General features: G+C 66.2%; 52 protein-coding genes and 1 tRNA gene (1 of these 53 cut by a window edge). 25 read left to right on the forward strand and 28 right to left on the reverse strand.

Annotated elements, in window-relative coordinates; all coding sequences use genetic code 11:
* The 6 genes from IPP28_05265 to IPP28_05290 form a co-directional block, all read right to left on the reverse strand.
* On the reverse strand, positions 1-199 hold the start of the coding sequence (locus tag IPP28_05265) for a hypothetical protein (GenBank protein ID MBL0040456.1). The gene continues 236 nt to the left of window position 1, outside the view; only the first 199 of its 435 coding nucleotides appear in the window; its start codon is at positions 197-199; its stop codon lies beyond the left edge, outside the window.
* Positions 200-233: 34 nt separating this feature from the next.
* Entirely contained in the window at positions 234-401 is a 168-nt protein-coding gene (locus IPP28_05270) for a DUF1328 domain-containing protein (GenBank protein ID MBL0040457.1), read from the reverse strand.
* An 84-nt stretch (positions 402-485) separates the two neighbouring features.
* The gene (locus IPP28_05275) at positions 486-1,700 is read right to left on the reverse strand and encodes an AI-2E family transporter (GenBank protein ID MBL0040458.1); all 1,215 of its coding nucleotides are present in this window, start codon (positions 1,698-1,700) and stop codon (positions 486-488) included.
* Positions 1,697-1,960, reverse strand: a complete 264-nt coding sequence (locus IPP28_05280; GenBank protein MBL0040459.1) for a hypothetical protein — start codon at positions 1,958-1,960, stop codon at positions 1,697-1,699. Before IPP28_05280 ends, IPP28_05275 begins: the two co-directional genes overlap by 4 nt.
* On the reverse strand, positions 1,957-2,355 hold the full coding sequence (locus tag IPP28_05285; protein MBL0040460.1) for a hypothetical protein: 399 nt from the start codon (positions 2,353-2,355) through the stop codon (positions 1,957-1,959). The genes IPP28_05280 and IPP28_05285 overlap by 4 nt, the downstream gene beginning before the upstream one ends.
* Positions 2,356-2,358: 3 nt before the next feature.
* Positions 2,359-2,733 (reverse strand): hypothetical protein, encoded by a 375-nt coding sequence (locus tag IPP28_05290; protein MBL0040461.1) that lies wholly within the window; start codon positions 2,731-2,733, stop codon positions 2,359-2,361.
* A 236-nt stretch (positions 2,734-2,969) separates the two neighbouring features.
* Between IPP28_05290 and IPP28_05295 the strand changes: the two genes are divergently transcribed.
* Complete coding sequence (locus IPP28_05295; GenBank protein ID MBL0040462.1) at positions 2,970-4,331, forward strand: sigma-54-dependent Fis family transcriptional regulator; 1,362 nt, start codon at positions 2,970-2,972, stop codon at positions 4,329-4,331.
* A 41-nt stretch (positions 4,332-4,372) separates the two neighbouring features.
* On the opposite strand, the gene IPP28_05300 is transcribed toward IPP28_05295, so the two are convergent.
* A complete protein-coding gene (locus IPP28_05300; GenBank protein MBL0040463.1) occupies positions 4,373-4,834 on the reverse strand; it encodes a hypothetical protein in 462 nt (153 codons plus the stop codon).
* 360 nt (positions 4,835-5,194) lie between these two features.
* On the opposite strand from IPP28_05300, the gene IPP28_05305 reads away from it, so the two are divergent.
* Both IPP28_05305 and IPP28_05310 read left to right on the forward strand, forming a co-directional pair.
* Positions 5,195-7,375 carry a response regulator gene (locus tag IPP28_05305; protein ID MBL0040464.1) on the forward strand — a complete coding sequence of 727 codons (2,181 nt, stop codon included), beginning with the start codon at positions 5,195-5,197 and terminating at the stop codon, positions 7,373-7,375.
* The gene (locus tag IPP28_05310; protein MBL0040465.1) at positions 7,372-8,508 is read left to right on the forward strand and encodes a hybrid sensor histidine kinase/response regulator; all 1,137 of its coding nucleotides are present in this window, start codon (positions 7,372-7,374) and stop codon (positions 8,506-8,508) included. The genes IPP28_05305 and IPP28_05310 overlap by 4 nt, the downstream gene beginning before the upstream one ends.
* Before the next feature lie 51 nt (positions 8,509-8,559).
* Here the strand turns inward: IPP28_05310 and IPP28_05315 are convergent, their stop codons facing one another.
* Both IPP28_05315 and IPP28_05320 read right to left on the reverse strand, forming a co-directional pair.
* Positions 8,560-9,057, reverse strand: coding sequence for a glycine zipper 2TM domain-containing protein (locus IPP28_05315; protein MBL0040466.1), 498 nt, complete (start codon positions 9,055-9,057; stop codon positions 8,560-8,562).
* A 242-nt stretch (positions 9,058-9,299) separates the two neighbouring features.
* Complete coding sequence (locus IPP28_05320) at positions 9,300-10,433, reverse strand: vanadium-dependent haloperoxidase (protein MBL0040467.1); 1,134 nt, start codon at positions 10,431-10,433, stop codon at positions 9,300-9,302.
* A gap of 272 nt (positions 10,434-10,705) precedes the next feature.
* On the opposite strand from IPP28_05320, the gene IPP28_05325 reads away from it, so the two are divergent.
* Both IPP28_05325 and IPP28_05330 read left to right on the forward strand, forming a co-directional pair.
* A tRNA-Arg gene (locus IPP28_05325) sits at positions 10,706-10,782 on the forward strand.
* Positions 10,783-10,831: 49 nt separating this feature from the next.
* A complete protein-coding gene (locus tag IPP28_05330; GenBank protein MBL0040468.1) occupies positions 10,832-11,833 on the forward strand; it encodes an HNH endonuclease in 1,002 nt (333 codons plus the stop codon).
* 98 nt (positions 11,834-11,931) lie between these two features.
* Here IPP28_05330 and IPP28_05335 read toward each other — a convergent pair whose 3' ends face one another.
* The 3 genes from IPP28_05335 to IPP28_05345 all read right to left on the reverse strand — a co-directional run bounded on the left by IPP28_05335 (position 11,932) and on the right by IPP28_05345 (position 16,088).
* Positions 11,932-13,602, reverse strand: a complete 1,671-nt coding sequence (locus IPP28_05335; protein ID MBL0040469.1) for a hypothetical protein — start codon at positions 13,600-13,602, stop codon at positions 11,932-11,934.
* Between the two features lie 232 nt (positions 13,603-13,834).
* A complete protein-coding gene (locus IPP28_05340) occupies positions 13,835-14,977 on the reverse strand; it encodes an acyl-CoA desaturase (protein MBL0040470.1) in 1,143 nt (380 codons plus the stop codon).
* Between the two features lie 4 nt (positions 14,978-14,981).
* Positions 14,982-16,088: a ferredoxin reductase gene (locus IPP28_05345; GenBank protein MBL0040471.1), complete on the reverse strand. Its 1,107-nt coding sequence runs from the start codon at positions 16,086-16,088 to the stop codon at positions 14,982-14,984.
* Positions 16,089-16,189: 101 nt separating this feature from the next.
* On the opposite strand from IPP28_05345, the gene fabR reads away from it, so the two are divergent.
* Both fabR and IPP28_05355 read left to right on the forward strand, forming a co-directional pair.
* Entirely contained in the window at positions 16,190-16,816 is a 627-nt protein-coding gene (gene fabR / locus IPP28_05350) for an HTH-type transcriptional repressor FabR (GenBank protein MBL0040472.1), read from the forward strand.
* A gap of 114 nt (positions 16,817-16,930) precedes the next feature.
* The gene (locus tag IPP28_05355; GenBank protein MBL0040473.1) at positions 16,931-17,131 is read left to right on the forward strand and encodes a hypothetical protein; all 201 of its coding nucleotides are present in this window, start codon (positions 16,931-16,933) and stop codon (positions 17,129-17,131) included.
* Here the strand turns inward: IPP28_05355 and IPP28_05360 are convergent.
* Complete coding sequence (locus IPP28_05360) at positions 17,116-17,577, reverse strand: response regulator (GenBank protein MBL0040474.1); 462 nt, start codon at positions 17,575-17,577, stop codon at positions 17,116-17,118. The genes IPP28_05355 and IPP28_05360 overlap by 16 nt on opposite strands.
* Positions 17,578-17,724: 147 nt before the next feature.
* Between IPP28_05360 and IPP28_05365 the strand changes: the two genes are divergently transcribed.
* The 3 genes from IPP28_05365 to IPP28_05375 are packed head-to-tail and all read left to right on the forward strand — an operon-like array spanning position 17,725 to position 21,643.
* Positions 17,725-19,185, forward strand: a complete 1,461-nt coding sequence (locus IPP28_05365; protein MBL0040475.1) for a PAS domain-containing protein — start codon at positions 17,725-17,727, stop codon at positions 19,183-19,185.
* On the forward strand, positions 19,182-19,568 hold the full coding sequence (locus IPP28_05370; protein MBL0040476.1) for a response regulator: 387 nt from the start codon (positions 19,182-19,184) through the stop codon (positions 19,566-19,568). The genes IPP28_05365 and IPP28_05370 overlap by 4 nt, the downstream gene beginning before the upstream one ends.
* Complete coding sequence (locus IPP28_05375; protein MBL0040477.1) at positions 19,565-21,643, forward strand: PAS domain-containing protein; 2,079 nt, start codon at positions 19,565-19,567, stop codon at positions 21,641-21,643. Before IPP28_05370 ends, IPP28_05375 begins: the two co-directional genes overlap by 4 nt.
* Here the strand turns inward: IPP28_05375 and IPP28_05380 are convergent.
* The 4 genes from IPP28_05380 to aceK all read right to left on the reverse strand — a co-directional run bounded on the left by IPP28_05380 (position 21,588) and on the right by aceK (position 25,193).
* On the reverse strand, positions 21,588-21,788 hold the full coding sequence (locus tag IPP28_05380; protein ID MBL0040478.1) for a hypothetical protein: 201 nt from the start codon (positions 21,786-21,788) through the stop codon (positions 21,588-21,590). The two genes, IPP28_05375 and IPP28_05380, sit on opposite strands and share 56 nt — an antisense overlap.
* Positions 21,789-21,906: 118 nt before the next feature.
* Positions 21,907-22,512 carry an OmpW family protein gene (locus IPP28_05385; protein MBL0040479.1) on the reverse strand — a complete coding sequence of 202 codons (606 nt, stop codon included), beginning with the start codon at positions 22,510-22,512 and terminating at the stop codon, positions 21,907-21,909.
* A 26-nt stretch (positions 22,513-22,538) separates the two neighbouring features.
* The gene (locus IPP28_05390) at positions 22,539-23,354 is read right to left on the reverse strand and encodes an MBL fold metallo-hydrolase (protein MBL0040480.1); all 816 of its coding nucleotides are present in this window, start codon (positions 23,352-23,354) and stop codon (positions 22,539-22,541) included.
* 129 nt (positions 23,355-23,483) lie between these two features.
* Entirely contained in the window at positions 23,484-25,193 is a 1,710-nt protein-coding gene (gene aceK, locus IPP28_05395) for a bifunctional isocitrate dehydrogenase kinase/phosphatase (GenBank protein ID MBL0040481.1), read from the reverse strand.
* A 128-nt stretch (positions 25,194-25,321) separates the two neighbouring features.
* Here aceK and IPP28_05400 point away from each other — a divergent pair, with 128 nt between their 5' ends.
* From IPP28_05400 to IPP28_05420, 5 genes are read left to right on the forward strand one after another with little or no spacing between them, the layout of a single operon-like run.
* Positions 25,322-25,741 carry a DUF1924 domain-containing protein gene (locus tag IPP28_05400; protein MBL0040482.1) on the forward strand — a complete coding sequence of 140 codons (420 nt, stop codon included), beginning with the start codon at positions 25,322-25,324 and terminating at the stop codon, positions 25,739-25,741.
* A complete protein-coding gene (locus IPP28_05405; protein ID MBL0040483.1) occupies positions 25,741-26,244 on the forward strand; it encodes a diheme cytochrome c in 504 nt (167 codons plus the stop codon). Before IPP28_05400 ends, IPP28_05405 begins: the two co-directional genes overlap by 1 nt.
* Positions 26,216-26,938 carry a cytochrome b/b6 domain-containing protein gene (locus IPP28_05410; GenBank protein ID MBL0040484.1) on the forward strand — a complete coding sequence of 241 codons (723 nt, stop codon included), beginning with the start codon at positions 26,216-26,218 and terminating at the stop codon, positions 26,936-26,938. Before IPP28_05405 ends, IPP28_05410 begins: the two co-directional genes overlap by 29 nt.
* Positions 26,939-26,965: 27 nt before the next feature.
* On the forward strand, positions 26,966-27,634 hold the full coding sequence (locus IPP28_05415; GenBank protein MBL0040485.1) for a winged helix-turn-helix domain-containing protein: 669 nt from the start codon (positions 26,966-26,968) through the stop codon (positions 27,632-27,634).
* Positions 27,631-28,998 carry a sensor histidine kinase N-terminal domain-containing protein gene (locus IPP28_05420; protein ID MBL0040486.1) on the forward strand — a complete coding sequence of 456 codons (1,368 nt, stop codon included), beginning with the start codon at positions 27,631-27,633 and terminating at the stop codon, positions 28,996-28,998. The genes IPP28_05415 and IPP28_05420 overlap by 4 nt, the downstream gene beginning before the upstream one ends.
* On the opposite strand, the gene IPP28_05425 is transcribed toward IPP28_05420, so the two are convergent.
* Positions 28,986-29,465 (reverse strand): Lrp/AsnC family transcriptional regulator, encoded by a 480-nt coding sequence (locus tag IPP28_05425; protein MBL0040487.1) that lies wholly within the window; start codon positions 29,463-29,465, stop codon positions 28,986-28,988. The two genes, IPP28_05420 and IPP28_05425, sit on opposite strands and share 13 nt — an antisense overlap.
* 125 nt (positions 29,466-29,590) lie before the next feature.
* Here IPP28_05425 and IPP28_05430 point away from each other — a divergent pair, with 125 nt between their 5' ends.
* From IPP28_05430 to IPP28_05460, 7 genes are all read left to right on the forward strand, one after another.
* Entirely contained in the window at positions 29,591-30,484 is an 894-nt protein-coding gene (locus IPP28_05430; protein MBL0040488.1) for a phenylalanine 4-monooxygenase, read from the forward strand.
* A gap of 122 nt (positions 30,485-30,606) precedes the next feature.
* A complete protein-coding gene (locus tag IPP28_05435) occupies positions 30,607-31,122 on the forward strand; it encodes a cytochrome c5 family protein (protein MBL0040489.1) in 516 nt (171 codons plus the stop codon).
* An 82-nt stretch (positions 31,123-31,204) separates the two neighbouring features.
* The gene (locus IPP28_05440; protein ID MBL0040490.1) at positions 31,205-33,073 is read left to right on the forward strand and encodes an ExeM/NucH family extracellular endonuclease; all 1,869 of its coding nucleotides are present in this window, start codon (positions 31,205-31,207) and stop codon (positions 33,071-33,073) included.
* Positions 33,074-33,079: 6 nt separating this feature from the next.
* Positions 33,080-33,742 carry an alpha/beta hydrolase gene (locus IPP28_05445; protein ID MBL0040491.1) on the forward strand — a complete coding sequence of 221 codons (663 nt, stop codon included), beginning with the start codon at positions 33,080-33,082 and terminating at the stop codon, positions 33,740-33,742.
* Positions 33,739-34,830: an AFG1 family ATPase gene (locus tag IPP28_05450; GenBank protein ID MBL0040492.1), complete on the forward strand. Its 1,092-nt coding sequence runs from the start codon at positions 33,739-33,741 to the stop codon at positions 34,828-34,830. The genes IPP28_05445 and IPP28_05450 overlap by 4 nt, the downstream gene beginning before the upstream one ends.
* A complete protein-coding gene (locus tag IPP28_05455; GenBank protein MBL0040493.1) occupies positions 34,830-35,999 on the forward strand; it encodes an MFS transporter in 1,170 nt (389 codons plus the stop codon). Before IPP28_05450 ends, IPP28_05455 begins: the two co-directional genes overlap by 1 nt.
* Positions 36,000-36,091: 92 nt before the next feature.
* The gene (locus IPP28_05460) at positions 36,092-38,917 is read left to right on the forward strand and encodes a proprotein convertase P-domain-containing protein (protein ID MBL0040494.1); all 2,826 of its coding nucleotides are present in this window, start codon (positions 36,092-36,094) and stop codon (positions 38,915-38,917) included.
* Positions 38,918-38,921: 4 nt separating this feature from the next.
* Here IPP28_05460 and IPP28_05465 read toward each other — a convergent pair whose 3' ends face one another.
* The 4 genes from IPP28_05465 to IPP28_05480 are packed head-to-tail and all read right to left on the reverse strand — an operon-like array spanning position 38,922 to position 42,530.
* Positions 38,922-39,116 (reverse strand): DUF2256 domain-containing protein, encoded by a 195-nt coding sequence (locus IPP28_05465; GenBank protein MBL0040495.1) that lies wholly within the window; start codon positions 39,114-39,116, stop codon positions 38,922-38,924.
* Positions 39,113-40,624, reverse strand: coding sequence for a deoxyribodipyrimidine photo-lyase (locus IPP28_05470; GenBank protein ID MBL0040496.1), 1,512 nt, complete (start codon positions 40,622-40,624; stop codon positions 39,113-39,115). The genes IPP28_05465 and IPP28_05470 overlap by 4 nt, the downstream gene beginning before the upstream one ends.
* A 51-nt stretch (positions 40,625-40,675) precedes the next feature.
* Positions 40,676-41,401: an ABC transporter ATP-binding protein gene (locus tag IPP28_05475; GenBank protein ID MBL0040497.1), complete on the reverse strand. Its 726-nt coding sequence runs from the start codon at positions 41,399-41,401 to the stop codon at positions 40,676-40,678.
* Positions 41,394-42,530 (reverse strand): hypothetical protein, encoded by a 1,137-nt coding sequence (locus IPP28_05480; protein MBL0040498.1) that lies wholly within the window; start codon positions 42,528-42,530, stop codon positions 41,394-41,396. Before IPP28_05480 ends, IPP28_05475 begins: the two co-directional genes overlap by 8 nt.
* A gap of 143 nt (positions 42,531-42,673) precedes the next feature.
* Here IPP28_05480 and icd point away from each other — a divergent pair, with 143 nt between their 5' ends.
* Entirely contained in the window at positions 42,674-43,972 is a 1,299-nt protein-coding gene (icd, locus tag IPP28_05485; GenBank protein MBL0040499.1) for an NADP-dependent isocitrate dehydrogenase, read from the forward strand.
* Positions 43,973-44,032: 60 nt separating this feature from the next.
* Here the strand turns inward: icd and IPP28_05490 are convergent, their stop codons facing one another.
* Both IPP28_05490 and IPP28_05495 read right to left on the reverse strand, forming a co-directional pair.
* A complete protein-coding gene (locus IPP28_05490; protein MBL0040500.1) occupies positions 44,033-45,442 on the reverse strand; it encodes a hypothetical protein in 1,410 nt (469 codons plus the stop codon).
* Positions 45,443-45,506: 64 nt separating this feature from the next.
* Entirely contained in the window at positions 45,507-45,926 is a 420-nt protein-coding gene (locus tag IPP28_05495) for an Lrp/AsnC family transcriptional regulator (GenBank protein MBL0040501.1), read from the reverse strand.
* Between the two features lie 143 nt (positions 45,927-46,069).
* On the opposite strand from IPP28_05495, the gene IPP28_05500 reads away from it, so the two are divergent.
* Positions 46,070-47,116 carry an ornithine cyclodeaminase gene (locus IPP28_05500; GenBank protein MBL0040502.1) on the forward strand — a complete coding sequence of 349 codons (1,047 nt, stop codon included), beginning with the start codon at positions 46,070-46,072 and terminating at the stop codon, positions 47,114-47,116.
* A 12-nt stretch (positions 47,117-47,128) separates the two neighbouring features.
* On the opposite strand, the gene IPP28_05505 is transcribed toward IPP28_05500, so the two are convergent.
* From IPP28_05505 to IPP28_05520, 4 genes are all read right to left on the reverse strand, one after another.
* Entirely contained in the window at positions 47,129-47,617 is a 489-nt protein-coding gene (locus IPP28_05505) for a hypothetical protein (protein ID MBL0040503.1), read from the reverse strand.
* A 119-nt stretch (positions 47,618-47,736) separates the two neighbouring features.
* Positions 47,737-49,146, reverse strand: coding sequence for a beta-lactamase family protein (locus IPP28_05510; protein MBL0040504.1), 1,410 nt, complete (start codon positions 49,144-49,146; stop codon positions 47,737-47,739).
* A gap of 90 nt (positions 49,147-49,236) precedes the next feature.
* Entirely contained in the window at positions 49,237-49,866 is a 630-nt protein-coding gene (locus IPP28_05515; GenBank protein ID MBL0040505.1) for a dihydrofolate reductase family protein, read from the reverse strand.
* Positions 49,867-49,921: 55 nt separating this feature from the next.
* Positions 49,922-50,359, reverse strand: a complete 438-nt coding sequence (locus IPP28_05520) for a GNAT family N-acetyltransferase (protein ID MBL0040506.1) — start codon at positions 50,357-50,359, stop codon at positions 49,922-49,924.
* Between the two features lie 236 nt (positions 50,360-50,595).
* On the opposite strand from IPP28_05520, the gene IPP28_05525 reads away from it, so the two are divergent.
* On the forward strand, positions 50,596-51,906 hold a 1,311-nt coding region (locus IPP28_05525), incomplete at its 3' end, for an IS21 family transposase (GenBank protein ID MBL0040507.1).

Here is a 51,906-nt window from a genome sequence, read left to right on the forward strand (position 1 = left end):
CCGTGCCGACCGGCGCAATCAGCCAACGGTGGTAGCCGGCGAGCCACCGCAAGGAGCCGAGCAGCTCGCGTTTTGCGGCGGCCGTCTGCGCCACCAGTTCACGGACCCGTGCGCTGCCGAGTTCGCCGAGCGCGTCCTCGCACAGGCCGAGGCCGTCGGCTGCCAAGTGCATCAATCGCATCGCAATGGTCGTATCCATGGGCGTGCACCTCGGTCGGAAGTCGTCGGTCCGCTCACGGCATCGGGGTCTTGCGCCCGGTGATGGCGGCGATCGCGAACAACACGATGAAGACGAAGAACAGGATCTTGGCGATCCCGGTTGCGGCGCCGGCGATGCCGCCGAATCCGAGTACGGCCGCAACCAGGGCGATGATCAGGAAGGTGATGGCATAACTGAGCATGGGAGGTCTCCTTGCGATGCTGCTGCGCTGACCGGGTTGGTCATGGCGACTGCCGCATGTTGCGGACCAATGATCAATCGCTTTTCAATCAATGGCTTGGGGCGAGGCGTCGGTGGCATCCTGCACGCTGCGGTGGCTGCGGCCTTGCGAAATGCGGGGTCCGTCTTCGAGGATCAGGGCCAGCCAGCGACACGCGGTCACGTGTTCGCACACCGTCTTCAGGCAGACCAGCATCGGCACCGCCAGCAGCAGGCCGGCCAGGCCCCACATCCAGCCCCAGGCCATCATCCAGACCAGCACCGCGACCGGATTCAGGCGCAGCTGCCGACCGAGCAGTTGCGGTGTGACCAGCTGCCCTTCGATCGTCGTCAACAGCAGGAAGGCCGCCGCTGGCATCAGGCCTTGCGACAGCGTGTCCGCCTGCTGCAGTCCGACCATCGCCAGCAATACCGCCACCACGGTCGCGCCGACATAGGGAATGAAGTTGGACAGTCCCGCAAACACGCCCCACAGCAAAGGGTCGGGCAAGCCCATCGCCCACAGCACGGCGGTCGTCAGCAGCGCGAGACCGGTGTTGATCGCGACCGTGGTCGCCAGATAGCGGGCGGTGCCATGCTGGATCTCGCGCACGATGCCGACCACGCTGCGCTTGCGTCCGAGCGTCGGCGCCAGCGTGACCGCCTTGCGCAGCAACGCGTCGCCATGCACCAGCAGGAAATAGCTCAGCAGCAGGATCACCACGGCGTTGAGCACCAGTTCCGGAGCGCGCTTCAGCATGCCCACCAGGCTGAGGTTCGCGGGGTCGGCCGTCGCGACTTGCGGCCCGCCGTTCGCCAGTTCGGCCAGCGGCGCCACGGCGCGCGAGACCTCGGCGATCGGCGAGGTCACGGTCTTCAGCTTCTGGGTGACCGAACGTAGCAATTCGGGCGCATCGTGCACCCAGGATTGCGCAGGCTCGACCAGCGCCGACAGCAGCGCGGTCAGCGCCATCACCACCACAGCCATCAGCAGGAAGGAGGCCAGGCTGCGCGGCATCAGTGCAGACAGGCGCCCGACCACCGGCGACAGGCTGATCGCGATCAGCGCGGCCATGGTGAGCGGGATCAGCAGCGCCTGCGCCGCCCACAACACCACCAGCGCCGCCAGCAGCAGCAATGCGACGAGGCTTCGGGAGATGCTGGCGAGGCGGTCATCGCTCGCGCTGGCCGCGCGGCTCGTCGACGCTTCGGGCAAGTCGTGCATCCAGTCGGGTTCGGATCGGCGCCGCGGCCAGTCGAGCCAGGATCGTTGCGTGTTCATCGTTTGCTCCTGCGTGGTTCGGCGTGCGCATCGAACGACCGCAGCAGCCGATCCAGCCACGGCCACCACGCCAGTGTTCTTGCGACCGTTCCAGGTGCGCCAAGCCAGGCACCGAGCAGCAGGCCGGCGATCGCCATCGCGACGACCGACGCGGGCGATCGGCTCAGCTGCTGCCGGCGCGCCTGCCACGCCTGTTGATCGGCCGCGATCGCCGCGACCAGGGTCGATTGCGATCGCTGCAGTCGCTGCCAGCGGGTCACGGCGTGCGTCCGGTCATGAGACCGCGAGTGCCCGGAAAGGTCATCACCCGCCACGTCGATCCGGCCGCGCGATGCAGCAGGACCAGCAACAGCGCCTGGGCCAGCAGCAATATCAGCCAGGCGAGGTCGGCGCGATCCATCCACGCGGCCAGCCACTGGTAGCTGCCGACCACGAGGGTGATCCACGACGACACCAGCACCAGCGCCAGCAGCGGCAGCATCCACGCCAGCCGCTGCAGCCCGAGTCGGAACAACAGGGTCTCCCGCCGCAACAGGCGTCGCCGCAACGCGACACTGCGGCGCGCCGCGACGATCAGCCCGGGCGCATCCGGTACGGCCCGGGCGCGTGGCGCGCGATGCGGCGGGCGAACTTTCGGCTGCTCGCCCGCGCGCATGGTCTAGGCCTTGGCCGCGGCGCGCGTCGACCACAAACGCGCGGCAACGAAGCCGAGCGCGACTGCCGACATCAGCACCTGGGTCGGGTGTTCGCGCGCATACGTGACGGCATGCCGTGCGGCGCCGCGGGCGCGTTGTCCGGCGGTGCTCGCCAGCTCGGACACGGCTTGCTTGGCGTCGGCCATCAACAAGCCGGCCGCAGCGAGGCTGGCCTGCAGGTCATGCGACAACTGCGCCATCGGTGCCTGCAACGCCACGGACGATCCGTTCATCACGATCGGGCGCGACGATTTCGTCGCGGTCTGTGTTCGTGCCTTGCTGCTGCGGGGCTTCGCCGTCTTGCGGGGGGTCGTCGTGGATCGGTTCTGGATACTCATCTCGATACTCCTTGCGCCGGTGACTGGGCTCTCGACCGGAACGGCCGGGCCGACTCGGAAGACGCAGCAACGGTGCCAGTGGCGTCGCCGGACACGATCCCAGCGCGATCAAGCGCTTGCGATTTCGCGCGGCGTGCAGCTTGCAGGATGCGGCGGGTACGGTCGTGCGCACTGCCGGTCGTCAACGCGGCACCTCCGGGATAGCATCAAGGTTCGCCTCAGCCACGGGAGTCCGCATGACGGATGAAGCCTCGCGCGTCGGTCGCCGCGTCCTGCTCGTCGACGACGACGCCTCGATCCTGCGCAATTTCAAGTGGTGCCTCGAAGATGCGGGTTTCGCGGTATTGACCGCCAACAGCGTCGACGCTGCGCGCCAGCGACTCGACCAGAATCTGTTCGACCTTTGCTTCCTCGACGTCAACATCGGCGAGGAGTCCGGCATCGAACTGTTGCCGGAGCTGGTCGCGCAGGCGCCCTGGATGCGGATCGTCATGGCCACGGCCGAAGCGGCGATGGAGAGCGCGGTGCGCGCGCTCAAGGCGGGTGCGGTCGACTATCTGGTCAAGCCTTGCAGTCCCGAGGACCTGGTGCGCTCGGCCGAACGCCAGGCCGAGGCGCGGCGCCTGGCGATGCGCATCGAGCAACTGGAAGGCCGTGACAACGGCGCTGCCGAGGCGGATCTCTCGACCACGCATGCCGATTACGCGAAGGTGCTGGAGATGGCGCGGCAAGTGGCCGACACCGATGCCAGCATCCTGCTGCTCGGCGAGAGTGGCACCGGCAAGAACGTGCTCGCGCGTGCGATCCATGGCTGGAGTCAGCGTGCGCGCGCGTCGTTTGCGCAGGTGAATTGCCCGTCGCTGAGCGCCGAGTTGCTGGAGAGCGAATTGTTCGGCCATGTCAAAGGCGCCTTCACCGGCGCCACCGACCATCGCCAGGGCCGGGTCCAGGTCGCCGACGGCGGCACGCTGTTCCTCGACGAGATCGGCGATTTCCCGCTGCCGCTGCAGCCGAAGCTGCTGCGTTTCGTGCAGGAGCGCGAGTTCGAACGGGTCGGTGACCCGCACACGAAGCGCGCCGACGTGCGCATCATCGCCGCGACCAATCGCAATCTCGAAGCCGCCGTGCAGGATGGCCGCTTCCGCGAGGACCTGTACTACCGATTGAACGTGATCACCCTGGTGATGCCGCCGCTGCGCGAACGCGCCGACGACATCCCGGCGCTGGCGCAACGCTTCCTGTCCAGCTTCACGAAGAACTACCGCCGCCCGGCACGCGAATTCTCGGCCGATGCGATGGCGGCACTGAAACGCCACACCTGGCCGGGCAATGTCCGCGAGCTGCGCAATGTCGTCGAACGCATCGCGATCCTGTGTCCAACCGAATCCGTCGAGTTGTCGCACCTGCCGCCGCCGTTCGGAACCGAGTCGGCCCCGGTCCGGCTCCAGGTCGGCGCCGACGTCACGCTCGAAGCGCTGGAACGTGCGCACCTCGAAGCCATCGTCGCGAAATCGCCGAGCCTAGAGGTTGCCGCGAAGACGCTGGGAATCGACAGCTCGACGCTGTATCGGAAGCGCAAGCAGTTCGGCGCGACGTGAAGCGGATGCCTGCGTCGGCAGGCATCCGCTTCGTCAGGCACTCAAGGCGAGTGGGCGAGGGCGTCGGCCTTGGCTTCTTCCTCGACCCGAATTGCCCTTGCGTCGGCAACACGGCGCTCGTGTTCGGCCAGGGCATCCGCCTCGCAGGCATCCTTGGCTTTGCCGCGTTCGGTGTCGCAACGTTCGCGCGCGACGTTCAGATCGGCGTCCGCCTTGGCCACAGCTACCTCGTAATTCGCGGCCGCTGCAGTACGCGTCACATCGGCATGCGCATCCTGCGCCACGTCGCGGGCTTCATCGCTGGCGTCCTTGATGTCCGCGGACGCGTCCTGCACCGATTCGGCAATCGTCGACTCGGCCTCCTTGCGTGCCTCGGCGACATCGTCCATCGCTTCCTGCTGCGCAGCCGCAACATCCGCTGCTTGCTGGTCCGCTGATTCCTGGCACGCCGTCAGCGCCAACACGGCAAGTATCGGCCACCACCAATGGATCTTCCGTTTCATGGTCTTCTCCTCGCGGGAATGCGCCACCGATCATTCGGCGACATCGGTACACGGCAGATCGCGTGCCAAGTCCCGCGCGGCCGGATGTCCGTGCCCGGTTGCGCCGGAGCGCATTGAATTTGAAGGCACTCCGGCGTCAGGCGCCGTGGCCGGCCCAGGCGCCGGGTGGCATGCAGAACGCGCGAGCCCGGCCTCGGCATCGGGCAGGCTGCAACAGGCGAGGCCGCCAATTTGCGTCTGCGCGCGGGTTGGAACGCTGGCACGAATCGTGGTCTATCGAACGCCATGGATCAGACGCCCATTCCGGTTCCCGGGACAAATCGCTACGGTATGGTTTCGAATCGTTCTCTCAGGCCCAGGGTGGAAACCGAATCCGCGCGCACCGACGAGGCACTGGCGCAGCTCGCGCGCAGCACGCGCATCCGGCTGTACCTGTTCGGCGCGCTCGGGCTGCTGTTGCTGGTCGCGGTCGGCATATCGGCAACGCAGTTGACGCGCGAGGCCAATCGCCTGCGGATGCAGCAGGAACAGCTGCGCAACACGCAATTGCTGCTCAGCGCTTTCGGTCGCCTGAGCTTCCAGATGGAATCCGGCCAACGCGGTTATCTGCTGTCGGAGCGACCCGAGTACCTGGAGCAGTACGACGAGGCGAAACTGGCGCTGGGGTCGTTGCTTGCGCGCATCGAGGCCGAGGCCGAGCCCAGTGCGCAAAACCGTTTCGTGGCCTTGCGCGGCTTGCTGGAGCCCAAGCTGGTCGAAATGGAAATGTCGGTGTCGACGGCGCGCGAGCAGGGTTTCGAGGCGGCACGCCAGTTCGCCAGCACCGGCTTCGGCCGGGAACTGATGGATGTGCTCCAAAACGACATACAGCGCTATCGCAGCGAGTTGAACGATCGCGCGAGTGAGCTGGACATCGCGTTGCGCGAGAGCAACCTGATGCGCGATCTCTCGCTCGGGTCACTCGGCCTGCTGGCGCTGATCGCGGCGGTGGCGGCGCTGGTCGTGCTCAATCGCTACGTGCAGGCACTCGAGTCCGAGCGACGCGTGCGCCGCGATGCCGACCAGGCCTCGCGCGAGAATCGCGAGAAGAGTCACTTTCTCGCCAACATGAGCCACGAGATCCGCACGCCGATGAACGCGATCTTCGGCTTCGCGCAACTGCTTGACGAACTGGTCGAAGGCGAGCAGGCGAAGGACTACGTGCGCGCCATCACCCAAAGCGGCGAATCGTTGCTGGCGCTGATCAACGACATCCTCGACCTGTCGCGGATCGAAGCCGGTCGTCTCGATCTGCATCCGCAGCCGACCGACCTGCGCGGGCTGCTGGCCGACGTGCTGTCGATGTTCGCGCCGATGGCATCGGAGCGCGGGCTAACCTTGCATTCGCAGATCGATGCCAGCCTGCCGCCGGCCTTGCTGGTCGATCCACTGCGTGTTCGCCAGATCGTCGCCAACCTGGTCGGCAATGCGCTCAAGTACACCGAGTCCGGCGGCGTCACGCTGTCCGCCGAGGCCCGACCCGACGCCGCCGGCGATACCGTGACCTTGATCCTGAGCGTGGACGACACCGGAATCGGCATCGCCCCCGCGCAACTGGCGACCGTCTGGGAGCCGTTCGTGCAGGCGCATGCGTCCAAGGGCGCGCGCGAAGGCACCGGGCTCGGCCTGTCGATCGTCAAGCGGCTGGTCGACCGCATGGGCGGCCACGTCGAGGTGCACTCCGAGCCCGGTCGCGGCAGCCACTTCCGCGTGTCGCTGCCGGCGTTGCCGGAGGCAACGCCCGCCGATGCAACGGAATCACGCGAGACGATCCGTCTGCAGGATCTGCCGGCGTTGCGCGTGCTGATCGTCGACGACATCGAACTCAACCGGCGCCTGATCGAGAACTGGTTCGCGCCGACGCAGCACGAGATCCGCTCCGCGAGCGGTGGCCACGAAGGCGTCGCGCTGGCGCAGGACTTCCGCCCGGATGTGGTGCTGATGGACATCCGGATGCCGGACCTCGACGGGCTCGGCGCGTTGCAGCGGCTGCGTGCCGATCCCGCACTGGCGGGGACCAAGGTGCTCGCGGTGACCGCCTCCAGCCTGCTCGGCGAGGAGGCCGAGTTGCGCCAGCGCTTCGACGGCTACCTGCGCAAGCCGCTGCAGCGCGAAGACCTGTGCATCGCGATCGCGGCGGCGATCGGCCACGAGATCGTCGCCAGTCCCGCGGGCCATGACGATGTCGCGGCCGCTGCGGAACCGGCCCTGGCCGACGCCATCGACGCGGATTCGCGTGCGCACCTGCACGGCCTATTGCCCGCACTGCGCGACGCCGTCGCGCAGGCACTTGCAACCTCGTCGACCGACGATCTCGGTCGGGTCATCGATGTCCTGGGTGCGTTGCCGGATCAGCCCGGATTCGCGTCGTTGCGACGGGTCGGTGCGCGCTTGCAGTCGGCCCGGCAACGCTTCGATATCCTCGCTGCCGAAGCGCAATTGCGCATCTTGCGCACGCAACTGGACGCGGGTGATCCCGCCGCACCGAAAGACGAGCCATGACGACACCTGCCGATGCACCTGACGATGCCGCCGCCATCCCGGCTTCCGCACTGGGCAAGCCGTTGGTGCTGGTCGTCGACGACCAGTTGGCAAACGTCCAGGCGGTCGGCAGCCTGCTGGCGCGCAGCGACCTCGACGTGATGCCGGCGCTGTCCGGCGAACAGGCCCTGGCGCGGCTGGCGCAACGCGCGCCCGACCTGATCCTGCTCGACATGATGATGCCCGGCATGGATGGCTTCGAAGTCTGTCGCCGCCTCCGCGGTGATGCCCGCCACGCCGCGATCCCGATCATCTTCCTGACCGCCGCGAACGAGCGGCACCTGCTGGTGCGCGCCTTCGCCGCCGGCGCGGTGGACTACGTGACCAAGCCCTTCGTGGCCGAGGAGTTGCTGGCTCGCGTGCGGACCCACATCGACCTCAAGCGCTCCCGCGACCACCTCGCGCGCATCGCCCGCGAGTGCAACGACCTGACCCAGATCGTTGCGCACGACCTGAAGAGCCCGTTGTCGTCGATCCGGTTCAGTGCGCTGATGCTGCTGCAGCGGCTGGCGTCGGACGATCGTCTGCGCAGTCTCGCGGAGTCGATCCGCGAGAGCACCGACGACGCCCTGCGCTTCGTCCACGACTACCTGGAGCAATGGGCCGAGGGGGAACTCAAGCGCCGCTTCGAACGCGTGCCGCTGGATCTCTCGGTGTTGGTGCGACGGGTGGCCGAGCGCATGCAGCCGGCGGCGACGAGCCGCGGTCTCGTGATCGCCATCAACGCCCTGCCGAGCGATCCGGTGTTCGCCGACTGGACCGCGGTGAGTCACGTGATCGAGAACCTGATCTCGAACGCGATCAAGTACGGCCCGGCCGACGATCGCATCGACATCGAGGTCGGGCCGGGCGCGCCGGGCATGGTCCGCGTCGCCGTCTGCGACCGCGGTCCGGGCCTCAGCGAACAGGCGCAGAAGCAGCTGTTCCAGCGCTACGTGCGGCTCGGCAAGCGCGCCGCCGAAGATTCCAGCGGCCTCGGACTGGCGATCGCGAAACAGGACATTTCGCAACTCGGCGGCCATCTCTGGTTCGAGTCGCGCGAAGGCGGCGGTGCCGTGTTCGCGTTCGATCTGCCGGTCGCCGCCGTCGAATGAACGTCAAGGGCGTCCGCCGAAACGGTGCGCCCTTGACGATGGCCGACCCGGTTACATCAACTGGTCGGCAGGCTCGACACGGGTTCGACCCCAGCGGCTGTCATACACGATCACCGGGATGCGCCGGCCCGGCTCATATGGGACCTGGCCGATGTAGTCGCGGCCGCGATAGCGATACTTGACGTCGTAGCCGATCACGGTCTCGCGTGGCACGTTGCGCCACTCGCAGCGATAACGGTCGCGATCACGACGGTCGATGTCGCGGCCGACCACGGCGCCGGCCAGGGCGCCAGCCACGGTCGCGGCCTTGCGGCCATCCCCCTTGCCGACCTGGTTGCCGAGTGCGCCGCCGACGATGGCGCCGAGCACGGCGCCTTCGATGCCGCGGTCACGGCGCCCGTCCTTCGGCCAGCACACTTCTTCGCGCTGGGTCACGCGGTCGACGATCGGGCTCGCATCCAGCACGCGCGCATACTGCTGCGATTGCGCGAAGCTCGTGCCCGACAGGGCGAGGCTCAAAGCGGTGGCCAGACAGATCATCCTGTTCATCTCGTTACTCCTCTCTGCTCGACGAATGCCGGAAGTGCGGATCGTGGGATCCGACTTCGGCAAGCAGAATCGCGCAAGTTCGATGCCACCCCATCGATCGCGCCAAGCAACTGATTTGATTCGGAAGTGATCGCCACGGCGGCCCCGGCTGCATCGCGATCTGCAGGCTGCAGCACGGCCCGCAAGGCGGAATGCACGACCGGCTGCCCGTCCCGATCGTGCGACTGGCGGCGGCGCGCCGATCAGTGTCCGTCGACCGCCGGCTTGAAATATCGCTGCGCCGCCAGCTGGCCGATCGCGAGGCCGGCACTGCGTCCGGCCTCCACCGAGAAGCGATAGTGCACGCCGCCCAGCAGGCGCGATTCGCTGACTTCGTCGATGTACTCGCGCGGGGTGTCATAGCGCCGCAGCAGCGCATCTTCCTCTGCCAGCACGATCGGTGGCGCGGTGCTGCCGAACTCTGCTTCGATCACCGCACCGACGGCGGCCGCCGACAGGCAATGGCCGCAGGGATACTCGGGGTGCGGCGGGGTGTTGATCAGCAAGGGTCGCCATTCGGGGTCGGGCTCGGTGGCCGCGTTGCCGTCCATCGCCGCATTGCGGATGGCGGTGATCGGACGCCAGAACATGAAGGCGTACTTGCCGTCCATCATCGCCACATAGGAATCGGCCCAGGCCATTTCGGCCAGGGCAAGAAAGCGCGCGTCGTCCACCAGTGTGCGACCAGGCCGGCCGAGCAGTTGCGGCAACACGATGCGCACGTCGCGCTTGCCCCAGAACTTGCCGATATCGGTCTGCGTCGGCGTACGCGCGTCCGATTTCTTGCCGCCCATGCGCTTGATCTCGTTGAAGTCGCGCGCCCAGGTTTCGCTGTCGAGCGCGGGTGGCGGTGGTGCACGCACCTCGTCGGGCGTGGTCATCACCCAGGGTCGAATGCGTGCGGTGCTGACGCCGACGCGCTCCAGGGTGGTGACGTAACGACCGGCGGCTGCAGGTTCAAACAACGGGTCCGGCACATTCGCGCCCGAGTCGGCGCGCGCGGCAATCAAGGCTGCAGCTGCCCGGCTGCCGAGCTTGGCGCCGGCATCGCGTGCGGCGTCATCCTCGACCCGTGCCAGCGACGTCTTCAGCGCCGCTTCGAATGCGTCGGCCTGATCGGCACACAAGGCGAGCAGCACGTCGTGGGCAGCCGTCGCAGCGGCGGCATCCATCGAACCCGTGCCGCGTATTCCCGCGGCCGGCAGATAGGACTGGTACTTGCCGGCGATGCCGTTGACCGCCTCGAACATCGCGACGTTCACCATCGCCTCCAGGTCCAACTGCCCGTCCTCGCATTGGTCCGCCTGCAGGTTCCATTCGGACAACACGTCGTTCATCACCCCAGCCGACGCGCATTGCGACGCCAACAGGGCAACGAGCGCCCACGACCGTTTCCCCACGCCATTCCGACCCGACATATCGCGCTCCCTTGTTTCGCCAGCCGTTCGACATCCCCCGCGCCATCGGTTCGATCACGCGACCGACAGCCTACTCGAATCGCGGCCGCCATCCGGAAGTGCGTTACTCGTGCCGACAATCGCCGCTAGAATGCGCCACGGCAGCGGTCCTCGGACATCATCCGACCGCCTGTCGCCAGTCCTTGAACAAAGCGCCCGTAGCTCAGTTGGATAGAGCACTGCCCTCCGAAGGCAGGGGTCGGGGGTTCGAATCCCTTCGGGCGCGCCAGCTATTGCAGCAGCTGGACTAGGGCGCGAAAGCCGTTGTAGAACGGCGCATGCGCTACTGGTGGGTCAACCAGAATCAGACGTACCGGCACGAAGTCGCTGGTGGATATCTCTGGTCACCACGAAGGAAGTCGAACGGCAATAGGAATCCATTTTACGACTTCATGCGCGAAGTCTCCCCAGGGGATGTGGTTTTTTCCTTTGCCGACACGTTGATCAAGGCAATCGGTATTGCCGGCTCTCATGCGTATGAAGCACCCAAGCCGCTGGAATTTGCTGGCGCTGGCGCCTACTGGGATTTGATTGGTTGGCGTGTCGACGTACATTTTCATCCATTGGCCGGCGCCATCAAGCCGTCGAGTCACATGGCTTCGCTTGTACCGCATCTTCAAAAGACCTATGCCCCGCTCAGATCAAACGGCGCCGGACTGCAAAGCGTTTACTTGACGTACGTCTCACCCTCCTTTGCCGCCGCGCTAGTAGATCTGGTCGGTCGCGAAGCGCGTGACATTGTCAGTGGGGTTCGGGTCTCAGATGCCAATCGAATTCAGCCGGCGATCGGACTCATCGAGTGGGAGGAGCATGTTCTTGCCGGGTTGCATGATGATCGCCGTTTGACTGATACCGAACGGTCGTCTGTGGTCATGGCAAGACGTGGTCAAGGATTGTTCAAGGACCGCGTCATGCAGATCGAGAAAGTGTGTCGAATTACCGGAGTGGACCAACAGCAGCACTTGCGAGCCAGTCACTGCAAGCCCTGGCGCGAATCCTCAAATGAGGAACGATTGGATGGTGAGAACGGTTTGCTGCTGAGTCCAAACGCGGATCATCTCTTTGATCGAGGTTTCATCGGCTTCGGAGACGACGGCGAGCTTCTGATTTCCCCTGTCGCTCATTGCGATTCTTTGAGAAAGCTGGGGATCGCGGTTGGCGAAAGAATCAACGTTGGGAGGTTCACGTCGGGGCAGCGGAGCTACCTAGATTTCCATCGCGAAAATGTCCTTCTCAAATCGCCATTCCCAATCCATGGGGTCGAACATTCATTGCCGTGACTGTCGGTGGACCGCTCCTCTCACGCAGCCTGCGCCAACCGATGCCGGTGCGTTGGCCGCTTGCGATCATCGAGGATGGCCTGCAATGCATCGAGCTCCTAGAACGCTTTGCGCGTCTCGATCAGGAACTGCATGCCTTTCAGGTCGCTCGGACCATCGAGCGGGAACGCGAGATCGACGTGAATCACGCTGCCGTTTCCGGAACGGCTGTTGCCGAGACGCAGTCCGACGCCGACGTCCTTGAGCAAGCCGAAGTTGGGTGTTCCCAGTGGATCGTGACCGAAGGTACGTCCGGCGTCGAAGAACGCGGCGCCGCCGACGCGGAACAGCCGGAACGGGTACCAGTCGGAGAAGAAGCGCTCCTCGACCGTGAAGCGGGCGCTGGCGTCGCCGGCCTGATAGCGCAGCGGATAGCCGCGCAGTCCGTTGTCGCCACCCAGCAGCAATTGCCGCTCGATGTCGGGCGCATGCGTATAGTTGGCGTCGAGACTCGCGAACAACAGCCATTGCTCGCCCTGCTGGTGGTAATAGCGTGCGCTTGAATCGAACCACAGCCCGCGCGCGCCGCGCTCGTCCCAGCGGCCATCGAGCGTCGACGAAAGCGTGAACATGGTCTGCGGCGACAACGTCATGCCGTGATCGAACGATGCCTGGTAGATCAGTGAATCGCGGTCTGCGCCGAGCCCCGCGCTGCTGTAGCCGAGTTTGGCGGCGAATCGTGTGCCGAGCAGGAAGTCTTCGGTGCGTCCGATCTGATCGTGATTGTGCAGCGAGCTGAATTCGTCCTGCACGATCTCGACGCCGATCCATGGATACGACAAGTCACGATTTTCAGGCAACGGTCCGTTCTCGACGGCGCCGGGAAGTGCGTCGAACTCGCGACGATCCAGGGCATAGCCGACCAGCCAACGGCGGACCCAGCCGTCACGCAGACCCGACGACCATCCACCAAAAAGATTCAGCGCATTGGACCGCTCGCGGAACTGCGAATCGATCTCGCCGAGCGCATAGAGCGGATCGACACGGTCCACTCGCTCGACGCTGCCGCCGATCGCGAATCGGGTATCCAGTGCATAGAACGGACGCTGGAGACTCAGGTGCTGCACGTCGCCATCGCTGTTGCTCTCGTAGTTGGCTGCCAGTTCGATCCGTTGCCCCAGCAGATGACGGTCGACGAAGTCGACGCCACGAACGTCCCGGTCGATGCCCGACTTGTGATGGACGCCGACCGACACCCCTTGTCCCAGGAGGTTCAGCTCCTCGAACTCGATCCCGTACGTGCTCCTCCCGCCCCGTCGGCTGAAGGAGAGTCCGGGATTGAGCGACCACACGTCGCGGGTCGTCACGCGTACGTCCACGCGACCATCGACATATCGAACGGGCACGATGTCGGCGTTGTAGAAGTAGCGATTCGCACGCAGGATGCGTGCGGATTCATCGATCAATTGTCTGGAGAACCGGTCATCCGACTTGAACAGCAGTTGTTGTTCGATCAGTTCCGGCCGGGTCTCGATATGCAGCCGGTTCGAGAGGCGAAACAGCGCGTGATTTTCGTGCTGGTCATGTTCATCGAACACATCCTGATTGTCGATTTCGATGGTGCCGAATCTGGCCCCGAGGCGTTCGAGTTCCGCGTCGGTCGGAAGCACGAAGCCTGCGTCGGAATTCGCCTGATCGACGGGCGTCGCGGCGGTCGCGACGCCGGCGACGCACATCAACACGGTGGCCACGCGCTGTGCCCAGCGATCCGCGCTCGAATGGTGATGCATGTCCTGGCCCCTTTCTTCGAATCACGGCGCTGCCGGATCGGTGCGTCGTGCGGCGTTCGCCTATCCGCTTGAAGTGTGCGCGGTTGCGCCGTAAGCGCGTCTGAGGCGAATCTCAGGAGAATGTTAATCAGTTGCCCGCCGAAGGATGGCAAGCGGTCGACGCGTCATCGCCATTGAATGGCCCGCCGTCGTTGCAGCCTTCACTGCCGGCCGCGCCGATCGAGGTCTCCGCTCAACTGCCGTTGGCAGGCAGCGCAAGTTCGGCGGCGGCGGGATGCAGGTCGGGCCGGCTCGGAAACGCATGGCGGACAATGCGCCACAGCACCTGGCTGAACTGCCGGGGCAGCGATCCGGTGTTGTAGTGCTGGCCGTAGCGCGCGCAGATGGCGCGGACCTCGACGGCCATCGCGGCATAGCGGTTGCCGGGCACGTCGGGGAACAGGTGATGTTCGATCTGGTGGCTCAGGTTGCCCGACAGCAGATCGAGCGCTCGGCCGCCCGACAGGTTGGAGGATCCGCGCAGCTGCCGCAGGTACCAGCGACCGCGCGATTCACCGGTCACCGAATCCCTCGAAAAAGTCTCGGCGTCGGCGGTGAAGTGGCCGCAGAAGATGATCATGTAGGTCCACAGGTTGCGCAGCACATTGGCGGCGATGCTGCCGAGCAGGACCGGAACGAAACCGGGACCGGCGAGTAGCGGGAAGACGAGGTAGTCGCGAACGATCTGGCGCGTCATTTTCCGGCCGACCGGTCGGAACTGCTCGCGCAGTACTGCGGTCTTCGTGCGTCCGGCGAGCCAGCGGCCGAGGCGCAGGTCCTGTACCGCGATGCCCCACTCGAACAGAAGCGCGAAGATCACCGCGACGGCCGGCTGCAGCAGGTAGCGCGGCTTCCAGCGTTGCTCCGGGAACAGGCGCAGCAGCCCGTAGCCGACGTCGTCGTCCATGCCGCGGACATTGGTCCAGGTGTGATGATGGAAGTTGTGCGTCTTGCGCCAGTTGTCGCTGGTACCGGCGATGTCCCATTCGTAGCGGTGGCCATCGAGGTGCGGATCGCGCATCCAGTCGTATTGGCCGTGCATCACGTTGTGGCCGAGTTCCATGTTCTCGAGGATCTTGGACAAGGTCAGCAACAACACGCCGAGCAAGCATCCGGGCACCAGTACCGCAGGCCACCAGAACGAAACGATCGCGCTCGCGATCAGCAGGACGCGACCGCCCAAGCCGCAATAGCGAATCGCGCGAATGACGGCGCGGATGTAGTCGGCGTCGGCCTGGCCGAGGGTGGCGACGGTGCGCGTGCGCAATGCATCGAGTTCGCGCGCGAAGTCGTCCAGTTCGGCATTCGACAGAACACGGTTGGCGGCGCGGGTCATGGACTCAGAGCTCCAGAACGAGATCGGTGACGGCCGCGCTGACGCACAGGCGCAGGGCGGAGACGGCGTCGCGGGTGGTCGTGCCGGTCAGCAGATCGAGTGAGCTGCCGGAACGTTTTTCACAGGCGCAGGTGTTGCAGATGCCGCGCCGGCACCCCGACGCCAGCGGCACGCCGAGCGCTTCCAATGCAGTCAGCAGCGGCGTGCCGCGCGGCACGACGAGCGTGCGTTGGCTGGACGCCATCGTCACTGCCACGTCGCCCTTGTCGTCGCTGTGGGCGGTGATCGGAGTAAAGCTTTCCGAAACGAACGCCGCGACGCGATGGGCGAGCAGGCTGCGTGCGTGATCGACGAACCCCTGCGGTCCGCAGGCCAGCACGGTGCTGTGCGCGAGGGTGTCGGTTTCGGTCGCGAAGGTGGCATCGTCGATGCGGCCTTGAGACTCGTCCTGGTGCACTGCGCGCGCCTGCGTCAGGTGGAAGCGGACCTGGAAGTGCGCGTGCCGACGGGTGAGTGCGCGCAGCTCGTCGACGAACGCCAGTTCGGCCGGGCGGCGAGCCCAGTAGTGCAGGCTCAACGGACGCGGCATGCCGTTGGCGGCGAGCGCGCGCACCGTCGCGATCATCGGCGTGATGCCGCTGCCTGCGGCCAGCAGGTGCAGCGGACCGGTGGCAGCGGCTTCCAGGCACATGTCGCCGAAAGCCGGACCAAGATCGAGCACGTCGCCGATCTTCGCCGACCGGCACAGGGCAGTGCTCAAACGACCGCCCTCGACCTGCTTGATCGTGATCGCGATGCAGCCCGGTCGTCCCGGCACGGCGCTCGGGCTGTAGCAGCGGGTGACGCGGCGGCCATCGACTTCGAACGAGACATTGATGTGCTGCCCGGGCGCGGCGCCGCGCCAGTGTCGATTCGGGCGGAGCACCAGGGTCACCATGCCCTCGGCCGCGGTCTCGCGTCCGACGATGACTGCCTTGGGAAGGCGCCAGGACCAGGCCGGCGCGATCCGCGCGCCCCAGAAATCCAGCGTGGCCGAGGGAATCAGGGCCTCGATCAGGCGTGCCAGCCGAGACGAAGGGCGAAGTTCGGAGGGGAGATGGGTGTGCTGCATTGCGGCAGTATACAGATACGCATACAGATGTCTATACACCTGTATATTTTCGACGGAGCGTATGATGCGGGCCACGCTCCGCCGCAAGAAATCCCCTCACGATGACGCCCGACACGCATTCCTCGGCCCAGCCCGCCGGTCGCCGAGCCGCCACTTCGCGCGATGAACTGCTCGCCGCGGCCCTGCGCCTGATCGGCCCGCATCGCAGCGTGTCGAGCCTGAGCCTGCGCGAAATCGCGCGCGAAGCAGGCATCGCGCCGAACAGCTTCTATCGCCACTTTCGCGACACCGACGAGCTTGCAGTCGCGCTGATCGATCTCGCCGGGCAGTCGCTGCGCAAGATCGTCGGTGCGGCCCGCCATCGCATCGCCACCGACGAAGGCATGATCCGCGGCTCGGTGCAGACCTTCATCGAACAGGTGCGCGCCGACGACGCCTTGCTGCACGTGTTGCTGCGCGAAGGCACCGTCGGCTCGGATGCCTTCAAGAAAGCCGTCGATCGCGAACTGAGTTATTTCGAAGACGAGTTGTGCGCCGACCTGGTGCGCATCGCCGCGCGAGAAAGCGCGACCTTCAGGCAACCGGCACTCGCGGCCAAGGCCATCACCCGCCTCGCCTTCGCGATGGGGGCATCGGCCATGGACCTGCCTGCGGATCGCGATGCCGAACTGATCGAGCAGCTGACGACGATGGTGCGCATGATCATCGTCGGTGCGCGTCAGGCCTGAGCGGGCGAACGCGGCGTCTGCGAAATGTCGCAGGCCTGAATCCGAGATCACCGGAGGTCGGCGTCACCGGGCCGGGCTAGCTTGTCCCCACGGCAACTGCGGGGGCAGGTCATGATGAGCGGCGAACAATTGTGTGCGACCTTGCGCTGGCTGGAGTCGGCACGCTGTGCGCTGGTGCGCTGCGAAGACGCACCGCACGATCGCGAGGCGATGGCATTGGCCATCGTGCTGCGCGCAGCGATCCATGCCAAGACCGAAGCCTTGCGCGCGCACGTGCGGTCAAGACTCGTGCAGCAGGCTCAGAACACCGGTTGACGCCGGTTCGGAAGCGGCGGTCGCGCGTACGGTGGTGGTCGCGACGGCGACAGTTGATGCTGCCGCGTCTGCACCAGGCGCGAGATCGCGAGGCACAGTCTCTCGTCGTCCCAGGGTTTGGGCATGATCTCGATCGGTCCGAGGCCGCGAACGGCTTCGATTCGCTCCAGTACCCGCGCGTGCCCGCTGAGCAGCAGGCGTGCCGCGTGCGAATGCAGGGCATCGAGCCGGCGCATGAATCCCACGCCGTGCAGCTTCGGCATCAGGTAATCGACGATGACGAGGTCGAACTCGACGGCCTGGACGCGCGCCAGCGCCTGCTCCGGATCGTCGTGGCATTCGACCTGAGCGTCGCCGCCGAGCGCCGACCGCGGCATGAAATGGATCAGGCGACCGAGCGCGCGCAGCACGCCGAGGTCGTCGTCCACGATGAGGATTCTGGGCATGGCGAACTCCGCTGTTTCACCGTCAGGTGGTCGACCGGCATGCTGCCGCGATCCCCGGTGTGCCGCCATTCGTAGAGTTGCGTATGTCCGATCCGGCGTCGCGGCGTACAATGACCGATGCGTGGGTGGCTCTCAGGGAGCAGCGGCATGCGGTTCGACCGCGACTGGAAGTCGATCGTCACACAGGGAATGCGTTCGCGCGCGCTGCGCATCGCGCTCGCTTATGCCGTGGTCGCGACCATCTGGATCCTGCTCTCGGATCGACTGATCGCACTGCTCTTCGACGATCCGCAGACGGTCTTGCGCGTCAGTACCTACAAGGGCGTGGGCTTCGTGCTGGTGACCGCGGCCCTGCTGCTCGGCTTGCTGCGCTTCACCTATGGCTCGCTCGAGCACAGCCATGCCGAGCAGGCGCGCACCGAATCCTGGCTGCGTGCCAGCGAGCGCCGCTATCACGAGGTGCTGGAAGGCATCCTGGAAGGTTGCCAGGTGCTGGATTTCCAGTGGCGCTATCTCTATCTGAATCCGGCGGTCGAGCGCCACAACCGGCGACCGAACAGCGAGTTGCTCGGGCGAGTCTTCACCGAGGCCTGGCCGGGCATCGAACAGACGCACCCGCATGCCCTGATGCGGCGCTGCATGGACGAGCGCGTTCCGTTTCACGAGGAAATTGCGTTCACCTTTCCCGACGGCAGCAGCGGCTGGTTCGACCTGCGCGGGTTCCCGGTGCCCGAAGGCATCGTCGTGCTGTCGATCGAGCTGACCGAGCAACGCCGAGCCGAGATCGCGTTGCGCAGCGTCAACGAGTCGCTGGAGCAGACCGTCGCGGCGCGCACCGAAGACCTGCGCGCCGCACTGCTGCGCGCCGAGAATGCCGACCGCGTCAAGTCCGCCTTCCTTGCGACGATGTCGCACGAGCTGCGTACGCCGCTCAATTCCATCATCGGGTTCACGGCGCTGGTGTCTCGCGGCCTGGCTGGACCGGTCAACGAGGAGCAGTCGCGGCAGCTGGGCATGGTTGCGGGCAGTGCGCGCCATCTGCTCGACCTGATCAACGATGTGCTCGATCTGTCCAAGATCGAGGCGGGCCAGCTGACGGTGCGGCGCGAGTCCTTCGATCCCGGTGAAGTGGTGGCTCGCGTCATCGCGACCCTGGCGCCGATGGCCGAGAAACGCGGACTGGCGCTGTCGTTGCAGTGTCCGCCGCAACTGCCGACCATGACCGCGGATCGCCGACGGGTGGAGCAGATCCTGCTGAATCTGGTGAACAATGCCCTCAAGTTCACCGAGCGCGGTTCGGTCCGCGTGCGCGTGGAGGCGCTCGACCGGGAGGTCGTGCGGCCGGGAACGGCGGCGTTGCCGGCGCTGCGTTTCAGTATCATCGATACCGGCATCGGCATTCCGGGCGAAGCCGTCGATTCGGTGTTCGATCCGTTCCACCAGATCGATTCCGGCCTCGCCCGGCACCATGAGGGCAGCGGACTCGGTCTCGCCATCTGCCGACGCCTGGCGAGCCTGATGGATGGACGCATCGATCTGCGCAGTACCGAAGGCGTCGGCAGCGAATTCGTGCTTGTGCTGCCGCAACGAGGTGAATACGAGCCATGAGTCGCGACATCCTGTTGATCGAGGACAACGAGAACAACCGTTATCTGGTGCGCTTCCTGCTCGAACAGGCGGGTCACCGCGTGCGCACCGCGCACGACGGCCCTGGCGGGTTGGCCGAAGCGCGCTCACTTGTCCCGGACCTGATCCTGCTCGACATCCAGTTGCCCGGAATGGACGGCCATGCGGTGGCGCGGGCGCTGCGCGAACATCCCTCGCTGGCAAAGGTCCCGGTGGTCGCGGTCACTTCGTATGCCATGGTCGGCGACCGCGAACGTTCGCTGGATGCGGGCTGCAACGGCTACATCGAGAAACCGATCGATCCCGATACCTTCGTGACGGACGTGGAGCAGTTCATGCGGCCGCCGACGGAGCGTGCCGGATGAGTCGTGTCCTGATCGTCGACGACAACGATGGCAATCGCGAATACCTCGGCATCCTGCTGCGCTCGCGCGGCTACGAAGTCGACCTCGCTGCGGACGGGCTGGAGGCGCTGGCCAAGGCGCGCCGATCGCCGCCGACGCTGGTCGTCAGCGACTTGCTGATGCCGGGCATGGACGGTTATTCGTTGCTGCGCCAGTGGCGCAACGACCCCGAGCTGTGCGGCATCCGCTTCATCGTGCATACCGCGACCTACACCGAGGACGAGGATGCGCAGCTGGCGCGCGACCTTGGTGCCGACGACTTCATCGTCAAGCCGATCGAGCCGGACCAGCTGCTGGCGCGGATCGCCGCGGTCGAAGCAGCGGATGCGCCGATGCGGGCGCCGCCATCGCTGGCGGTGCAGACCGACGTGCTCGAGCACTACAGCCACATCCTCGTGCGCAAACTCGAAGAACGCAGCGCACAGCTCGAGAAGGCGAACCGCGAATTGCGCCGCGACAACGATGCACGGCGTCGTGCCGAACACGCCGCGCGTGTCAGCGAATCGCGGCTGCGCATCATTTTCGACAACGAACCGGAATGCGTGAAGATCGTGTCGACGGCCGGCGACCTGGTGGAGATGAATGCGGCCGGTCTGCGCCTGATCGAAGCCGAGGATTTCGACGCGATTCGCGGCATGCGGATCGCGCAGATCGTGCGGCCGGAAGATCGCGATGCCTTCCTCGACCTGCACCTGAGCGCGTGCGCCGGACAGGCCGGGATCGCGCGCTTCCGCATCGTTGGACTGAAGGGCACCGAACGCTGGCTGGAGTCACATGCGACGCCGCTGCGCGACAACGAAGGCGCGATCGAGTCGGTGCTCAGCGTCACCCGCGACATCACCGACCGCCTGCGCGCCGAAGCATCGGAGCGGCGCAGTCACGCGCTGTTGCGGGCCATCGCGGACAACGTGCCGGTGGCGTTGTTCGTGAAGGATGTCGATCTGCGTTACGTCTACTTCAATCGACGCGCCCAGGATTTCGTGCGTGTCCCGATCGCCCAGGTGCTTGGCCGCCGCGCCGAGGACGTGCTCCCCGACGACACCGCCGACGCCGCAGGTCACCATGATCGCGAAGTGCTTGCGGGCAATGCCGCGGTGTCCTGGGAACAGACCTACCCGGTCGGTGCCGAGACGCGGCATTTTCTGGTGACCAAGGCGCCGTTTCGCGACGCCGATGGCGACACCGCAGGCATCATCACGCTGGCCCAGGACATCAGCGACCGCAAGCGCATCGAGGTGATGCTGCAAGAGTCCTTGCACGAACTGGCCGAGCACAACCGCGAACTCCAGGACTTCGCCTTCGTCGCCTCGCACGACCTGCAGGAACCGCTGCGCAAGATCCGGATCTTTGCCGACGCCATCCTCGATCGTGAAGCGGCGTCGCTGTCGTCGGGCGCGGTCGACCGAGTCGGGCGAATACAGCGTGCCGCGCAACGCATGCAGGGGTTGATCGACGACCTGTTGTCCTACTCGCGCGTTGTCGCGGGAGGGCAGCCATTCGCGATGGTCGACCTCGCGACGGTATGCAGGGAAGTGGTCGAGGATTACGGATTGGACCTGCGTGCCGATGCGGCATCCGTCGCGGTCGAACCATTGCCGTGCATCGACGCCGATGCCATGCAGATGCGCCAGCTGTTCGCCAACCTGATCGGCAACGCATTGAAGTTCAAGCGTGCGGACACCGCGCCACGAATCACGATCGGCGCAACGACGGTCGAGGAGGCTGGACGCAGCCTCGTGCGGATCACCTTTGCCGACAACGGCATCGGCTTCGATCCGAAATATGCCGAGCGCATCTTCCTGCCGTTCCAGCGGCTTCATCGCCACGACGAACACCCCGGAACGGGACTCGGACTGTCAATCGTCCGCCGCATTGTCGAGCGCCATCGCGGCGGCATCGTGGCCCGCAGCGCGCCCGGTCAGGGCGCGTGCTTCGTGATCGACTTGCCGTTGCGCCAGCCGCTGGCGCGGCCTTCAGGCATTACGCCGCCTTCGGTCCCCGCAGGAGACGCGCCGGCAGCAGGATCAGCGACCTGAGAAATTCGAAGACGCCGTTGACGACGATGCCGAGCAGACGAAACGGCAGCAGCACGACCCAGACGATCGGATAGAGCACGATCGCGATGAGGGCCAGCGGCCAGCAGATCACCAGCAACAACAGCCACAGCAGAAAACCGACCATCGCCGTCTCCACGCGTCCGGAATTGGACGGTCGCGATGCTAGGACCAAATACCTCGCGGAAGCTGAACGGACCGCGCGATCGTCGCGCAGTCCGTGTTGTCCCGTGCGGTGGTCGCGCTCAGAAGCGCTTGCCGACGTAGACGCCGTAGACCAGCGGATCGATGTTGACGGTACCGACCTGCACGGTGTTCACCGACACGTCGCTGTCGATGTCGATCCAGCGCGCGTCGACGCCGACAAACCAGTCGTTCTCGAGCTTGAAGTCGACGCCGGCATGGGCGGCCAGACCCCAACTGTTCTTCAGCTTGAGCTCGGTACCGGCGATCGGGCCGGCGCTGTCCTCGCTGTAGATCCACGTGAAATTCACGCCGGCACCGAGATAGGGCGAGATCTTCGCTTCCGGACTGAAGTGGTACTGCAGCGACACGGTCGGCGGCAGGTGCGTGACTTCACCGGCAGCGACGCCATTGAGCTTGACGTCATGCTTGAACGGCAGCGCTGCCAGCACTTCGACGCCCAGGTGGTCGTTGAGGAAGTATTCCGCGGTGAAGCTCGGGCGCCAGTTGCTGCCGACGTCGACGTCGAGCGCACCGGCGGCGAGGCTGCCGTTGTCCGATGTCGGATCAACGTTGTGGGCACCGACCGTGAAACGCCAGGTGCCGTCGTCGGCGTGGGCGAGCGGTGCGGCAAACACGCACAGCAGGGCAGTGGCGATCTTTCTCATGGCAATTCTCCGGAAGGATGAAAAATTCAGGAAGCGAAGCGCGCGCGCGGCACGACGGCGCGCAGCACGGTGGATTCGGAGCGGAAGCGGCCCGCGCCGACCATGAGGTCGGTGCCGCATTCGAGACCCTCGAGCCAGTCGAGGAACTGCTTGATCATGTCCTTGCCGAAGAACGGCAGGCCGTGTTGCGGCACGATCATCTCGACATCGAGTTCGCGCACCATCTGGACCCAGATGCGGCAGGCGCGGTTCGAGGCCATGAAGCGGCGATGGAAGCCGGCCATGATCTTCAGGTGTTCGTTGAAATCGCTGACCGGCGCGTAATCGTTGCCGTCATACAGCGAGGCGCCGACGTCTCCAGAGAACAGCACCTTCGACACCGGATCGAACACGTTGAAATTGCCGACCGAGTGCAGGAAGTGCGCGGGCAGGCAGGCGAGGACGGAGTCGGCAAACGGCAGGTCCGCGCCCTCGTCGCCGAGCAGCACGTAGCGGTCGGCACCGACGTCGATGTAGTGCGGCACGCTGTGCGGCACGAACCGGCCCCACCATTTGGAGCACACCACTTTCGCGCCGGAATAGACCAGCCAGCGGTCGACCGAGCCGATCACGTCCGGGTCCTGGTGCGAGGCGAAGATATAGGTCAGTTGCTTCAGTGGCACATGGCGCGCGACCGCCATCGACAGCGGCGTGTACAACAGGGCGCCGCCCGGATCGAGCAGCATGCTGTCGCGACCGCGCATGATCAGCATCTGGTTGGCTTGAACGCCATCCTCGCCGCGTACCATGTCGTTGAACACGATGACCTTGTGTCCGTTCTTGTTGTAGAGCTCGGTGGCCATGACTGCGTCCTTGATGCGAGGACGGCAGCCTAGGCGGACGATCCGCACCGAACTTGACGGGCATCAATTACGGCGTGACCGTCGGCGTGATCCGATCCCGCAATTGACCTCGGTCAATTGGCGTCGTGGCTACAGCCTCAGCGCCGCCGGATACGGCGCGATTTCGGGCGGATCGCCGTCGCGGAAACGCGCCTGCAGGTCGCGCCACCAGTCGGCCCGGAAGATTTCGCCATGGGTGGCGATCAGTGCCGCGCGGTCGTTCGCGTCGAGGCCGAGGAACAGCGGGAACTGTTCCGGGAACACGTCGTGCTCGTCGACATGGAACCAGGCCCCGTCGTGCATCTCTTCGTCCTCGTTCGACGGTTTCGGCAGTTCGCGGAAGCGGCATTCGCTGACCAGGCACAGTTCGTCGTAGTCGTAGAAGATCGCGCGGCCATGGCGGGTGACGCCGAAATTCTTCAGCAGCAGGTCGCCCGGGAAGACGTTGCACATCGCCAGGTCCTTGATCGCTTGCCCGTAGTCGAGGATGGCGCGGCGCGCTTCCTGCGGCGCGTCCTCCATCACCAGCAGGTTGAGTGGGCGCAGGCGACGCTCGACATAGCAGTGCAGCAGCACGACATCGTCGCCGTCGGCGACCACCGATTCGCGGCAACCGCCGAGGAGTTCTTCCAGCACTGCGGGGGCGAAGCGGCTGCGCGGAAACCGTAGGTGGCGGAATTCCTGCGCATCGATCAGGCGACCGGCGCGATCATGCTTGAACACCAGTTGATACTTCGCCAGCACGTCCTGTCGCACCACCGTCTTCGGCGGCGCGAACACGTCGCGGATGACCTTGAACACCAGTGGATAGCCGGGCAGCATGAACACCGCCATGACCATGCCCTTGGCGCCCGGCGCATGCACGAACGATTCCGGACTGGCCTCGAAGTGGCGGAAGAAATGCCGATAGCGCTCGGTCTTGGCCTGCTTGAGGCGACCGAGCATGGCGTACCACTCGTCGACCGCCTTGCGCGGCAACAGCGTCTTCAGGAACACGACGGCATCGCCGACGGTTTCGAAGTCGGCGAGAAAATACGAACGGGTGATGCCGAACAGCACGGCGACATCGTCACGTTCGGTCAGGGCTGCATCGACGCCGATACCACCCTCCGGGACGTGGCAGAGCGCGATCACGATTGGCGTGTAGCGTTCGGCACCGAAGATTCGTCCCACAAGAAAAGCGCGACGTTCTCGGTAGAACACGGTTTCCAGCATCTCGATCGCCCGTACCGGTCGTTCGCCCCAATGGGTGAGGCGCCGTTCGAGGTCTTCGGCCAGCGCCTCCGCGTCCGCGCGGCGGTGCGAATACGGCACCTCGAACGGATAGTCCTCCAGCAGCCGGTCGAGGCTGTCGGCGAGCGAATCGCCGACCGAATAGCTGTGTCGTGCCACCGGATGGGTGATGCGATCGGTCGGCTCGATGCGCAGCGCGACGAACTCGATGTCGGCATCGACGCCGCGGGTCTTGAAGAAGCGCCGGGTCAGCGTGTTGTAGTAGGTCTGATAGAGCTCGCCGTCGAGCAATCCGGCAATTTCGGCATCGAACGCGAGCTTGATGCGGGCCCAGACCGCGCGCTCGCCGGCGCGTTCGCGCAGGGTCTGCAGCAGGGCGTCGCTGGCTTCGGCCACGCAACGGTCGTACATCTCGATGCGCTCGACCAAGTCGGCCTGCATCGGCGCCCACTCGCGCCGCTCGAAACGGCCGCGTGCGCGTTGCGTGATGTCGCGGAAACGACGGTTGTAGTCGTCGAAGCTGGCGCGCAACTGGGCGGCGGCGTGCTGGGCGAGGACATCGGGCATGGGCGCGACCGTGGCGGGTGGACGCATCACCGAATCGCATACCTGAGTCGAGTACGCAAGCGCCGCTCCGACAGGTGCTTAAGAAATCCCTAAGACCGGTTTGCCAGCATGGTCTCAAAGGAGACGTCATGAACCTGCAACCGAACGACACCCCTGCACGCTTCGTCCTCGCCGTCATTGCCTGCGCCGCGCTGGTTCTCGCCAGCGCGACGCAGGCCGAGACCCCGACCCAGGTCCTGAGCGGCTACGTCGCGGCCAGCGGTACGCCGGCGCAGCCGGCCCGGGGCCAAAAACTGTTCACGTCGCCACAGGGCAACGACTGGCGTTGTGCGTCCTGCCACGGCGCGGTGCCGACGCGGCCCGGAAAACATGCCGTCACCGGCAAGGTGATTGCGCCGCTCGCACCGGCGTTCAATGCCGAGCGGTTCACCGATCCGGCCAAGGTCGAGAAATGGTTCCGGCGCAACTGCAACGACGTGCTCGGGCGCGAGTGCAGCGCCACCGAGAAGGCCGACGTGCTCGCCTGGCTCGTCACCCTCCAACCCTGATGCATCTGCCCAGAGGTCCGACCATGTCCACCGCATTGCGCTTTCCGCTCCACCTGCATGGGTTCATTGCGATCAGCATGCTGCTGCTGTCGTCGGCCATCGACGCCGCCGACGCACGCAAGACGCCGCCGCCGCCGGTCTATCTGGCCGAGTGCGCGGCCTGTCACGCCGCATTCCTGCCGCGCATGTTGCCGGCGACGTCGTGGCAACGTCTGATGCGGACGCTGCCGCAGCATTTCGGCACCGACGCCTCGCTCGACGCCACGACCGCGAAGGAGATCGAGGCCTGGCTGGTCGGGAATGCCGCTGCCGCCAAGCGCGTCGTCGAAACGCCGCCGGAAGACCGCATCTCGCGGTCGCGTTGGTTCACGCGCCAGCACGACGAAATTTCGTCCGCCACCTGGCAGCGCCCGGCGATCAAGTCGCGATCGAACTGCAGTGCCTGTCACCGCACATCCGACCAGGGAGTCTTCGATGAACACGATGTCCGCATCCCCAAGTGACGCAACCGCCAAGCAGGTGGCACCGCGCGTGCTGGTCTGGGACGCCCCGGTGCGGGTCTTCCACTGGCTGATGGTGTTGTGCTTCGCCGGCGCATGGCTGACCGCCGAGAGCGAACGGCAGCGCCTGCTGCACGTGACATTCGGCTACGGAATGGTCGTGCTGGTGGCATTCCGCATCCTCTGGGGATTCATCGGCAGCCGCTATGCCCGCTTCAGCGAATTCGTGCGCGGTCCGCGCGCCATCGTCGGCTATGTCGCGGGTCTTCTGCGGCGCGCACCCGAGCACTTCCGGGGGCACAATCCGGCCGGTGCGATCGCGATCCTGGCATTGCTGGCGCTCGCAATCGTCGTGCCTGCGGCCGGCTTGGCGACCTACAACGATTTCGGCGGCCACTGGGTCGAAGAGGCCCATGAGATCGGCGCGAACCTGATGCTGCTGGTGATCGCCGGGCATGTTGCCGGCGTGCTCTTGAGCAGCGTCCTGCATCGCGAGAACCTGATCGGCGCGATGTTCAGCGGTCGCAAGCCGGGCAACAGCAGCGATGCGATCCCGAGCGCACGCCTCGGCGTCGCGATGCTTCTGATCGCGGCCATGCTCGCGCTCTGGACCTGGCAGTTCCTGCCGAGCCGGGGCATGACCGCAGCCAGCGACAGCGAGGTCGCCGCGCAAGCCGCGGATGCCGACGCCGATTGAAGCGTCGACCATGGGAGAATCCGTCGCATGCGCATCCTGTTGGCCGAAGACGATCCACTGCTGGGAGAAGGCCTGCGCGCCGGTCTGCGGCAGCAGGGCTGGCAGGTCGACTGGGTGCGCGACGGCGAAGCGGCCGAGCGCGAGTTGGGCGCCGAGCCCTACGCCGCGGCGGTGCTGGACCTCGGCTTGCCGCGCAAGGATGGGCTCGACGTCCTGGCCGCCGCCCGACGCGCGCGCATCGGTGTGCCGATTCTGGTGCTGACGGCCCGCGACGCGGTTGCGGATCGCGTACGCGGACTCGACCTCGGTGCCGACGACTACGTGGTCAAGCCGGTCGACCTCGATGAACTCGCGGCGCGCTTGCGTGCGCTGGTGCGTCGCGCGCATGGACAGCCACAGGAATCCATCGGCATCCGCGGTGTCGTGCTTGATCCCGCCGCGCGCGCCGTGACCCGCGATGGCGTGCCGGTGCCCTTGTCCGCGCGCGAATTCGATGTCTTGCACAACATGATGCTGAATGCCGGTCGCGTGTTGTCGCGCGAACAGCTGGAACAGCGCGTCTACGGTTGGGGACAGGAAGTCGAGAGCAACGCGATCGAAGTGCATGTGCACCATTTGCGGCGCAAGCTCGGGACGCACCTGATCCAGACCGTGCGCGGCATCGGCTACCTGCTGATGCGCGAGTCGCCGCAATGACGACGCGGCCACGCTCGCTGCAGGCACGCGTCCTCGTGCTCGTGCTCGGCATGGTCGCGCTGGTGTGGGTCGGTACCGCGGCCCTGACCTGGTTCGACACCCGCCATGAACTCGAAGAGTTGCTCGACAGCCATCTCGCGCAGGCCGCGGCAGTGCTGATTGCCCAGCAGTATGACGCCGAGGACGAGCACCACGTCGATGCGCCGCAGTTGCATCGCTATGCCGCGACCGTGATGTTCCAGGTCTTCCACAACGGGCGACTGGTGCTGCACTCGGCCGACGCGCCGCGACGGCCGCTGGTGGATCATCAGGAGCGTAACCTGGGCGGATTCCGCGAAGTCCGCATCGACGACGTGCGCTGGCGCGTGTTCACGACACTGGGCAAGAAAGACGATGTCATCGTCCATGTCGGCGAACGCCTCGCGTCGCGCAACGCGATTCTGTGGGCGGTATTGCGCTCGACCTTGTGGCCGATGGTGCTGGCGCTGCCCCTGCTCGGGCTCGCGGCGTGGTGGGCGGTGCGGCGCGGGGTCGAGCCGCTGCGTCAGCTCGGCCGCACGCTGGCCCTCCGCGAGCCGCAGGTGCTGGCGCCGGTGAGTCTTGACGACGCCAACGCCGAAGTCGCGCCGCTGGTGGATGCGTTGAACGGCCTGCTCGGCCGCATTGCGAGCCTGATGAGTGTCGAACGTCGCTTCACCGCGGATGCGGCACACGAGTTGCGCACGCCGATCGCGGCCATTCGCGCGCAAGCGCAGGTCGCGCTGGCCGAACGCGACGACGGCCTGCGCCGCCACGCCCTGGAAGCGACCATCGCCGGCTGCGATCGGGCGGCCAGGCTGATCGGACAGTTGCTGATGCTGTCGCGCCTGGATGCCTCGATGCCGACCGCCTTGACGGCGCTCGACCTGTCGGCATTGGCGCGCAGCGTGGTCGGCGATCTCGCGCCGAAGGCGGTTGCCCGATCCCAGGTCCTGTCGTTCGACGCCGACGAGGCAGCCGTGATCGCGGGCGACGAGACGCTGCTCTCGGTCCTGATCCGCAATCTCGTCGACAACGCCATTCGATACAGCCCGAATGCGACGAGGATCGCGGTGAAGGTGAAGCGCGAAGGATCGCGCGTCGAGTTGCGCATCGATGACGGTGGTCCCGGACTGGAGGTCGGCGATCGCCAGCGGCTCGGCGAGCGATTCTTCCGGGTCGGGGGCGGCGACGAGAGCGGCAGCGGCCTCGGCTGGTCGATCGTGCGACGCATCGCCGACGTGCATGGGCTGTCAGTCGACACGACACAACCGTCGCCCTTCGGCGGATTGAGCGTGCGCGTTGCCGGCGCCCGCATCGCGTCGGGCCAGCCTCAGACCAGATGATCCAGCGGCAAGGCGCCGGGCGGTTTCACTTCGCGCAGCACGAAGCTGGAGTTCACGTCGTCGACGCCAGCGGCGTTGAGCAGGCGATCCATCAGGAAGTTCGAGAAATGCGCGAGGTCCTCGACGAAGACCTGCAGCAGGTAGTCCATGTCGCCGGTCAGCGCGTAACAGGCGACGACCTCCGGCCACTCGCGCACCAGGTCGGCGAAGCGGGCGATCGCGTCGCGGTCGTGGCGCGAGAGCTGCACGCGCACGAAGGCCTGCAGGCCGAGGCCGATACGGCCGCCATCGAGCCGGGCGGCGTATCCGGCGATCACGCCCTCGGCTTCCAGGCGCGCGACGCGGCGGAGGCAGGGCGAGGGCGAGAGCTGCACGCGCTCGGCCAGTTCGGCATTGGCGATGCGGCCCTCGCGCTGGAGTACGGCGAGGATGCGCAGGTCGGTACGATCGAGGGTGATGCCGGACATGATCTGCCCTGAATAGTCGAAAAGGTGGTGGATTGTTGCGCAAAATTACGTTATTGCGACCATGTCGCAATGGAATTGCGCGGATTCCGGCCTATCCTTGCGCCCATTCCTCCGGAGCCCGACCCGTGACCAGCGAAGCCCGCCGCGTCGAACATCAACTGACCGACAAAGGCTATGTGCCCGTCTACACGACCGCCGTGGTCAAGCAGCCGTGGGCGAGTTACTCGCCGACCGATCATGCGGTCTGGGGCCAATTGTTCCGGCGCCAGCGCGAGATCCTGCAGGGGCGCGCTTGCCCTGAATTCCTCGACGCGATGACGGCGCTCGGCATGAGCGACGCGCAGATCCCCAAGTTCGACGAACTCAACGAGCATCTGATGAGGGCCACCGGCTGGACGCTGATCGGCGTCGAGGGCCTGCTGCCCGAATTGACCTTCTTCGAGCACCTGGCGGCGCGCGAATTCCCGGTGACCTGGTGGATTCGCCGCCCCGACCAGATCGACTACATCGCCGAACCCGACCTGTTCCACGACCTGTTCGGGCACGTGCCGCTGCTGATGAACCCGATGTTCGCCGACTACATGCAGGCCTATGGCGCCGGTGGCGTGCGCGCGTCGACCTTCGGCAGCGAACCGCTGGCGAACCTCACGCGGCTGTACTGGTACACGGTCGAGTTCGGCTTGATCGACACACCGCAGGGCCTGCGCATCTATGGCGCGGGCATCCTGTCGTCGAAGGGCGAGTCGATCCATTGTCTGGAATCGTCGGCGCCGAACCGCATCGGATTCGACGTGAAGCGGGTGATGCAGACGCGATATCGCATCGACAGCTACCAGAAGACCTACTTCGTGATCGACAGCTTCGAGCAGCTGTTCAAGGCCACGGTCGACCCCGACTTCGGCCCGATCTACTACCAGATGAAGGGCGCCGATCCGGTTCCGGCGGCGTCCGTGCTGGAGTCCGACCGCGTGTTCAATCGCGGTACCGGCGAGGGCTGGTTGGCTGACGGCGACGTCTGATCGCAGCGGTACCGGCGATTCGCCTTGCCGCATCGCGCCCGCCCCGGCACAATGGCGAGACCCTTTTCCTGCCTCCCGAGGCGGCTGCGCCCGCAGTCCCGCTTCGGCCGTGGAGACCCTGCATGAACAAGCATGACCTGACCTTCATGAAGCACTTTGCCCAGTTGATTGCCGGGCTGATGGTGCTCACCGTGGTGCTGATCCTTTTTGCACATTTCATCTACGGCCAGCATCCGCGCGAGGAGAACGGGGCCATCGTCGCCGCGACCAATGCGCGCATCGCGCCGGTCGGCGATGTCTTTGCGGGCGCCACCGGCAAGGCCGCGATGGAAGCCGCGAAGGCCGCTGCCGCCGCTGCCGCCAAGGGCCAGGTCGCTTATGACGGCACGCTCGATGGTTCGGTGATCTTCAACAACCTCTGCGGTGCCTGCCACGTCTCCGGTGCGGGTGGCGCGCCGAAGCTGGAAAAGGCGCTGTGGGCTGCACGTACCGCCCAGGGCATCGACACGCTGGTCAAGCATGCGAGCGAGGGCTACACCGGTGCCGCTGGCGTGATGCCGGCGCGCGGCGGCAATCCGTCGCTCAGCGACGAGCAGGTGCATGCGACGGTGCAGTGGATGGTCGACAACCTGAAGTGACCCGTTGCGGTCCGATGTCCGGACCTGACGGATGTGCGCGCCGCCTTCGGGCGGCGCCTTGGTTTGCAGTACTGGAATCCGCATGAACACGAAGCGCCTTGTCTCTGCCGTCGCGATCTCGGCCTGTCTGGCGGCCACCGGTTGCGCGCCCGAGATCGGTCCGAACGGCATCCCGGTGGTTGAAGACGGCCCGCTGCAGTGCGGACGCATCGCCGCAGCCATCCACACGGTCCAGGGCAACCAGGCAATGAGCCCGGTGGTCGGCGAAATCGTCGAAGTCGAAGCGCGCGTCAGCGCCAAGTTCATCGACGGTCTCGGCGGCTTCTACTTGATGGCCGACCGCGGCAGCGAAGATCAGGATCCGGCGAGTTCCGAAGGCATCTTCGTGCGCCATGCCGAGCCGCTGGAATGGCCGGTCGGCAGTCTGGTGCGCGTGCGTGCCACGGTGGCCGAACTTGGTCCGGCGCCGGATACGCAGACTGCACTGATCGAGGTCGGCGCGCTGGTTCAATGCGGCAAACCCGTGCCGATGCAGGCACGCCCGGTGGCGGCCGCGGGCAGCGATCCGGCCGGGTGGGAGCGCTACGAAGGCGAACGCATCAGCGTGGCCGGACCGGTATCCCTGGTCGGCAACGAGGATTTGCTGCGCCACGGCAGCTTGATCGTCTCGTTCGACGGCCGCGACTTCGCGCCGACTGAACGGCACATCCCGGGCCAGGACGCGTTGGCGCTGGCGGCGGCCAATGCCGCCAGCCAACTGGTGCTGGATGACGCCCGACTCGACGAGTTCCCGAAGAAGCTATGGCATTTGCCGGCGCCGCTGACGCCGGAGGCCACCTATCGCGTCGACTCCGAGGTGCGCGGCATCGACGGCGTGCTGGAGCAGCGCGAGGGCGAATACCGCCTGCAATTGATTGCGCCGATCGCTTCGGTCACCCATGCGCCGCGTCCGGCCAAGCCGCCGGAAGTCGATGGCGACCTGCGCGTCGCCAGTTTCAATGTCCTGAACTACTTCAATGGGGATGGCGCCGGCGGTGGTTTCCCGACCGAGCGCGGCGCGCAGAATCCCGACGCGTTCAAGCGCCAGACCGCGAAGATCGTGGCCGCGCTCGACGTGCTCGACGCCGACATCGTCGCCCTGATGGAAGTCGAGAACGATGGCTATGGCGAGACCTCGGCGCTGGCCGGGCTGGTTCGCAGCCTCAACAAGGTGCGTGGACCGGAGCGCGGCGATTACAGTTTCGTGAAGCCGGAGGCCGAGCGCATCGGCAGCGATCTGATCACGGTCGCGCTGATCTATCGGCAAAGCCGCGTGCAGACCCAGGGCGCGCCGGCCTTTACCGCCGAGGGGCCGTTCGCGCAGTGGTCGAGGGCGCCACTGGCACAGCGTTTCGTGTCCGGCGCGCTCGATTTCGTCGTGGTCGCGAACCACTTCAAGTCCAAGGGTTGCCAGGACGCCGAAGGTCCGGACCGGGACCAGGAGGATGGCCAGGGCTGCTACAACGCCAAGCGCGTCGAATCGGCGCGCGTGCTCGCCGACTGGCTGGCCACCGATCCGCTCAAGACCGGGCACGATCGCGTGCTGCTGGTCGGTGACCTGAATGCCTACGGCAACGAGGACCCGGTCCGGCTCCTGACCAGTCGCGGCTATATCGACGTGGTCTCGGCGCAGATGAGCGAACCCGCCTACAGCTACGTCTTCCGCGGCGCCTCCGGACGCCTCGACCACGCGCTTGCGACTGCGTCGCTGGCGGCGCATGTCGGTGGTGTCGGCGAATGGCACATCAACGCGGACGAGTCGCCGGGCTTCGAATACGACGAGCCCGACTACGACCGCCGGGCGTTGAAGACGCGTTACCGGCCCGATGTGTTCCGCAGCTCCGACCACGATCCGTTGCTGCTCGGCCTGCGCCTGCAACCGCAGACCGTGGCACCGGTGCCCGGCGGCTGATCCGCGATGTGGCCGACCGCGTTCCCGCAAGGTGCCGGCCCGTTGTTGTTGCCGGGTGCTGCGGGCGCGATCGACGCGGTGATCGAATGGTCGGGCGACGCCTCGCGGCGCGATGCCGTCGCGGTGATCTGTCATCCGCATCCGCTGCATGGCGGGACGATGACCAACAAGGTCGTGACCACGACCGCGCAGGCATTGCGTGAACAGGGTTGTGCGACGTTGCGGTTCAATTTCCGCGGCGTCGGGCGCTCCGAAGGCGGGCATGACGAAGGCCGCGGCGAGGGCGATGACCTGACCGCGATCTGCGCGTGGGTTCGCACGACGCGGCCCACGGCCGCGCTGGTCCTCGCCGGATTTTCGTTCGGCGCCTACGTGTCGATGATGCGCGCCGCCGCGATCCGACCGGACCTGCTGATTTCCCTCGCGCCGTCGGTCGGTCGTCGCGATGTCGATGGCTTCCGCGAACCGGGGTGTCCATGGCTGGTGATCCAGCCCGATGCCGACGAGGTCGTCGATCCGGCCGAGGTGTATGCCTGGGTCGGACAACGCCACCCCGCGCCGACGCTGTTGCGGTTCGATGGCGCCTCGCATTTCTTCCATGGCCGCTTGCTGGCCCTGCGCGAAGCGATCGCGCAGTTCGCCGGACCGAAATTGCCGCCGCCGGCATGAACCCGAGCGCCGCCTACCAGCGCGAAATCGAACGCGGGCATCGCCAGGATGATCCGGCCCAACGCGCCTTGTTGCCGGTGCTGGATCGCATCCATGCACAGATCATCGATCGCGCCGACGATGGCGCGATCCATCGATTTCTCTCCCGGTTCCGTTCGGTGCCGCCGGTGCGCGGCTTGTACCTGCACGGCGGCGTCGGGCGCGGCAAGACCTTCCTGATCGATCTGCTGCACGACACGTTGCCGGGGCCGCGCAAGCTGCGCCTGCACTTCCATCGCTTCATGGGGCGCATCCACGAGGCCTTGCGCGAGGTGGCCGGCGAGCAGGATCCATTGAAACGGGTGGCGCAGCGTTTTGCGCGCGAGGCGCAGCTGTTCTGCCTCGATGAATGCTTCGTGCAGGACATCGGCGACGCCATGATCCTCGGCGAATTCCTGACCCATCTGTTCGAGGCCGGCGCGACCCTGGTGACGACCTCGAACCTGGCGCCGCAGCGCCTCTACGAACACGGCCTGCAGCGCGCGCGTTTCCTGCCGGCCATCGCGCTGATCGAGCGCCATTGCGAGGTGATCGAGCTGGCGAGCACGATCGACTATCGGCTGCGCGCATTGACGCAAGCCAGCGTGTACCTGACTCCCGCGGATGCCGCGGCCGACGCGGTCCTGTCGCGCATGTTCGACCAGCTGGCGCCCGGTGAATTGCGCCCGGACGCGATCCTGCGCGTCCATGACCGCGATATCCCGCTGCGCCGCCTCGCCGACGACCAGATCTGGTTCGACTTCGCTGCCCTGTGCGAGGGGCCGCGCGCGGTGGCCGACTACATCGAGATCGCGCGCAGCTTCCAGACCGTGTTCGTGTCGAACGTGCCGCAGTTCGACAGCACGCAACGCCGCGAAGACGCCGCCAAGCGCTTCGTGCACCTGGTCGACGAGTTCTATGATCGCAACGTGAACCTCGTGCTCAGCGCCGAGGCCGAACCGATGCAGCTGTATCGCGGCGAGCGTCATCGCCACGAGTTCGAGCGCACGTTGTCGCGCCTGATCGAGATGCGCAGCGCCGAGTATCTCGCCCGCGAGCACAAGCCCTGATGCGCGCGCGGCTGCCGACCACGGTCTGGGCACTCGGCATCGTGTCCTTGCTGACCGACGTCTCGTCCGAACTGGTGCACGCGTTGTTGCCCTTGCTGCTGGCCGGTCCGCTGGGTGCGAGCATGGTCATGATCGGACTGATCGAAGGCATGGCCGAAGCCACCGCATCGATCGTGAAGCTGTTCTCCGGTGCACTCAGCGACCGCATCGGTCGGCGCAAACCGCTGGTCGTCGCCGGTTACGGCTTGTCGGCCCTGACCAAGCTGGTGTTCCCGCTGGTGAACAGTGCCGGCTTCATCCTCGGCGCGCGTCTGCTCGATCGCATCGGCAAGGGCATACGCGGCGCCCCGCGCGATGCCCTGATCGCCGATGTCACGCCGCCCGAGCAACGCGGCGCTGCCTACGGGCTGCGGCAGTCGCTGGATACGGTCGGCGCGGTCATCGGGCCGCTGGCGGCAATGGCCTTGATGCTGTGGCTGCTCGATGTCCGCGCCGCACTGTGGTTCGCAGCGATTCCCGGCCTGCTCGCGGTGCTGGTGCTGATGGTCTACGTGCGCGAGCCGGAGCAGCACGCCAGCGACAAGAAGACCGCGTTGACGCTGCGCGACTGGCGCGTGCTGGATGCGCGCGTCTGGGGCGTGATCGGGATCGCTGCGATGCTCAATCTCGCGCGCTTCGGCGAAGGCTTCCTGGTCATCCGCATGCGTGACGCCGGCTTCGGTAACAGCCTGGCGCCGATGGCCTTGGTCCTGATGAGCCTGGCCTTCACGCTGACCGCCTATCCGGTCGGCTGGTGGGCCGACCGGATCCCGCGCCGCTCGTTGTTGTTGACCGGCGTCGTGCTGCTGGTCGTGGCCGATCTGGTGTTTGCCGGCGTACCCGGTCGACTTGGTGCCGCGCTCGGCGTCGTGCTCTGGGGCGTGCACCTCGGTTTCACCCAGGGCCTGTTGTCGGCGATGTTGTCCGACGTCGCACCGAAAGCCCTGCGTGGCACGGCGTTCGGCGTCTTCCATCTGGCCGGCGGCATCGCCTTGTTGGTCGCAAGTGTTGCCGCGGGCGGGTTATGGCAATGGCTCGGTGCGCAGGCGATGTTCCTGGTCGCCGCGGTGGTGGCGCTCGCGGCCTTGATCGGCGCTTCCCGGGCGTCTGCGCTCCGCGCGGATCGATGACCCGGCGCCTGAGCCTCCAGGACGAAGCGCCTCCCCCAATCAATTGTTATACTGTGTGAACGCCCGGCGGGCGTTCTCTTTGGGGGTAAGTCATGTTGCGCACCGTATTCCGCAGCCTCGCGCTGCTTCTCGTTGTTTGCACGCCGGTCCTGGCGCAAGATGCCAAGCCCGAAGATGTCGTCGTCGATCAGGCGCGCGGTGTCGATCCACAGGTCGACTATGCCGGATTGAAGGCCCTCGGTCCCTGGGATGACCGCAACTATCAGTTGACCCACGAAGACCTCACCGTGATCCCGGAGAACGATCGTTTCGTTCCCGGCGTGCCGGCCTTCTTCAAGGTCCAGAAGCGCAAGGAAATGGCCGCGCAGGGCTTCCCGCTGTACGAGCACTATCCGCGCGAGTTCAACAAGGAGTTCAACTATCGCTTCGGTGGCCTGCTGCGCAACGGCGTGCTGCTGCGCAAGGGCCTCGGCCGATATACCCATCCGGATCCGGCCAATCCGCCGCCGCCGCTCCTGTATGCGACCGACCCGTTGCCGAAAGCGGCGCCGATCATCGGCGAGGGTCCGTTCGATGGCACGAACAGCGACAACGAAACCGCGATCGAGTACCACCCGGCCAATCCGAACATCATGATCCTCGGCTCGAACGGTGTCGGCGGGCAGCGCATGGTGGCCTCGACCGATGGTGGTTCGACCTTCATCAATGCCGGCGTCTTCCCGGGCTCCTGCTGCGACCCGGCGATGGACTGGTCGCCCGACGGCAGCATCGTCTACGGCGCCACCCTCGGCGGCACCTGCGGCGGCGGTTTCTGCACGCAGGTGTACTGGTCGTTCAACAACGGCGCGAATTGGCTCGGTCCGGTCTCGGTATCCACCGCCAGCTCGGACAAGGAATACATCCACGTCGACAAGTCGCCGACCTCGCCCTTCTTCGGACGTGCGTACGTGACCTGGCATCAGGGCAACGTGATGCAATTCGCGCGCATGAACACCGCGCCGGTCAACGGCGGTGCTGGCATGACGTTCCAGCCGACGCAATCGTTCGCGGCGGAAGAGCGCGGCATCGGCAGCGACATCACCACCGATGCGCAAGGCCGTATCTACTATTTCTGGCCGACCGTCACCAACAATTCGACCGAAGTCCGGGTGCTGCGATCCGACGACGGCGGCGTCACCTTCGTCGATCTCGACCCGGGTACGGCCGCGCAGAGCAGCATCGTCTACGACCTCTGGGGCGACTTCGACTTCGCGATTCCGGCCATGGAAACGCGTCGTGCCTTCATCTATGTCGCAGCGGATGTCGACACCAGCGGCGGTCCGCACAACGGCCGCATCTATGCCGCGTTTGCCGACGAGAACCAGGCGGCCGGCAGCCCCGGCGGCGGCAGCGGTTCGGCGTCGGCCAGTCACGGCTGGGTCGTGGTGCGCTATTCCGACGATCAGGGTGCGACCTGGCAGAGCGCCGCGCCGCCGCATTCGATCGCCGACCAGACCACGGTCGACCGCTTCAACCCGTGGCTGGATGTCGATGCCATCGGCAACGTGCATGTGGCGTTCTACGACACCCGCAACTCGGGCGCCGGCCTGCGCGACAAGACCGACTTCTACTACGTGTTGTCGACCAATGGCGGCACCAGCTGGATCGAGGAGACGCGGGTGACCGCGGCGACGTCGCCGAACATCAACGACGGCCAGGAATGGGGCGATTACAACGGCCTGTCGACGGCCGCGGGCAATGCCACCGTCGGCATGACCTGGACTGACAATCGCGCGGCACAGCGCTCCTTCATCGGCCGTGTCACCAATGTCGGTGCCGGTGCGACCTATCTGATGAACGTCACGCCGACCACGATCAGCGCCTGCGCAGGCACGCCCCTGCCGCCGATCAACCTCTCGCTCAGCGGCATCACCGGCTACACCGGCACGGTCACGCTCAGCACGCCCGGCATCGATGGCGCTGCATTCCCGAGTGCGACGTTCTCGCCCAATCCGGTGGTGAATCCGGCCGGTGGCGGCACGCCGTCGGTGTTGACGGTCACGACCGCAGGCGGTGCCGCGACCGGCAACTACGCGATCAACGTGCATGCCACCGATGCCGGTGGACCGCCGATCGTGCGTGACGCCGTGGTCAATGTCAGTCTCGCCAGCGGCTCGCCCGGCGCGGCCACGCTGACCACGCCGGCAGACGGCGCGACCGGCGTGGCGACATCGCCCGTGCTCACGTGGGCGGCGGTTGCCGGCGCCAGCGGCTATGTCGTCGAAGTGGCCTCGGATGTGGCCTTCAGCAACATCGTCAGCACCGGCAATGTCACGGTGACGAGCTTCCAGGCCGGTGGCCTGACGCCGAACACGGCCTACTTCTGGCGCGTGCGCGCGACCAATGCCTGCGGTACCGGTTCGAATTCCGTGGCCCGCACCTTCACCACGGCGAACGAGGTCTGCTTCACCGGCACGCTGGCAATTCCGGATAACGCCCCGGCCGGCGTGAGCAATGTGCTCACCGGTTCCAGCGGCGTCCTGACCGACCTCAATGTCCGTCTCGAAGCCACGCACAGCTGGGTCGGCGATCTGAAGATGACACTGACCCATGGCGTCACCACGGTGGCCGTGGTGGATCGTCCCGGGGTGCCGGCGAGCACCAATGGCTGCAGTGCGAACGACGTGGCCGTGACCGCGGATGACGAAGGCGCCGACGGCACCATCGAAGCCGCGTGTGCCGGTTCGCCGCCCGCGGTGACCGGCGTGAGGACGCCGAACCAGCCGTTGTCGGCCTTCGATGGCCAGGACTTCGCCGGCAGCTGGACCCTGACCGTGTCCGACAACGCCGGCGCCGACCTCGGCAACCTGACGCGCTGGTGCTTGTTCCCGACCATGAACGTGGTGGTCGACAACGTCTTCGGCGACGGTTTCGAATAATTCGTCATCGCTCCGGACTGGAAAGGGCGCCCTCGCGGCGCCCTTTCTTTTTTCGACAGGCCTCGGAGCAATGCCGGACCGCGTCCCAGTCGCGCGCCCACTTCTTGCGCCAGGCAAAGGGCCGGCCGCAGGTGACGCAAGGCTTCGATGGCAAGTTGGACTTGCGATAGCGCGGCGGTTGTTCGGGTGGGCGTTTCATTGCGGCGAAAACAGGTCGGATTGTGGCGAGCGTTCCGGCCGTCGCACCGCGACACTGCGCTTGCGGCTGCCATGCTTGCGCAGCACCGACTCGGCCAGTTCCTGCATGCCGGGCTGGCGGCGCCATGCGAGATAGCGATTGCGCGCCTCGCGTGCAGCGATCTCGTGGTCGACGACCGGTGCGGGATAGTGCGTGCCGATGCGACAGCCGGCCGCCTGTTGCTGGGTCTGGCCCATCAGCCAGGGCGTATGCAGGAAGCCGTCCGGAACGCCGCGCAGTTCCGGCAACCAGCGGCGGATGAAGACGCCGCGCGGGTCCTGGTCGTGACTCTGCTGCACCGGGTTGTAGATCCGCGGAATGTTGATGCCGGTGACGCCGCTCTGCATCTGCACTTGCGGAAAGTGGATGCCGGGTTCGTAGTCGGTGAATTGCCGCGCCAGGAACAGGGCAGGTTCGCGCCAATGCAGCCACAGGTGGTAACTCGACACGGCGACCAGCATCGCGCGCATGCGGAAGTTGATCCAGCCGGTCTGCGCCAGCATGCGCAGGCAGGCATCGACGAAGGGCCAGCCGGTCTCGCCGCGACGCCATGCATCGAAACGGTTCGCATCGAAGTCCGCCTCGCGCAGGCCATCGAAGCCCGGATGCACGTTGCGGAATTCGATGTCGGGCTCCGACTCCAGTTTCTGGATGAAGTGGCAATGCCAGTGCAGGCGCGACTCGAGCGAGGCCAGCGAACGCCGCCAGGGATCCGCGCAGCGGCTGCGTTCGGTGCGGACGCGCTGAACGAGTTCGCGCAATCCGATCGTGCCCCAGGCCAGGTGGGGCGAGAGCCGCGAACAGGCCGATGCCGCGCTCAGCGGACTCGACATCTCGCGGGTGTAATGACGGCCGCGTTCGGCGAGAAAGCTGTCGAGCAGCGCGAGCGCCTCGGGCCGGCCGCCGCGTTGTCGATCGCGACAGGCGTCGGCCGGCAACGCCGGCGTCGGCCAGTCGGGAATGGCGCCGGCGTCGAAGGGCAGGCCGGGTTGCGACGCGATCTGCAGGGGCAAGTCCGGCGCGCGCATCACCTGCTCCCACCGTGCCGTCCAGCGCTCGCGGCTGCGCAGCCGCCGGACGACGCCGAAGCCCGGATATTCGGTCAGTGCGATGCCTTGTTCGCGCACCCAGCCGAACACGCGGCGGTCGCGCTGGAAGGTCCAGTCATTACCGGTTTCCTGATGGGCGTGGATCGACGCGATGCCTTGCTGGCGATGCAATCGCGCCAGCACCGTGACGACATCACCGCTGCGCACCACCAGCGGCAAGCCAAGAACGGCGAGCGCCGCACGCAACGCGACCAGTGATTCACGCACGAAGTCCCATTGCCGGCCACCGGCATCCGGCTGTGCCCACAACTCGGGCTCGACGATGTAGAGCGGCAACACCGCGCCCGCAGCCGCGGCACGCGCCAGCGGCGCATGATCAGCGCAGCGCAGATCCCGCTTGAACCAGACGACATGCCACATGCCGACAGCATCGCCGCAGGCCCGCGCAATCGGCGTGAAGTCGACGCCGGCTCAGGCGCCTTGCATCGCTGCGACCAGCACTGCTTCCACAGACTGCGACGGGTCGCTTCGAATCGCGTCGAGACGTGCGCGGTCGAAGTCGGCGCCGATGCGGCCATCGCGCAACACGCAGACGCGGGTGAGCAAGCGCTCGGCGAGTTCGATGCCATGGGTGGCCAACACGATGGCGGTGTCGCCGGCGCGCTGCTGTTCGCCGAGGAATTGCTTGAACGCGAAGGCGCTGACCGGATCGAGGCCATTCAGCGATTCGTCCAGCAGCCACAGCGGTGCACGCCCGGACAGTCCGGCGACGATGCCGGCCTTCTGGCGCGTGCCGAGCGAGCAGGCACCGATGAACGCGTCGAGCCAGGGCGACAGGCCGAGCCGTTCGGCGAGGTGCAGCGACGCGGCCTTCGCGCTCGTCGGCAATCCGCGTGATGCCTGCACGAGTTCGAGCAGTTGTCGCACGGTCAGGCCGTCGGGCAGGCGTTCCGGCGCGATCGCCACGGCGCAGCAATCGCGTGCCGCAGCGGGGTGCGCCGCCAGATCGTGGCCGCCGATGCGGATGCTGCCCGTGCTGCCCGGAACCAGGCCGACGATGGCCTGCATCAAGGTCGATTTGCCGGTGCCATTCGCGCCGACCAGTCCGACCCACTCGCCACGTGCCACGCGCCAGTCCAGCGCATTCAGCACCCGGCGTCCGCTGCGTTCGACGACCAGTCCGGCGATCTCAAGCATGCACGTCGCCCCGCCACACCCGTCGCGCCAGCAAGACCAGCAGGCCGGACGCAGCCAGTGGCAGCAAGGGCGGCATCGCGCTGGCCAGTGCCGCGGCGAGGACCGCCAGCTGCATGCGCGCCAAGCCGAGGCGGTGGGGTGCGTGGCGCAACACGATCGCGAGCAGAAAGTCGATGCTCGCCGTGATCACCACGGCAACGCCAATCACGAGCGTGACCGCGGGTGTGATCCGCACGAGCTGCAGCAGCACGCTCGACACGAACGCAAGTAGGCCGGTCAGCCCCAGATGCAGCGGCCACAGGGCCCGCCACAATCGCCGCGCGCACGGCGGGCGCGCCGCCAGCACGGAAGCGACCTCGGCCGCGAGTCGATGCGCGACATCGAGTGCATTGAACAGGGCCGCCAACATCAGCAGGCTCATCGGCAGCAGGATCGCGAAGGCCTCGGTGGGTGCCAGCAGCAGGCCGGCCGCCAGTGCCGTGGCGGCACGGCCGCGCATCCAGGCACTGCCGGCGCGTTGCCACCACCACTGCGGCAGGTGCGGCAAGTCGGTTGAGCCGAGCGATGCCAGCCAGCGCGGCACCTGCGCCAGACGAGGCGGTCGCGTCGCTTGCGTCGACGCGCGACCTGCAGGCGCCGGCATGAACACGATGGTGAGCAGGGCGGCGAGCAAGGACCAGCGCAACGACGCCGCGCTCGACCAGGCGGCGCCCGGGTCATGCAGTGCGACCATCCCGACCACCAGCGTGACGGACGCCACCGCATGCAAACCCAGCACCATGCGCGTGCGCGTATCGCGTCGGCGCTGCATGTCGCGCCATACCGGCATCGCCGCACCGGCAGAAGCGGCATGGCGCCTCGCATCGCGTCGCAAGCGAGTGCGCGCCAGCACCATCGCGACGCCTATCGCCGCCAGCGCCAGCAGCGTTTCATGGGCACGGATCCACATCGCACCGGCCGTGATCCAGTGGGCGTCGACGCGCCACCAAAGCAACACCAGGACCCATGCCAGCACGCCATAGGTCGCCGCCAGGAACAGCGTCTGCGGCCACAACGCCCGCCGTGCCTGCCAGCGATGGCCGGCCAGCATCTGGTCTTCGAGGGTCAATGGATGGGGCAGCGCGGGCATGGCTGGGAGAGAGTGTGGAGCGCCGCGCAAGTTCCCGCGACTCCGCGCCAAACACCCCCACCTATCCCTGTCACAACGAACCCGCGACAATACACGGCCTCGCGCCGGCTCCGGCGCGGAACCCATTCAACCGGAGAAGACCCATGGCCGAGCCCACCCTGAACGTGCCTGCAGATGGCGCCAAGATCACGATCACGAACGGTGTGCTGAGCGTGCCGCCGAATCCGATCATCCCGTTCATCGAAGGCGACGGCACCGGCGCCGACATCTGGCGCGCCTCGGTGCGCGTGTTCGATGCCGCGGTCGAAAAGGTCTACGGCGGCGCGCGCAAGATCCACTGGATGGAGATCTACGCCGGCGAGAAGGCGAACAACCAGTTCGGCAACTGGCTGCCGGAAGCCACCGTGCAGGCCTGCCGCGATTACCTGATTTCGATCAAGGGTCCGCTGACGACGCCGATCGGCGGTGGCATCCGTTCGCTCAACGTCGCGTTGCGACAGATGCTCGATCTGTACGTCTGCCTGCGCCCGGTGCGCTGGTTCAAGGGCGTGCCGAGTCCGGTGAAAGACCCGTCGCAGGTCGACATGGTGATCTTCCGCGAGAACTGCGAAGACATCTACGCCGGCATCGAGTTCGAACACGGCTCCGAGTCGAACAAGAAGTTCATGGCGATGTTCAAGGAAGCCTTCCCGAAGGAATTCGGCAAGATCCGCTTCCCGGAGACCTCGGGCATCGGCATCAAGGCGGTTTCGAAGGATGGCACCGAGCGTCTGGTGCGCGCCGCCATCGAGTACGCGATCGAGTTCAAGCGCAAGTCGGTGACGATCGTGCACAAGGGCAACATCATGAAGTTCACCGAGGGCGCGTTCCGCAACTGGGGTTACGCCCTGGCCGAGCGCGAATTCGGCGACAAGGTCTACACCTGGGACCAGTGGGAACGGACCAAGGCCGCGAAGGGCGAGGCCGAAGCGAACGCCGAGCAGAAGGCCGCGGTCGCGGCCGGCCGGATCGTCATCAAGGACGCGATCGCCGACATCACCCTGCAACAGGTGCTGACCCGTCCGAACGAGTTCGACGTGATCGCGACCTTGAACTTGAACGGCGATTACCTCAGCGACGCGCTGGCCGCGCAGGTCGGCGGCATCGGCATCGCGCCGGGCGGCAACATCAACTACGTCACCGGCCATGCCGTGTTCGAAGCCACGCACGGCACCGCGCCGAAATACGCCGGTCTCGACAAGGTCAACCCCGGCTCGGTGATCCTCTCCGGCGAAATGATGCTGCGCTACATGGGCTGGGTCGACGCCGCCGACGCCATCATCGCCGCGATGGACAAGGCGATCGCCAACAAGACCGTCACCTACGACTTCGCCCGCCTGATGGATGGCGCCAAGGAAGTGAAGTGCTCGGAATTCGCGGATGAGCTGATCAAGGCGATGTGATCCGCGTTCGTCAGCCTGTGTGCATCGAGGCCCGCTCCGGCGGGCCTCATCATGTGCGGACTATTGATCGACGGTTTCGAAGCTGTTGTTGAAGACGCCTGTCGAGCCGAAGCGCGCGATGGCGACATCGCTGTCGTTGCCGTTCCAGACGCGGGTGCCGACGGCCATCAGGCTGTAGGCGGGATCGATGTAGAGACGTTGCACGAAGGAGCGGTTGTTGTTGGCGCTGGCGCTGCTGTAGGGGTAGCTCCATTGCGCAAGGCCGGCGACACCGAACTCGGACGAGGTCGTCAGTGCGCCACCGTTGGCAGGGGCGATGAGGCCGCTCAGGCGACTGGTCAGCGGGCCGCTGCCGAAGGGCTGGAACCCGGCCGCGATGACGACCAGGTTGCCGAGCGACACGGGTGGCGTCACATAGGCATTGTCGACGCCGTTGTCGACCGCCGTGCAATTCACCAGCAGTTGCTCGCCGAATTGCGCGCGCATGACGAAGGGCGAATTGATCCCGCCGGTCTTGCGGATGCCGGAGAAGACATAGTCGCCCGGGGCCAGCATCGCAACCCCGAACAGTTGCGGTTCGGCGAACGACAGGCATTTCGGGATCGTGATGCCGCCGCCGACATCGAACGGCGAACGGCTGGCGGTCGCGACGTAATTGCTCGGGCCCGGGCTCAGGAAGAAGACCTTGCCATGGGCCGAGGTGCCGGTCAGGAAGGCAGTGGCGACGATGCCGCTGTCGATTTCGGCCGCCGAAATGAAGGCCGCGGTCCCGCCATTGCTGGCGCCGAAGTTGTAGCTCCGCAGGGATTGAGGCGTGCCGTCGGCCGGCATTTCGGCAACGAAGCCGAAGCGTGCGTCGCCATCGTCGTACCAGCCCGCGATCAAGAGGTTGCCGTTCGCCAGACAGTCGACATCGCGGATGGCTTCATCGTGGTCGACGGCATCGTCGCCACGGCTGAACGCGATACCGCCATCGCCTGCGAACGTCAGGTCATCGGAACCGTCGGCGTTGAAGCGGACGAGGGCGAGGTCCTTGTTGCCGGCCGAGCCGTTCGCGCCCGGCGTCATGCCGGCGACGACGATGCGCCCGTTGGGATCGACGCAGGCGTCGACCACTGCGGTCAGGGCGGCGTCTTTGACGCGCTTGCCGGTGCCCTGGAAGCTGGTGTCGATGGCGCCGGTGTAGAGATGCCGGGCCAGACCGATGCCGACCAGATTGGCGTCGGCGTTGTTGATGTCGACTTGCGCCACGCTGGTGATGCGCCCGTCTTGCGGATTCGAAAAGGCGTTGACGCCGATGTCGGTAAAGGCCGTGCCGGACTGGTCGAACAGCACCGGCACGCGACCGGGAATGGACGAGTTGAAGGTGCCGTCCAGCTCGCTATAGCGGTCGATGGCGATCGACCCGGCGAGCGCCGGAGCCGCGGCGACGGCGAAGTGCAGGACACAGAGCAGGCGAAGCAGGCGCATGACAGACGTTTCCTTGGGAACCTGCGCCTGAAAACGCAGTTCCGCGGAAAAACCGGCAGAACGATCAGCCGCGATAACTCTGCAGATGGATACTGGTCTCGGTGGCGCTGATGCCCTTGATGCGGCGGATGCGTTCGAGCGCTGCGGCGAGCTCCTGGAGGTTGCCGACGCGGAGGTCGGCGAGCAGGTCCCAGCGGCCGTTGGTGTCGTGCAGCGCGGCGATGCCGGGTTCGCCGAGCAGGGCGCGGATCACGAGTTGCTGGTTGCCTTCCACCGCGATGCCGGTCCAGGCGTGGATCTCGTCCGGTGCCGCATCGGGGCGCAGCTTCACGGTGTAGCCGACGATCACGCCGTCACGTTCGAGCTTCGCGATGCGGTTCGTGACCGTGCCGCGCGACACCTTCAGCTGCGCGGCAAGTTCGGCGATCGAGGCACGGGCGTTGTGGCGCAATTGTGCGATCAGTTGCTGGTCGAGGGCGTCCATCGATCAATTCGCCAAATAAGTCTGCCGAAATGCTACATGGATGCCGTTGTGATTGCATTTCTGACGTTTTGATCTGACAGCGATCTCCGGACAATGGCGACCTGACACGACGCGCCGTCGTGTGCCGCTCGGAGACGCCCGCCATGACCCTGCTGCTCACCACCCAAGACATCGCCCAGATCGTCGCCCGCATCGGGTTGCCCCAGGTGCTGGCGCGCATGGTGGCGTACATCGAAGACGATTTCCGGCGCTGGCCCGAGTTCGAGAAGAGCCCTCGTCATGCCGTGCATTCGGAGGTGGGCGTGATCGAACTGATGCCGATCGCCGATGCGCGCGAGTACAGCTTCAAGTATGTCAACGGCCATCCGAAGAACACTCGGGAAGGCCTGCCGACGGTGATGGCCTTCGGCGTGCTCGCCGATGTCGCGACCGGCGTGCCGACCTTGCTCAGCGAACTGACCCTGACTACGGCGATGCGCACGGCCGCGACCTCGGTGATGGCGGCCAAGCGCCTGGCGCGCCAGAACGCGCGCACGATGGCCTTGATCGGCAATGGCGCGCAGAGCGAGTTCCAGGCCTTGGCCTTCCATCATCTGCTCGGGATCGAGGAAGTGCGCCTGTTCGATCTCGACGCCGCGGCGACGCTGAAGCTGGTCGCGCACCTGTCTCACGTGCCGGGGCTGCGCGTGGTCGTCTGCACCAGCACCGCCGAGGCCGTGCGCGGCGCCGATATCGTCACCACGGTCACCGCCGACAAGACCAATGCGACCATCCTGACGCCGGACATGATCGCGCCCGGCATGCACATCAATGGCGTCGGCGGCGACTGCCCGGGCAAGACCGAACTGCATGCCGAGGTGCTGGCGCGTGCATCGGTGTTCGTCGAATACGAGCCGCAGACGCGCATCGAAGGCGACCTGCAGCAAATGCCGGCCGACTTCCGCGTCACCGAGTTCTGGCGCGTGCTCGCCGGCGACGCCGCGGGCCGTGCGATGGACGGCGAGATCACCGTGTTCGACTCGGTCGGCTTCGCGCTCGAGGACTATTCCTCGCTGCGCCTGCTGCGCGACCTTGCCCGGGAACTGGGTCTCGGCGCACCGGTCGGCTTGATTCCCGACCTCGCTGACCCGAAGGACCTGTACGGGCACCTGATGGCCGAAGCAGCCGTCCCATTGAAGCGCGCGGCCTGATCGCCGCGCGGTTCACGCCGCCGCTGGCGGTGCCGATCCGGCCTTCTGATACCAGCCGTCGAAGGCCGTGGTCCAGGTTTGGCCGCCATCGGTCGATGACTCCCAGTGCTGACGCACGCGCCCATCGGCCTGCGGCGTCCAGGTGATGCGCTGGTGGCCGTCTCCGGACTGCAACGCCATCGCGCCGCCGTTCAATCCACCGTGCAGCAACAACGCATTGCCGCCGTTGTCGACCCAGAACTGGGTCCAGCGATCCTGTGCGGCGTCGTAGATGTTGTGGCTCTTGCCATCGCTGCCGCCACCGCCTTGCCAGTGTTCGGCGATCACGCAGTCGCCGAGGATCTTCTCGATGCGGCTGTGCCCGACCCGTTGACCCTTGGGGCCGTAGACGTCCCACTCGCCGACCCAGAAATCGAAGTCGCGGAAGTGGCCGCTGCGGCAGGCCTCGCCGGGTTTCGGCGGTGTCGGCGGCGCGACGGTGTCGCTGGCGATTGCAGTCATGGTCCACCATCCGATGCAAAGCAAGAGTGCGATACGCATGGCCACCTCGCTGGAGTTGTGGCCATCCTCGCGCCACTCGCCGGTTCGCGCCGGTGCCGGTGGTCACGTCTACGTTGTCGTCAGAACGGAAATCGCTCGATCGCGATGACGCGTGTCGCCTGCGGATAGGCGAGGGTGAGTTGGCCGTGGTTCGCGTCGCTGAAATCGAACTGGATCGTGCCGTAGGCACTGGCGCTGATGCGGGCCGGGTCGACGCCATTCGACAGCGCGCCGGTGCCGGCGTAGTTCGTTCGATACAGGTTGCCGCGCCAACGCGTGCTGGACGCCCACTGGCCCTCGCTGAACACCAGCCAGAGCGGCTGCCCGGCGTCGTCGAAGGTGTAGAAGGTGCCGGTCATCTGATGATCGGAGCGTTGGACGAGGGTGAAGCCGCTGCCGGATTCCTGCGGTCGCCACCAGATGCCGCCGAAGTCGGCGAACGGCACCGTGGCGATGTCCTTGTCGAGCACGCGTGATACCTGCTGGATCAAGCGGGTCGTGTCGGCGCGGGTGGCACTGAAGTCGCCGTAGATGAGCAGGACACCGGCGATGCCACGCGGCAAATCGAGCCAGGGCGTGAAGCCGAATGCGCCCGGGCTGCTGATCAGCGTGCTGTGCCCGTTCGCGTCCTTGGCCTCCACCCAGTGGCCGATGCCATAGCCGGCCCCGGGCAGCGGCGACGAAATCACGCGGGTGCCGACGGTCTGGTCGCGATCCATCGCACTGACCGTCGCCGAGTTCAGCAGCCGCTGGCCCGTGGCCTTGCCGTGCGCCTGCCACATCAGCAACAGCTGCATGTAGTCGGGCGCGGTCGAGAACAGGCCGCCAGCGATGCGCGGGTTGGCCGTATCGATGTTCGGGAAGAAGCTGTACTGCGTGCCGGTCATGCCGAGCGGCGTCGCGACCTCGCGCCGGAACAACGCGCTCCAGGATTCGCCGGTCGCGCGTTCGGCCAAGGCACCGGCCACCTGCATCGCATTGCCGCCGTAGTCCATCACCGTGCCCGGCGTGCCGGTGAGCGGCAGCTGCAGGATCTCGCTGCTGCACGCGGCCAGCGTGGTGGCACGATCCGCCAGACACGGCGAAGCGCCATGCAGATCGCCGCCAGGAATGGCCGAGGTCATCGAGAACAGCTGGCGCAGCGTGATTGCACGTTTGTCGGCCGGTGCATCCGGCAGGTATGTCGAGATCGGATCATCCCAGCCCATCCGGCCCTGATCGACCAGGCGCGCGATCAGCGCCGCCGACATCCACTTGCTCGCCGACGCGACCGGCACGCGGGTGTCGAGCGCGTAGCTGCCATACGCTTTCTGATGGACCACGACGCCGTCCTGCGCCAGCAGCAACACCGCGCCGCCGAGGTGGTGCTCGGCCACCAAGGCGTCGACCGATGCATCGACGGCATCGAAACGCGTATCGGTCGCCTGCACGGGCGCGACGACACCGAGCAACAGCAACGACCACCAGCAACGATTCAACGTGACGCGCATGACGACTCCGGAAGCGAGATCACCCGAACGCGGCAACGACCGAACAGTTGACCGGACACGGCGTCGCCGGCTCGAAATGTCGGAACTCGGTCAGCGCCGCACATAGCGCAGGTGGGTGGCAGCGGGGCCATCCAGCACCCGATCGATGCGGAACTGCGGCCCGGGCTCGCGCAGGTTCTCGAACAGACGCCGCCCGCTGCCGAACAGCACCGGCGCGAGCGCGATTTCCAGTTCGTCGACGACGTCCAGATTCAAGTATTGCTGGATTACGTCGGCGCCGCCGGCGATACGGATGTCGCGGCTGCCTGCGGCTGCCCGCGCCAGCGCCAAGGCCTGCTCCGGTCCGTCGTTGATGAAGTGAAAGGTGGTTCCGCCGGGGCGTGCCCAGGGCTCGCGCTGCTCGTTAGTCAGCACGTACACCGGTGTATGGAATGGCGCCTCGTCCGGCCAGGCGCGTTCGCCCTGGTCGAACATGCGCTTGCCCATGAGGTGGGCGCCGATGCGCTCGGTGGTGCTGCGCACCAGGTCATTGACCGGACCCGTCTCGCCGCCGGGTCCGAACTTGAGGTTCTCGCGGAAGGACTGCTGATTGATCAGCCAGGCCATCAGCGCACCCCACTTCGCACCCCAGCTCTTGTACCCGGGATTCACCATGGTCATTCCGTCCGGCGCCAGGTAGCCGTCGAGGCTGAGTGCGATGTTGACGAATACCTTGCTCATGCTGCTCCTTGACGTCGGCGCGTGGTGGGTGGGTGCGTGTGATGCAGAAGGCGTTTCACGTGTTATCGCCGCCATGTGGCCGATACATGCACCACAAGGTCGCCTGGCCAAGGCTGCCGCGGCCGGTCTCGACAAAGCCCGCGCGCTCGTAGAACGGAATGTTCGAGGCCTTCGCCGTCTCGAGGTAGACGCCGCAAGACATCGAATCACGGGCAGAGAGATCGCAGAACGACGTCAGCAACTGTTTGCCGATGCCTTGGCCGTGCAAGTTCGGGGACACGCCGATCACGCCAAGATAGTAGTGAGGCGTCTGCGGCTTGGCCTTGATCGAGAGCTCATCGTAGACGGCCAGACGGTCGGGCAGCCCGGGCACCGAGCGTTCGAATCGGTCCCATTCTTCCGCAAGGTCCGCAGGCCAAGCGGGCGGCTCGGTTGCGTAGCCCATTGCCGCGCCGTCAATGCCGGTTGCGCCGCGCGCCACGATCACCGGCATGTTCAATGCGATGCGCGCTTGCATCTGTCAGCGACCGCCCCAATGGCGCCATTCCAGGATCGGCATAAAGGCGCCACTTCATGATCGCCATAATGGCGCCACGTCAGGATCGGCGTAATGGCGCCACTTGATGATCGGCGTATAGGCGCCAAGGTGGGCTGAGCAGGACTCGAACTCCACGGCCGTACGCTTCCGGATTTATCCGGAGGTGCGCGGTGAGCAGACGGAGATTCGAGATGTTCCAGTATCGACAGGTTCTGGTGCGGCTGCGCCAGGGCGATTCCGATCGCGACATCGCGCGGTCGCGGCTGATGGGCCGCAAGAAGCTGGGCAAGTTGCGCGAGCGCGCCGAGCAGATGGGCTGGCTCGATCCGGCTTTGCCGTTGCCGGATGATGCGGCACTGGCCGCGGCGTTGACGCCGACGCGAGTGGCAGCGAGCACGGTGTCGACCTTGGCGCCGTTCGCGTCGCTGATCCGCGAATGGTGCGCGCAAGGCCTGCAAGGCACGACGATGCATGCGGTCTTGTGTCGCAACCACGGCTACACCGGCAGCTATTCGTCGATGCGCCGCTTCCGCCAGCAACTCGCAGCCGCGGAGCCGGAGGTGTGCACGACGATGCGCCTCGACTTCGATCCGGCCGAGGCCGCGCAGGTCGACTTCGGCTCCGGACCGGAGATCACCGACGTGCACACCGGCGAAGTGTTCAAGACCTGGGTGTTCGTGATGACGTTGTGCTGGTCGCGCCACCAGTACGCCGAGGTCGTGCGCGACCAGACGATTGCGACGTGGCTCGGTTGTCATCGCCGTGCGTTCGAATGGTTCGGCGGCGTGCCCGGGCGGATCATCATCGACAACCCGAAGTGTGCGATCACGCGTGCCTGCATCACCGACCCGAGCGTGCAGCGCGCTTATGCCGAGTGTGCCGAAGGCTACGGCTTCAAGATCAGCCCGTGCCCGCCGCGTGATCCGCAGAAGAAGGGCATCGTCGAGTCCGGCGTGAAGTACGTCAAACGCAACTTCCTGCCGCTGCGCGAGTTCCGCGATCTCGCGGATGCCAATCGACAGCTCAAGGAATGGGTGCTCGGCACTGCCGGCACGCGCAATCACGGCACCACGCGCGAGCAGCCACTGGCGCGCTTTACGACGACGGAGCGCAGCCTGCTCATCGCGCTGCCGGCGCATCCGCCGGAGATCGCGACCTGGGCCCGAGTCACCGTGCACCGCGATGCCCACGTCCAGTTCGAGAAGACCTTGTACTCGGTGCCATTCCGCCTGATGAGTCAGCAGCTGTGGCTGCGCGCCACCGATCAGCTGATCCAGATCTATCGCGAGCAGGAACGCGTCGCCACGCACGTGCGCACCTCATCGCATCGCCGCTCGACCTTGCGCGATCACTTGCCGCCGGACGCGCTGGCCTGGTCGATGGCCGATCCGCAGCATTGTCTGCGCGAGAGCGAACGCATCGGGCCGCAGTGCCACACGCTGATCCAGCGCCTGTTCGCCGATCGCGTGCTCGATCACCTGCGCGCCGCACAGGGCGTGATC

Source organism: Lysobacterales bacterium (genome assembly GCA_016721845.1).
Lineage (GTDB): Bacteria > Pseudomonadota > Gammaproteobacteria > Xanthomonadales > Ahniellaceae > JADKHK01.

Bases quoted from the DNA above. Each gene is read 5' to 3' on its own strand.
- IPP28_05270 (MBL0040457.1), bottom strand. From the start codon at position 401: ATGCTCAGTTATGCCATCACCTTCCTGATCATCGCCCTGGTTGCGGCC.
- IPP28_05275 (MBL0040458.1), bottom strand. From the start codon at position 1,700: ATGAACACGCAACGATCCTGGCTCGACTGGCCGCGGCGCCGATCCGAA.
- IPP28_05285 (MBL0040460.1), bottom strand. From the start codon at position 2,355: ATGCGCGCGGGCGAGCAGCCGAAAGTTCGCCCGCCGCATCGCGCGCCA.
- IPP28_05290 (MBL0040461.1), bottom strand. From the start codon at position 2,733: ATGAGTATCCAGAACCGATCCACGACGACCCCCCGCAAGACGGCGAAG.
- IPP28_05295 (MBL0040462.1), top strand. From the start codon at position 2,970: ATGACGGATGAAGCCTCGCGCGTCGGTCGCCGCGTCCTGCTCGTCGAC.
- IPP28_05300 (MBL0040463.1), bottom strand. From the start codon at position 4,834: ATGAAACGGAAGATCCATTGGTGGTGGCCGATACTTGCCGTGTTGGCG.
- IPP28_05310 (MBL0040465.1), top strand. From the start codon at position 7,372: ATGACGACACCTGCCGATGCACCTGACGATGCCGCCGCCATCCCGGCT.
- IPP28_05315 (MBL0040466.1), bottom strand. From the start codon at position 9,057: ATGAACAGGATGATCTGTCTGGCCACCGCTTTGAGCCTCGCCCTGTCG.
- IPP28_05320 (MBL0040467.1), bottom strand. From the start codon at position 10,433: ATGAACGACGTGTTGTCCGAATGGAACCTGCAGGCGGACCAATGCGAG.
- IPP28_05330 (MBL0040468.1), top strand. From the start codon at position 10,832: ATGCGCTACTGGTGGGTCAACCAGAATCAGACGTACCGGCACGAAGTC.
- IPP28_05335 (MBL0040469.1), bottom strand. From the start codon at position 13,602: ATGCATCACCATTCGAGCGCGGATCGCTGGGCACAGCGCGTGGCCACC.
- IPP28_05340 (MBL0040470.1), bottom strand. From the start codon at position 14,977: ATGACCCGCGCCGCCAACCGTGTTCTGTCGAATGCCGAACTGGACGAC.
- IPP28_05345 (MBL0040471.1), bottom strand. From the start codon at position 16,088: ATGCAGCACACCCATCTCCCCTCCGAACTTCGCCCTTCGTCTCGGCTG.
- fabR (MBL0040472.1), top strand. From the start codon at position 16,190: ATGACGCCCGACACGCATTCCTCGGCCCAGCCCGCCGGTCGCCGAGCC.
- IPP28_05355 (MBL0040473.1), top strand. From the start codon at position 16,931: ATGAGCGGCGAACAATTGTGTGCGACCTTGCGCTGGCTGGAGTCGGCA.
- IPP28_05360 (MBL0040474.1), bottom strand. From the start codon at position 17,577: ATGCCCAGAATCCTCATCGTGGACGACGACCTCGGCGTGCTGCGCGCG.
- IPP28_05365 (MBL0040475.1), top strand. From the start codon at position 17,725: ATGCGGTTCGACCGCGACTGGAAGTCGATCGTCACACAGGGAATGCGT.
- IPP28_05370 (MBL0040476.1), top strand. From the start codon at position 19,182: ATGAGTCGCGACATCCTGTTGATCGAGGACAACGAGAACAACCGTTAT.
- IPP28_05375 (MBL0040477.1), top strand. From the start codon at position 19,565: ATGAGTCGTGTCCTGATCGTCGACGACAACGATGGCAATCGCGAATAC.
- IPP28_05380 (MBL0040478.1), bottom strand. From the start codon at position 21,788: ATGGTCGGTTTTCTGCTGTGGCTGTTGTTGCTGGTGATCTGCTGGCCG.
- IPP28_05385 (MBL0040479.1), bottom strand. From the start codon at position 22,512: ATGAGAAAGATCGCCACTGCCCTGCTGTGCGTGTTTGCCGCACCGCTC.
- IPP28_05390 (MBL0040480.1), bottom strand. From the start codon at position 23,354: ATGGCCACCGAGCTCTACAACAAGAACGGACACAAGGTCATCGTGTTC.
- aceK (MBL0040481.1), bottom strand. From the start codon at position 25,193: ATGCCCGATGTCCTCGCCCAGCACGCCGCCGCCCAGTTGCGCGCCAGC.
- IPP28_05400 (MBL0040482.1), top strand. From the start codon at position 25,322: ATGAACCTGCAACCGAACGACACCCCTGCACGCTTCGTCCTCGCCGTC.
- IPP28_05405 (MBL0040483.1), top strand. From the start codon at position 25,741: ATGCATCTGCCCAGAGGTCCGACCATGTCCACCGCATTGCGCTTTCCG.
- IPP28_05410 (MBL0040484.1), top strand. From the start codon at position 26,216: ATGAACACGATGTCCGCATCCCCAAGTGACGCAACCGCCAAGCAGGTG.
- IPP28_05415 (MBL0040485.1), top strand. From the start codon at position 26,966: ATGCGCATCCTGTTGGCCGAAGACGATCCACTGCTGGGAGAAGGCCTG.
- IPP28_05420 (MBL0040486.1), top strand. From the start codon at position 27,631: ATGACGACGCGGCCACGCTCGCTGCAGGCACGCGTCCTCGTGCTCGTG.
- IPP28_05425 (MBL0040487.1), bottom strand. From the start codon at position 29,465: ATGTCCGGCATCACCCTCGATCGTACCGACCTGCGCATCCTCGCCGTA.
- IPP28_05435 (MBL0040489.1), top strand. From the start codon at position 30,607: ATGAACAAGCATGACCTGACCTTCATGAAGCACTTTGCCCAGTTGATT.
- IPP28_05440 (MBL0040490.1), top strand. From the start codon at position 31,205: ATGAACACGAAGCGCCTTGTCTCTGCCGTCGCGATCTCGGCCTGTCTG.
- IPP28_05445 (MBL0040491.1), top strand. From the start codon at position 33,080: ATGTGGCCGACCGCGTTCCCGCAAGGTGCCGGCCCGTTGTTGTTGCCG.
- IPP28_05450 (MBL0040492.1), top strand. From the start codon at position 33,739: ATGAACCCGAGCGCCGCCTACCAGCGCGAAATCGAACGCGGGCATCGC.
- IPP28_05455 (MBL0040493.1), top strand. From the start codon at position 34,830: ATGCGCGCGCGGCTGCCGACCACGGTCTGGGCACTCGGCATCGTGTCC.
- IPP28_05460 (MBL0040494.1), top strand. From the start codon at position 36,092: ATGTTGCGCACCGTATTCCGCAGCCTCGCGCTGCTTCTCGTTGTTTGC.
- IPP28_05465 (MBL0040495.1), bottom strand. From the start codon at position 39,116: ATGAAACGCCCACCCGAACAACCGCCGCGCTATCGCAAGTCCAACTTG.
- IPP28_05470 (MBL0040496.1), bottom strand. From the start codon at position 40,624: ATGTGGCATGTCGTCTGGTTCAAGCGGGATCTGCGCTGCGCTGATCAT.
- IPP28_05475 (MBL0040497.1), bottom strand. From the start codon at position 41,401: ATGCTTGAGATCGCCGGACTGGTCGTCGAACGCAGCGGACGCCGGGTG.
- IPP28_05480 (MBL0040498.1), bottom strand. From the start codon at position 42,530: ATGCCCGCGCTGCCCCATCCATTGACCCTCGAAGACCAGATGCTGGCC.
- icd (MBL0040499.1), top strand. From the start codon at position 42,674: ATGGCCGAGCCCACCCTGAACGTGCCTGCAGATGGCGCCAAGATCACG.
- IPP28_05490 (MBL0040500.1), bottom strand. From the start codon at position 45,442: ATGCGCCTGCTTCGCCTGCTCTGTGTCCTGCACTTCGCCGTCGCCGCG.
- IPP28_05495 (MBL0040501.1), bottom strand. From the start codon at position 45,926: ATGGACGCCCTCGACCAGCAACTGATCGCACAATTGCGCCACAACGCC.
- IPP28_05500 (MBL0040502.1), top strand. From the start codon at position 46,070: ATGACCCTGCTGCTCACCACCCAAGACATCGCCCAGATCGTCGCCCGC.
- IPP28_05505 (MBL0040503.1), bottom strand. From the start codon at position 47,617: ATGACTGCAATCGCCAGCGACACCGTCGCGCCGCCGACACCGCCGAAA.
- IPP28_05510 (MBL0040504.1), bottom strand. From the start codon at position 49,146: ATGCGCGTCACGTTGAATCGTTGCTGGTGGTCGTTGCTGTTGCTCGGT.
- IPP28_05515 (MBL0040505.1), bottom strand. From the start codon at position 49,866: ATGAGCAAGGTATTCGTCAACATCGCACTCAGCCTCGACGGCTACCTG.
- IPP28_05520 (MBL0040506.1), bottom strand. From the start codon at position 50,359: ATGCCGGTGATCGTGGCGCGCGGCGCAACCGGCATTGACGGCGCGGCA.